Genomic DNA, 55,463 nt, shown 5'->3' with positions numbered 1-55,463 from the left:
GCATGCGTCCGGGGTCGCGGCGCAGCACTTCCTTGAGCCAGGGGCGGGCGGTTCTCAGGTGCCCGGCTTCGCTGGTCCAGTAGGCGATGTCGTTGAGCAGTCCGGCGTATTCACGGCGCTCGGTGGCGATGCTGCGAAAGTCATGGGTGACGAAGAAGTCCTCCACCCGGTTGATGCCCGGTTGCTTGTCCTTGGCGGTGCGCAGTTGCTCGTGCAGCGCGCGGAACGCTTTCCAGATGCTGTCCGGGTTCGAGGCTGGCGCTGGCACAAAGGCGTTGACGGTGATCGGCCCGCTGCCTTGGGTGAAAGGGCGGAACCACGGTGGGAATGTCTCCAGGGCCTGCAGCCATTGCTGCCCGGTTTCCTCGCTGATGGGCTGCAGCGGGGTGAACTCCAGCTGGCTGAGGTCCCGGCGGTGACTGATCGCCAGCAGCGGGCGCTGCGGATCGCGCTGGTCGATCAGCAGGTAGCGTCGGCTGAGTTGCCAATCGCTGGGCTCCTGGCACTTGAAGTCGAGCGAGGTCAGGGTGATGCCGGTGTCCAGGGTATTGCTCGTGGGCCAGTTGTCGGCGACTGGCACCGGATACTCCGGGGCCGCACAGGCCCGCAGTTCTTCGGGGCTGAACAGAGCCATGGGCGGCGACTTGTAGACCCGCTGCTGGTACTTCAGGTCCTGATAGGCGTTGAGGTAGAACAGCCCGCGGTACTGGCTCAGGACGATCCGCGCCGGCACTCGCTCCCGGCCCGGCACGGGGAACGGCTTGAGTTGCAGGGTGGCGGTTTCCGGGTAGTCGATGACGAAGTAGCGAGCCATTCCCGACCATTTGATCGCGCCCAGGTCCAGGTCGAAGGCCTGGGCGGCGGGTGCCCCAGCCAGCAGCGCCAGCGCCAGGCCAAGCCCGCGAATGCCAATGCGCCGGGCGATGGCGCCTGAGAATAGCTTCAACGTTGCAGTCCCTTGCCGGTAGAAAGCTCGGCAATGTAATGCAATCGGCGCCGTTGTGCCGGGCTTTGTTTCAGGGGCTCCGCGGGTTCGGCGCCACGCCTCAAAGGCGAAACGCCGTCGCCGGCGGTGGCGGTGCAAAGCTTTGCAGCACCTTGAGCATGTCGTCGCGCTTGCGCCGGGCCATGATCTCCAGCAGCCAGGTGTAGCCGTTGTTCTTGCAGTAGCGGCCGACGTTGGGGTCGGCGCCTTTTTCCAGCAGCAGGGTGAACATGTCCAGGCTCTGTTGCTGGCTGACCCAGGGATTGATGACCTCGGGCGAGCCCTGTTCGGCGACGATCATCAGCAGGCTTTGGCGAACCGGCTGCTGTGCGCAGAAACCGCGGCCGTAGCTCAGGTTGAGGTTGGCACCGGCCTCTATCAGTTCTCTGGCAGCGGCGTAGTTGCCGCCCTTGAGCGCCAGGAACAGTGCGGTTTCGCCGTCTGGCCCGCTGCGCTTGTCGAGGTCTTGCGGGTGTTGCAGCAGCCAGTTGAAGCGCTCGATGTCGTCGCGTTCCTTGGCCATGGCCTGCAGCGCGGTGCCGCCCTGGACATCCTGTTCATCGATGGCAGCACCGGCTTGCAGCAGGAAGTTCAGGCGCTTGGCCTGGTTCAGGTCGGGGTTGTCCTTGAGGTCGCGGCGCATGGCCAGGACCACCTGGGTGCGGCCGTTGTACTGACCCTGTGGGCGGGCGCCATGGGCCAGCAACAGCCGGGCGATGTCCAGGTCGGGTTTATCCAGGGCGTGCAACAGCGCCGGGCGCCCATCGGCGGCGATCACGTCGCCGCTCAGGCCGTTCTCCAGCAGGCGCCGGACTTCGCCCGCGTCACCCTGGTCCACCGCCGTCACCAGCGGCCAGGCGCTTTGGCAGGCCGGTTCGCTGGGTGCCTCAAGGCCCAGGCGCTGGGTGACCCTGGCGGGGACCCCAAGCTGGCGTTGCAGGCGCAGTCCGCAATACAGCCGATAGTTCTCCATGGCCCGGCCCCGGTGCCGGGTGTCTGCGGGCTGCTGTTGGTACAGGCGCCAATCCAGGTCCGCCAGATTGAGGTAGGTCGGCATGCGCCCTGGGTCGCGACGCAGCACGTGCGCCAGCCACGGTCGGGCGCTCTGCAACTGGCCGGCCTCGGTGGCCCAATAGGCGATGTCGTTGAGCAGGCCCGGGTAGGTACTGCGCTCGGGGGCGATCGCGCGAAAGTCATGACGGCTGAAGAACTCTTCCACCCGGGCGATGCCCGGAGCCTTGTCTTTGGCATCGCGCAATTGCGTGTGCAGCTGGCGAAATTCGGTCCAGATCTGCTCCGCGCTGGGCGGCGGCGCATAGGGCTTGACGCGCAGCTGGCCGCTGCTGGCGTCAAAGGGTTCCAGCAGCTTCGGGTATTTGTGCAGGGCTTGCAGCCATTGCTGCTGCAGTTCGGGGCTGATCGGTTGCTGCGGGGTGAAGTCGATCTGTGCCTCGCCCTGACGCTGACCGATGGCCAGCAGCGGCCGCTGGGGATCGCGGCTGTCCACCAGCAGATAGCGATTGCTCAACTCCCAGCCTGGGCTCTGGCAGTCGAAACTCAGTTTGGTCAGGCTCAGGGCGGATTCCAGCTGCTTGCTCGACGGCCAGTTGTCCGTGGCTCCAACAGGTCGCTGCTCGGGCACGCAGGCCTGTAGTTCCTGGGCGTTGAACAGCGGCAGGGGCGGCGACTTGTAGACCCGCTGCCGGTACTGCCCATCCGCGTAGCCGTTGAGGTAGAACAGGCCGTGGTATTGGCTGAGGATCACCCGTGCCGGCGCTTGGGCCAGCCCGGGCAGGGGAAAGGGTTCGAGTTGCAGGGTGGCGGTTTCCGGATCGTCCAGGAGGATGCTGCTCTGCATCTCCCACCAGCGGATTTTGGACAGCTCGAAGGCTTGGGCGAGGGGGAGGCCGGCTAGCAGCACCAGCGCCAGGCACCCCCCGCGAATACCGATGCGCCGGGCGATGGCGCCTGTGATTAGGTTCAAGCTTGCAGTCCCTTGCCGGTTTCAAAGGTCGGCAATGTAATGCAATCCGCAGCTTTATGTCGGGGTTTGTCTCAGGGCCGGAACTGGCTCGGCGCCACACCGCTCCAGCGGATGAAGGCATGGCGAAAGCTCGCGGTTTCACTGAAGCCCAGGGCTTCGGCAATCCGGTAGATGGGCAGCTGGTCTTCGCAGAGCATCTGCTTGGCCCGCTCGAAGCGCAGCTCGTCCAGCAACTCCTGATAGCTGCAACCCAGGTCGCGCAGATGGCGGCGCAGGGTCCGGGCCGAGCAGTTCATCTGTTCCGCCAGTCCCTCCAGCCCCGGTGCGGCGTCCAGTTGCGCTGCCAGCAGCTGGCGGATGCGCCCCAGCCAGGCCTGGCGCCCGGTGAACTCGGTGTTCTGCTTGCGGCAGCGTTCGGCCATGGCCTGGTGGGTGATGGCATCCGCCAGGGGCAGGGGGTGTTCGAGCCATTGCTGGTCGAAGGCGAAGGCGTTGCTGCGGGCGTTGAACTGCAGCGGACAGTCGAAGGCTTCGCGGTAGCGCCTTTGATAGTCCGGTGCCGGATAGTCGAAGCGCGCGCCCAGCAGCGGCAGCGGGTGGCCCAGCAAGTCGTCGCAGATGACCTTCAGCGACACCAGGCAGAACTCGGTATTGAACGCCGCCAGGGCCGGGCTTTCGCGGTAGCCGGCGGCGGTGAACCAGATGCGCGGGCCGTCGGCTTCCAGGCTCAGTTCGAAAAGTGTTCCCATCAGCGCCGGATAGCGCATGGCCAGGCGCAAAGCGTCACCTAAGGTGGCACTGGTGAGCAGGGCATAGCCGAGCATGCCGTAGGAGGAAACGTGCATGCGCCGGCCCAGTTCCAGGCCGATGTCCCGTTGCAGGGCCACGGCATTGGCGCACACCAGCATCTCCTGGTTGGTGGTGATGCGAGTGTCGGCGCGGCTCAGGTCGGCGGGGTTGATGCCGCTGCCGGCCAGCAGCGCGTCGCTGTCCTGGCCCTGCTCCTTGAAGGTATTGAGGACCAGTGAAACCGCATTGAGGGTGGTGAGGTGCGAGTGCAGCATGCGCAGATTCCAGCCTGGGGAAGACCCTTAACCGGAGCAAGTTGCATGCCGCCCCGCATCTGCGGGTGCCGGAGCTGCTTGTAGGAGCTGGCTTGCCAGCGAAGAGGCCCTCAAGACCGCCTTCGCCGGCAAGCCGGCTCCTACAGAGTGTTCAGGCCAGTTCGCCGCACAGGTCCAGTTCCACCAGGCGCCGCACTTCGCTGTTGGCCAGCCCGGCGCCGAGCAGGGCGCTGAGCTTGCCGAACGCCGCTTCGCGAGTCATGCCGCCACCAGACAGCACGCCCACGCCGCGCAGGCGGCTGCCGGCTTCGTAGATGTCCAGCTCCACACCGCCTTCATGGCACTGGGTCACCGCCACCACGACGATGCCTTGCTCCTGTGCGCGCTTGAGACTGGCCAGGAACGCCGGGTTGTCGCTGGGCCCGGTGCCGCTGCCGAAGCATTCCAGGACCAGGGCCTGGATGCCGCTGTCGAGCACGCCGTCCAGCAGCTCGGCGCCGATGCCGGGGAACAGCGGCAGTACGCCGACCTTGGCCAGTTGCTTGGCCTGGCGGTAGTCCAGCGCCGACGGAATCGCTTCGGCCTTTGCGCCGCCGCCATTGCGTTGCAGGGCGGCGAACGGGTGCCGGCCGAAACTGCGGATTTTCGCGCAGCGGGTCGGGGCCAGCAGTTCGCCGTGGAAGTACAGGTGCACCCCCGGTGCCAGGCCCTGGCCCAGGGCCAACAGGGCGCCACTGAGGTTTTCCCAGGCGTCGCTGTCCGGCACACCGGCCGGCAGCATCGAACCGGTGAACAGCACCCGCGCTGGCAGCCCCAGCAACTGGAAGCTCATGGCGGCGGCGCTGTAGGCCAGGGTGTCGGTGCCGTGGAGGATCAGCACGCTGTCGCAGCCCTGGTCCACGGCTTCGACCACCGCTTCGCGCAGGCGCTGCCAGTAGTCGGGGGTCATGTTGGCGCTGTCGATCAGGGGCGCCATCTCGCGAAAGCGCCAGGCCGGCACCACCAGTTCGGGCTGGCTGTCGAGGTAGGCGCGCATGCGCACGTCGAAACCGGACGCCGGGGCCAGGCCGTCGGCGCTGGCCTGCATGCCGATGGTGCCACCGGTGTAGAGCACCATGACGTGCTGGGCGGCAGGGTAGGTCGAAGGGTTCATGGGATTCTCCGAAACGGTGAGTTCCTGTGGGAGCGGGCAAGCCCGCTCGCACATTTATCGCACTGTAACCGACGGGTGCAGAGGATGCGCCCGTCGTTCACCCGTCAGCGTTGCGCTGCGGGCACGCCTTGCGGCTCGGCCTGGGTGGCGGCCGAAGGTTCGGCGGGCCAGGCCTTCAGGTCCAGGTCCAGATCGGCGAATTTGCGCGAGTCGAACACCGGCTGGTCGACACCGGCGCGGCGCTGCTCGTCGTAGTCGCGCATCACCCGCAGGCCGACCTTGAACAGCATGGCCAGGGCCACCAGGTTGACGAAGGCCAGGCAGGTCATGGTGATGTCGGCGAAGGCGAACACGGTCGAGAGGTTCTGCATCGAACCCCAGACCACCAGCGCCAGCACCAGGCCGCGGAACAGCATCAACACAGTGCGGTTGCGGGTGAGGAACTGCAGGCTGTTCTCGCCCAGGTAGTAGTTGTAGAGGATGCAGGTGAAGACGAACAACGACAGCGCGACACTGACGAACACGCGGCCCCAGTCACCGACCACGGCGGCCAGCGAGTTCTGGGTCAGGACGATGCCGTCGCCTTCGAAGCCCGGGGTGTAGAAGCCCGACAGCAGGATCAGCAGCGCGGTGCAGGTGCAGATCACGAAGGTGTCGAGGAACACGCTGAAGGCCTGGACCACGCCCTGGGCGCCCGGGTGCTTCACGGCGGCCACGGCGGCCACGTTCGGCGCACTGCCCAGGCCCGCTTCGTTGGCGAACACGCCACGCTTCACGCCCATGACGATGGCGCTGCCGAGCAGGCCGGCGAAGGCCGGGTCGAGGCCGAAGGCGCTCTTGATGATGGTTTCCAGCATGGCCGGCACGTGTTCGATCTGGGTGCCGATCACGTACAGGGTCACGGCGATGTAGGCCAGGGTCTTGATCGGGACCAGCAGGTCGGACACCGCGGCGATGCGCTTGATGCCGCCGATGAAGGTGATGGCCAGCAGCACCGCCAGGACGATGCCGGTGTGGCGTGGGTCGAAGGCAAAGGCGTCCTGCAGCGAGTGCGTCACGGTGTAGGACTGCAGGCCGATGAAGGCGAAGCCGTAGGTGACCAGCAGCAGGATCGAGAACACCACCGCCATGCCTTTGAGCTTCAGGCCGTGCTGGATGTAGTAGGCCGGGCCACCGCGGTACAGGCCGTCACCGTCGGCGCGCTTGTAGACCTGGGCCAGGGTGCATTCGAAGAAGCTGCTGGACATGCCGACAAGTGCGGTCACCCACATCCAGAACACCGCGCCCGGGCCACCCAGGGTCACGGCGATGCCGACGCCGGCGATGTTGCCTGCACCCACCCGGCCGGCGAGGCTGAGCATCAGCGCCTGGAACGAGCTGAGCTGGCCGCCGCTGCTTTTCAGGCTGTCGCGGAACACCGCGAACATATGGAGGAAATGGCGCAATTGAACGAAACGCGAGCGGATCGTGAAGTAGCTGCCGAGCCCGACAATGAGCACGATCAGTACTTTCCCTGAGAGGAAGTCGTTGATGACTTCGAGCATGGATTATTCCTCGCTGTTTTTTGTGTAGGCAAAAGCAGAGCGGACGGAAACATTCAGTTACACCGCTGATTGCACGCACGGCAAGGCGGTGGGGCGAGCGTTCGTCCCGGTTCTATATTTCGCGGGTTGTTATTAGTTCGGGTTTCCCGTGGGGGTGAGCCTCGTTACCGACGGCTGTCCACGTGAAGAGGGGGCGCACTATACCGGTGCGCGGGCTCGCCGTCTGCATGTTGCGTGTCGAGCCGAGGAACGGCAGTGCTGGCGGGAGGCTGAATCGGTTCTTGTCCTGCCCGGAAAACCCCGCGAACAGGGGCTCCAAGGGGCCCGTATCATCCCCGCGAGCCCCCTGGTAATCGCAGGCGCTGGCTGGCCAGCGAAGGGGGTCGTTTGAGCGGTGTCCGTCTTGAAGCCCTGTTCGCCGGCCAGCCGGCTTGCGGGGTTACAGCCAGAATTCCTCTCGGCGTTCTTGGAAGTCCTTCAGTTCACCCTGCTCCAGCAACTGGCGAATCCACGGCCCCAGCAGATCCAGCGAGCTGTCCAGAGGCGTGGGCCGCTGCCAGCGCAGTGGCACCTGGGCAAAGCGCTGCTGGTTGGCGCTGACTTTTTCCAGGATCTGCCGGTCCTGCTTGAGGATCACCTTGAACAAGGGCTGCAGCACGCCGCGTTTGAGCCAGCCCGGCAGGCGGCCCTGGGCTGTGGCGATGCGGGCGAACAGCCGCAGTTGGCCCTCGGCGGCCGGGCTCAGCCAGGCGCTGACCAGCAGGTTGAGCCGGCCCTGGCGGTCGCGGTATTCGATTTCCGCCAGCCCCGGCAGGCGAAAGCGGCCCATGCTGAGGCCGCGTTCGCCTTCGAACAGCCGCGAAATCAGTCCGGATTGGGTGCCTTCTTCGCTGTATTGGGCTTCGACCCCGTCTTCCAGCTGATGCACCCAGGCGCTAATGCGCTGGCGCTGGCGGTCGTGGCGAATCCAGCCGGCATGCACGAAGTGGGTGTGGAAGCCGTCGAGGAAGTTCTCCGCGGCGTCCTGCAAGCTGCACTGCACCCGGTCGTTGATCCAGAACACATCCAGGGCCTGGGCTTGCTCGGCGGCGGCCACTGGCGGCTCTTCCGGCCGCTCGCTGGCAAGGCTGGCCCACACCAGCCCCTGGGCTTCGCAGCTGTGCAGCGGCTGCAGCAAGGGCTGGCTGCACCGCTGCTGCTCCTGGCCGGGCAGCTGAGTGCAACGGCCCTGGGGATCGAAGCGCCAGCCATGGTAGGGGCACTGGATCTGCCCGTCGCGCACCCGGCCGGCGCTCAGGGGCGCAAAGCGGTGAGGGCAACGGTCCGGCAGCACCGCGGCGGCGCCGTCGGCGTCGCGAAACAGCACCAGCGGCACGCCGTGCAGGGTGCAGGCCATGGGTTGCTTGTGCAGCTGCCGGCTCAGGGCGACGGGCCACCAGCCCGAGTGACTGTTCACAGTTTGAGCTTCCTCATCAGCGGTACGCCGATCCGTTGCAGCAGCAGGCCCATCAGGTGCCACACCAGGCGCCTTGGCCAGGGCAGGTGGGCGACGTGGATCAGGCTGTATTCGATCTCTGGCTCACCGCCGCGCAGGCGTTTGAAGGCGGCGGCGCCGGAGCTGAAGTTGAGCACCTGACGACGGTTCACCGCCTCTTGCAGGCACAGCCTGGTCAGTTGCCGGTACAGGCCGGCGCGCTGGGGCAGGGCGGTGTCGTAGCCGACGATGGGGGTGCTGATCAGGACGCTGTTGGCGAACCAGCCCAAGGCGCCGTCGATGCGCCCTTCGGCGTTGCGCAGGGCGCGCACCTCCAGCCAGCCTTCGGCCTGCCCGCGTTGCAGCCATTGGGCGCTGTAGTGGGGGTTCAGGCGGCTGTATTTGTCCAGGTACAGCAGGTTGTACAGCTGTTCGATGCGCTGGAAGTCGGCCTCGTTCAGCTCGCTGCCGGGCACCACCGTATACGGGCTGCGGCGCAGCAGGGTGGCGTCCAGGCGGGTGTTGTGGTGGCGCAGGAAGGCTGAATTCTCGCCCTCGCGGCCGTCGAACAGGTACACCTGGCGGCTGGGAATGGCCAGGTAGCCCAGGGCTTGCAGGCGCTTGCGCAGTGCGAGGTTGCTGAAGTCGTTGAGCGAGCGAAAGCCAAAGCCGTGGTCGGGAAACTCCCGGCGCAGCAGTTCGGTGATCGCCGGCAAGTCCGCGCCATCCCAGTCGGCCGGGTAGAGGTTGGTCGACAACAGCCAGTTATTGACCTGCACCAAACGGTCGACCTTGGCCGCGCTCAGGAGCCGGTCCACGCCCTGGGTCAGCAGCTTCAGTGGCCGGGCCAGCCAGGGCCGTTTCAGGCGCTGCAGTTCTTCCCGGGCGTAGCCGCTGTAGGCGGTTTGCGGCGAGACCACGTAACAGTTATCCACAGGGTCGTGGCCGTGGTTGATGCTCACCGGGAACTGCTGATGGCCGGTGTCCAGCAGGGCCAGGGCGGTGCTGACGTTGCCGATCAGCGCGCCGCCGGCGCAAGTGCGCACGTACTGCCGGGCGTGGCTGTCGCCGGCGCTCGGGGGCTCAAGGGCCAGTTGCTCGGGCAGCAGCAGTCTCATTGGCGCTGTGCCCCCAGAGGCTGGCCGTTCCATTCGATATCGGCGGTGGAGGCGGCCAGCAGCCCGCAGCGGCGGGTCAGGGCGCGGCCGATGATCTCGCTCAGGCTCAGCAACTGGGCGGTCAGCGGGCCGCGATCGCCGTCCTGGACGATCACGTCCCGGGCTTGTTGGTAGTCGTGCCAGAACTCGCGGCTCAAGAGCCGTGACGGCGCCGCCAGAAGCAGCATGGCCAGGGCGATCATCCGGGGTTCCAGGGTCGCCTCCAGCGCAGCGTCGGTTTCGCTGCCCAGCGCTGCCACCAGTTGCACCCGCTGATCGTCGAACAGGTGCACGCCGCTGGTGGCCCGGGGGTTGCACTCCAGCACGTGGAAGCGGCCCTGCTGGTCCTCGATGAAGTCAAAACCCACCTGCCCGGTGTAGCCGGTGGCCTGGCCGAACTGTTCCAGAAACGCACGGATCGGCGCTGGGGCACAGCTGTGGAAGTAGATCCCCGAGCCGCGCCCGACCCGGTAGCGCGGCTGATAGCTGCTGTGGGCGCGTAACTGGCCGTCCACCAGCACGCTGAAGCTGCAGTACTCCTGGCCGGGGACAAAGCGCTGGGCCACCCAGGGCGCATCGCTACTGGGCCGGATCTTGGCCAGTTGCGCCGGGCTCGGGCGGATCAGGGTCTGGGAGGCGAAGCGCGAATAGGCCGGCTTGAACACCAGGGCGTCGTGCTCGGCGGCCAGCGCTTGCAACGCGGCCGGGTCATGCAGCACTTGGGTCGGCGGCGCGGCCACGTCCCAGCCCTGGGTCATGGCAGCAAAATCGCCCTTGTGATGCAGGCGGTGCAGCAGGTCGAAATCACTGGTGAACACCCGGCACAAAGGCCGCAAGCGCTCCAGGCCGTGGGCCAGGTAGAACACCTCTTCGCAGGTCGGCAGCAGCAGGTCGATGGCCTGTTGGCGGATGACCCCGGCCAGGGCTTCGATCCAGGCATCCGGGTCGTGGCGCGGCTCCGGCAGGCGCACGAAGTGCTCGGCGGCGCGGCTGAAACGGCTCAGGGGCTGGGCCAGGGAATCGGCCACGGTCACCGTCCAGCCGGCTTGGCTAAAGGCCCGGGCCCATTCCAGACAGGCCGGGGCCCGGGCGCCGAGAATCAATACACGCATGGCAGTCCCTCGGGCAGTTGCAGCATCAGCAGGCGGCGTCTTTTCGCGTGTGGCGGCGGTGCCTGCCAGTGGCCGAAGCTCAGCTGCGGCGCCTGCAGCCCTTGTTGCGCGCAGAGCTCGGCGAGGGCTTCGCTCAAGCGCTGGCACAGCCCGTGGTAGTCGCCGCGGGTGTGCAGGTTGATCTGCCAGAGCAGCCCGCGCTGGTGAATTTCGTATTCCTCAAGCGCCGCCCCGAGCATCAGCAGGGCCCGGCGCAATACGTCAGGGTAGAGCGGTGCCAGCTGCGGGCCGTCGAGCCGGGGCAGCCAGAGGATCTCGTCGGCGCGGCCTTCCACGGCGGCGATGGCCCGCTCCGCACGGCCGCAGGGGCAGGGTGCGCTGGCCACCCGCAGAATGTCGTTGAGGCGATAACGCACGATCAACTGTGTACGCCGGGAAAAGTCGGTGATGATCGGCTGAAAGCGCGTGCGCTCAGGGTCCAGCCATTGCGGCTCGATGTGCAGGTGGCTTTCGTTCAGGTGCAGGGTGCCGGCCTCGCAGGTGTAGCCGAGAAAGCCTTCGCTGGCCTGATAGATCTGCTGCGGCTTGCGCCCGAAGGCTTGCTGCACCAGCTCGGCGTCGGTGCTTTCCAGCACTTCGGCCACCGACAGGATGTGTTGTGGGCGGATCGTCAGCTGCCCGGCCAGGGCCGCCTGGGCCAGCCCCCGCAGCACCGTGGCCGGGGCCACCAGCACGTCCGGGTTCTGTTGGTTGAGGCGTTGCAGGGAGGCGGTCAGGCCCAGGGTCAGGTCATGAAAGGCGAAGTCGATGCGGCGGCTGGCCAGGGTGGTGTACAGGCGGCTATTGGCCCGCAAGAAGAAGGCGATCCGCAGCGGCGCCAGCCAGGGGCACAGCAGCCGGGGCAGCAGGGCCCGGGGCAGGGTGCGCGCCAGCAGGATGCCGGCCCAGCGTTGGCGTTCCACGCTGCTGACCAGGAACACCCCCTGGGCCCCCGAGGTGCCGCTGGACAGGCCCACGGTGATGTCCCCCAGGGTCGGGCTGAAGTCCCGGGAACGCTCGGCCTGCAGGGCCACCGGCAACACCTGTTCCAGGCTCAGGGCGCGGGTGTTGAAGGCGGCGAAGTCGCTCATCAGGGTGGCTTTGTCCATGAGCGGCAAGCTGTGCAGGCCGTCGTGGGTCAGCTCGTTGAAGCGCTGGCCACGGGGCAGGACTTTGGCCATGAAGTGCTTGAGGCGCCGGGCCTGCCAGGCTTCCAGCCGCTCGCGACGGCGAAAGCGCAGGGCGTAGCGGCTGAACACGAAGGAACCGATGCTGCGCAGGGTGCCCAGTAGGCGTTCACTGTTCATTGGCGAATGCCTCCCAGGCCTGGGTGCAATGGGACGGCAGCACCGCCACCGCTGGTTCACGGCGGATCAGCTGGCCCAGGCCGTGGTAAGTGCGCACGTACTGCTGACGGTCGGCGCTGGCAAACCACAGTGCCGGTGCAGCGGGCAGGCGCTCGGCGCGGCAGGCCGGCACCGACCAGCAGGCGTCGGCCACCAGGAACACCGGTCGGCCCTGGGCGTCGGGGATGAACAGGCCCAACTGGCCTTCGCTGTGCCCGGGCAGCGGCACGCCGATCAGGCTGCTGTCGCCGAACAGGTCCAGGCCTTGCTCGAAGGGCGCCATCCAGCTTGGCAGCGCACAGCTGGGGCTGGCTTCGGCCAGGCGCAGGCGGGCGCTGAAGTCGTCCGGCAGCAAGCCCGGCAGATGGCCGCCCAAGGTGGCGCGCCAACGCTGACCGCGCAGGCTGTCGATATGCCGGTAATCGGCTTCCAGGGCGATAAAGCGCGCGTTGGCAAAATCCCGCAGCCCGGCGATATGGTCGGCGTGGAAGTGGGAAATGATCACATGGCGGATATCCCCCGGGCCGATGCCCAGCTCATGCAGCTGCGCCCCCAGCTGCTCGACCACCGGCAACTGCACCGGCACCGCACTGCGGTACAGGCGCTCGGGCAGGGCGCGGGTGGCCTGGAAGAAGTGCTCGGCGTAGCCGGTGTCGTACAAAATCCAGCCGTGCTCCGGGTGCTGGATCAGCCCGCACAAGGCCGGAAACTGCACTGGCGCCAGGCGCCCGCCACGGTCGGCCATGCATTCCAGATGCTGGCACCAGCCGGCCCTGAGGATCTTCAAGCTGACGCTGCGGCTCATGCTCGTTGCCTCTGTTGGGCCAGCCACCATTGGGCGTGCTGGGCGATGCCCTGGTCCTGGGTGATCACCGGGTGGTAGCCCAGCTCGCGCTGGATGGCGCTGATGTCCAGGGTCTGACTGAAGGCCAGGACGCCGGCGCCGTAGCGGGTGATCAAGGGCTCGGCGCCGTTGCCCAGGCGCGCCTTGAGTTCCAGCAGGCGCGCCACGCCATGCACCAGGGGCCAGGGCAGGCGACGGGTGCGCAGCGGCAGGCGGAAGTGCTCGGCCATCTGTTGCAGCAGGTCCTTGAAGGCCAGCGGCGTGCCATTGCTCAGGTTGTACACGCACAGCGGGCGCGGCAGGGGCCGGGTCAGGGCCAGCCACACCGCGTGCACCAGATTGTCGACGCAGGTCAGGTCCAGCTGCGCCTGGCCGCCGCGCATCAGCGGAATCGCCCCCCGTTGCATCACCCGCAGCAGGCGCGGCATCAGGGTTGCGTCCCAGGGGCCGAACACCGCCCGGGGCCGCAGGATCACGCATTCGGGCAGCTTGGCGTCTGCCAGCAGGGTTTCGGCCTGGGCCTTGCTGCGGGCGTAGTCATTCACCGGTGGTGGCAGCGGCTGGTCTTCGCGGATGCCCAGGCGATCACTGAAATTGAAATACAGGCTTGGGGTAGAGATGTGCACCAGCCGCGGGATACGGTTCTTGCCGCAGGCGTGGATCACCTCGGCGGTGGAGTCGAGGTTGGCCCGGGTAAACGCCTGGGGCGAACCCCAGGGTGACGACAAGGCGGCGCAATGCACGATGGCGTCATGCTCGCGGCTGGCATCGGCCAGCAGGCGTTTGGCCAACGGGCTGCCGTGCTCCAGGGGCAGCCAGTGCACGGGCGCCGGGCTGTGGGCAATCACCTCGGCCGCCGCCTCGGGATTGCGCCCGCTGAACTGCACCTCGCAGCCTTCGGCGGCCAGCTTCCAGACCAGGTGCCGTCCGATAAAACCGGTGCCGCCGGTGACCAGGATCTTCATCAGTACTCCAGGATCATGCCGCCGAGGGACAGGCCCGCGCCGGTGCCGATCAGCATCAGGGTTTGTCCGCGTTGAATGCGCCCGTCGCGCACCGCGATATCCAGAGCGGTGGGCAGAGACGCCGCCACCTGATTGCCATGCCGGGCAAAGATATCGATGACTTTCTCCGGCCCCAGGCTCAGGCGTTTGGCCGCATGCTGCATGGCCTGTTGGCTGGCTTGATGGGGGATGATCCAGTCGATCTGCGCAAGGGACAGTGCGGCTTGCTGCAGCAAATCGTCCATCAGTTCGGGCAGGTGCTTGGCCGCGAGGCGGAACACGCCCTTGCCCTGCATGGCGAAGCTGGTCAGGGGCTCGAACGGCACGTCGATGCGTCGCGGATGAAAGCGCGAACCGCCGGCGGGGATCTGGCACAGCGCGGCGCCTTCGGCGTAGGTCTTGAGGCGCGAGGCAAGGATCTTCGGGCCGCCGTCGCCCGCTTCCAGCACCACTGCTGCCGCGCCGTCGCCGAAGATGCCGCAGACTTCCACCTGCTGCCAGTCCAGGCCGCAGGAGGCGATGTCGGCGCACACCAGCAGCACGCGCCGGTAATGCCCGCCCTGGATCGGCCAGGACAGGGTGTCCAGGGCGGCAATAAAGCCCAGGCAGCTGGCGTTGATGTCCATGGCCGGGATGCCCGAATGCCCCAGGCCCAGTTCCCGTTGCAGCAGTGCGGCGTTGCAGGGCATGCCTTGGTCCATGGTGCCGCTGGCGCAGACGATCAGGTCCAATTGGCCAAGCTCCAGGCCGGCCGCGTGCAGGGCCTGGCGCGCGGCACTGGCGCCGAGGCTGGCGGCGGTGTCCGCAGGATCGGCGACGTGGCGCTGCTGCACTCCGCTGATGCGCGCCACGCTGCCGGTTTCCAGGCCGAGCTGGCGGTCCAGTTCAGCACTGGTGACCACCCGCTGCGGCAGGGCGTGGCCGGTGCCGAGGATGGCCAGGGCGCGGGCCGGGCGGGGGGAGGACGCTGATGTGTGCATGCAAATTCCGTGTGTGTGGGCGTCGAGGCTGGCGTTGAGAGAGGCGGTTAGTGCGCTGGCAGTGCCGCCGGGCATTGGCTCAGGAAGGCTTGCAGCCCCTGCTGGTAGGCCTCGGTGGGCATCAGGTCAGTGTGTTTGGCGATGAAGCAGGCCACGCCTTGACGCTCCATATCGGCGTCCGCCACGAGGTAGAAGTCGGGAATTTCCTGCACGCTTGCGATCTGCTTCCAGGCCAGGCTGCTCTGACCTCCGCGGGTGTTGAGCAGGGTGAAGCCCTGGTCGTCGAAGTTCAGGCAATAGGTGCCTTCGACGGCCCGCAAGCGGGTTTCGATCAGGCGCTGACTCAACCCGCGCAACGGCGCTTGGGGTTTGATCGGGGTGGCGGCAATCCGGGCTTGCAGGTGCTTGATCCAGCGTCCGGAAAAGCGCCACCACAGGGGGATGAAGATCAAGGCGAACGCCACCATGGCGATGACCTTCTCCGGGGTGAAGGTCCGCTCGGGGAAATAGATCGACAGGCAGCCGCCGATCAGGCACAGGGTGAACATCACGGGACCGATCAAGCGGCCTTGCCACCGGGCAAATGTGCTCATGGCTTGGACATGCTGCTGATCATCCTTGAGCAATTCCTGCTTCAGCGGTTCGGCAATCCAGGCTTCGGTGTGGGCGGGGGTGATGCGGTAGTGCAATTCCATGGGGGCTGAATCCGAGGTCCGTGTTCGGTGAGGGCGGCAGTCTACCGGCTTCTGGGGTGTGTTGAGCAGCGGCGTGTGCGCCAACGCCAAGCGGCAGTTCAGGCTGGAAACTGCTCCAGATGTTGCTCCACCCACTGGTACAGGTGCTCGTCCAGTGGCGGCCGCTGCTGGTTGAAGTGGTCCTGGCAGCGGTTGAAGAACGGGTCCTGGTTGATGCGCATGGCCAGCTCGACGGGGCCTTCGCTCCCGGCGTGGGCGGCTCGTAGCTGCTGCTGGCGCTGATCGGCCTGCTCCAGGGTGTCCGCCAGGGCGTCCAGATGCAGGAGCCTGAACTGAGCGATGGCCTGGGGCAGATGAAAGTGCAGGGCGCTGTCGAAGCCTTCCCAGCCCTCGAAGGCCAGCCATTCGTGCAGGATCATGAAGCAGCGCAGTGCCGGGGCCAGCGCCTCCAGTCGTTGCAAATCCAGCCAGTACTGACGCGGCAGTTGCTCGGCGGTTTCGATGGCCTGGGCGATCAGGTCCAGGGCCTGGCCCTTGTCCCGGTGATGCTTGCGCAGGATGCGCTGGGTCAGGGTGAAGCGCGCTTCTTCTATAGCGTGCAGGGCGCGGTTCAGATCGTAACCGGCGTTGCGCAGGTGTTCCCGGGCGTGCTCGGGGGGCAGGCCGGATTTGTCTACCAGCACCTGCAACAGCTCGGCTTTGTAGAGCTCGGCGGCTTGCTGCGGATTATTGGCGCAACGGGCGAGCAGGGCCTGGGCGTGGCGCAAGCCGATGGGGATCAGCTTGCGTAACTGTTGCAGAGCTTGGGTGTGCGTCGGGTCCATCGACAGGGTGCCTTGGTCGTCATTGCCGGTGGCGGCGGGAGGCTGATTATCCACCGCGCCGGGCAAAACCTGTAGCCGCTGCCGCAGGCTGCGAACGGCCCGAAGGGACGCAGGGTTCTCAAGGTCGCTGAAGGTCCTGCGGACCTTTTCGCAGCCTCGCGGGCTCGGCAGCGGCTACAAATGAGGTCGCGGTCGCAGTTCAGGTTGGGTGGTGTAGCCGCTGCCGCAGGCTGCGAACGGCCCGAAGGGGCGCGGGGTTCTCAAGGTCACTGAAGGTCCTGCGGACCTTTTCGCAGCCTCGCGAGCTCGGCAGCGGCTACAAATGAGGTCGCGGTCGTAGTTCAGGTTGGGTGGTGTAGCCGCTGCCGCAGGCTGCGAACGGCCCGAAGGGACGTGGGGTTCTCAAGGTCGCTGAAGGTCCTGCGGACCTTTTCGCAGCCTCGCAGGCTCGGCAGCGGCTACAGGTTGCGTCAGGGAGTGGTGCGGGCGCCGTCGAGCAGGGCGTCCACCACGGCGCGGGCCATTTCCACGGAATGCACCATGGACCAGATCAGCCCGCGCTCGATGCCGCTGGCCCGTTCGGTGATTTCATCGGACACCTCTTCGGCGCATTTGAGCAGCAAGGAAACGTGCATCAGGGCGTCTTCGGCATTCACCTGGGGTTGCACGGCGAACAGCGGGTGGCCCTGGGCGTCGCGCAGGCCGAAGGGGCGATGGCGGGTGCCGTGCAAGGCGGCCAGCAGGTTGGCGTTGGCGCGGTCCAGCTCCGGGTCGCGGCGTGGGTGATCGGTGGACAAGGGTGGGTCGGGGACGAGCTTTTTCATGACGGTCACTCACTCAGTAGTTAACGGACTGCCGAGCTCACTTCCACATGAGGGGTGGCAGTTGTGCGAGGGTGTGGAAGACCGGGACTGAGTAACCCAGCACACCCGAAGGTGTCCCGCGCACAACCGCCATAAAGCGATGCCGACGACAATGCGTCGAGCCATGCTCATGAGCGCTCATGCTTACTCAGGTCCGAACTTCCACATCCGGGCCGCTGATTTGGCAGCGGCACCGGGAGACTGCCTGATCGTTCGAAGGGGTACAAGGCGCTCAAAGGCGTGGGGGATTCTCTCGGATTTGCCCTACAAAACAAAGCGAATCCGCTTCGATGCCGGGCGGCATCGCCTGACAAATCGCGGCTTTTTTCCAGGTAAAAAAACGGCACACCGGTCAATCATAGGAGCAGAAAAATGATTTGATATTCAGTGAAATCAGGATTCGATAATCGGTCTATATTTGGGCTGAATATAGTGTAGGGTTCAAGCCGGCAGGATGATTGCGATCCTGCATAGTGAGCGTTAGGCATCCTGAGCGGCGAATTCGCACAGGATCAGTTCATAGCAGGGCGGCGAGCACGTCGCCAAATGTAGGAGGTTTCACTCATGCGAGTTGAAACGGTCAGCTTTTTAAAACGATACGCATCCGACCTTCCTTTAGAGGAACCAATGGTCGTCACGCAAAACGGTGTGCCTGTTTACGTTGTCGAGTCTTACGTTGAGCGTAAGCGCCGCGACGAGGCAGTGGCGTTGGTGAAATTGCTCGCAGTCAGTTCGCGCGAGTACGCCCAAGGCAAGCATTGTTCGACTGATGAGCTCAAGGCCCGCCTGAGCAAGAGGTTTGCCCACAAATAAAAAGGGTGGGATAGATGTCAACACTGACCATCCGCTACACCGAAACCGCACAGCAAAGCATTGAAGACCAGATCGTGCATCTGGCCGACTATAGCGACCTTAAGTCCGCCTTTGAGCGGCTGGATGCTGTGATTGACGCTCTTCAGGACAAGCTCTTGTCCGCCCCGTTAGGCTACCCAGTCAGCCCTCAAGCAAGCGACCTGGGCATTTTGCATTACCGTGAGCTCAACACCGATGGATACCGGGTGTTCTACGAAATCGTAGATGCGGATCAGGCGATCGTGATTGGGCTGGTGCTGCGGGATAAGCAAAGCGTCGAGCAGGCACTTATTCGTTACTGCCTGCTGCATACCGATTAACGATTGTGGGTGTGAGCCTTCCGATGGGGTGTTTGAGCGTGTCACCCGCACTAGGACCGGGAAGGGGTCTCACCAATACGTTCTATGGAAATTAGATTCACGCGTTCGCCACTCTCCATCTTGTTCGAAATTTCGAAAAGTGAAGGGCGAGAGGGGGGCAGCGCTGCGTCTGTCATGAAGCGAAACTGTGCACAGCTTCCGCACTATCACGGCGCTCCACCAAGGGTCGGCGCTGAACAATAGGCGGTCTTGTTTCTGGGTTTCCGGGACTTCGTGAAAACCAAAAAAAAGGGCCTGGAGACGTATCTCCAAGCCCTCAAAAGGTGAGAGGTGTCTAGTCCCTCAACCTGGTGAGCGGTGTTGCGTGTTTCGGGGGCGCGGCGGTTAGGCTTTCAGCGGAACCAGGCGCGGGGCAATCATGTTTTCCGGACGCAGGATGTCGTCGAGCATGGCGTCGTCCAGCAGGCCTTCTTCGCGCACCAGTTCCAGTACGCCACGGCCACTTTCCAGGGCGATGCGGGCGATACGGGTGGCGTTTTCATAGCCGATGTACGGGTTCAGTGCGGTGACCAGGCCGATGGAGTGCTCCACCAGTTCGCGGCAACGGGTTTCGTTGGCGGTGATGCCGGTGATGCAGTGCTCGCGCAGCATGTCCATGGCGCGTTGCAGCAGGCGGATCGAGTCGAAGATCTTGAAGGCGATCAAAGGCTCCATCACGTTCAGTTGCAGCTGGCCGCCTTCGGCCGCGATGGTCAGGGCCAGGTCGTTGCCGATGATCTGGAACGCCACTTGGTTGACCGCTTCCGGGATGACCGGGTTGACCTTGCCAGGCATGATCGAGCTGCCCGGCTGACGCGCTGGCAGGTTGATTTCGTTGATGCCGGTGCGTGGGCCGCTGGACAGCAGGCGCAGGTCGTTGCAGATCTTCGACAGCTTGACCGCGGTGCGCTTGAGCATGCCGGAGAACAGCACGAAGGCGCCCATGTCGGAGGTGGCTTCGATCAGGTCGGCAGCCGGTACCAGCGGCTGGCCGCTGATGGTGGCCAGGCGTTGTACGGCCAGGGCCTGGTAGCGCGGGTCGGCGTTGATGCCGGTGCCGATGGCGGTGCCGCCCAGGTTGACTTCGGTCAGCACTTCCGGCGCCAGGGTCTTCAGGCGAGCCAGGTCTTCACCCAGGGTGGTGGCGAAGGCCTTGAATTCCTGGCCGAGGGTCATCGGCACGGCGTCTTGCAGCTGGGTACGGCCCATTTTCAGGACGTGGCTGAATTCTTCACCCTTGGCGGCGAACGACTGGATCAGGCTGTCGAGGCTGGCCAGCAGGGCGTCGTGGCCCAGCAGCAGACCCAGGCGGATCGCGGTCGGGTAGGCGTCGTTGGTGGACTGCGCCATGTTCACGTCGTTGTTCGGGTGCAGGTACTGGTATTCGCCCTTGCTGTGGCCCATGGCCTCCAGCGCGATGTTGGCGATGACTTCGTTTGCATTCATGTTGGTCGAAGTGCCAGCGCCGCCTTGAATCATGTCCACCACGAACTCTTCGTGGAAGTCGCCACGGATCAGACGGGCACAGGCCTCGCTGATGGCCGCATGCTTGGCTTCGCTCAGATGACCCAGTTCGCGGTTGGCGTCAGCAGCTGCCTGCTTGACCATTGCCAGGGCCACGACCAGTTTTGGGTAGTGCGAAATCGGAACGCCGGAGAGGCGGAAGTTGTTCACCGCTCGCAGGGTCTGGATGCCGTAATACGCTTGAGCCGGTACTTCGAGTACGCCAAGCAGGTCTTTTTCTGTGCGGAAAGATGCAGCGGAGGACATGACGGAGATCATCTCGGTAGGGACCCGGTCTGTGCCGGGAACGCTGCGAATCCTAGGCCGAAGGGAATTTTTGGGCCAATGCTGTTAAACACTGGGCTATGCATATTCGGCATAATGCCGGTGTGACGCCGCTTTGCCGGCGAGCGTGTGACCTAAAATGGTGCGTGTCCGGGAGGACGTGATGAATCTGGAAAGCAAATGGCTCGAGGACTTCAGTGCCTTGGCCGCCACCCGCAGCTTTTCCCAGGCTGCCGAGCGACGTTTCGTGACCCAGCCGGCCTTCAGTCGGCGCATCCGCAGCCTGGAAGCAGCCCTGGGCCTGACCCTGGTCAACCGCTCGCGCACGCCGGTGGAACTGACGGCGGCGGGGCAGTTGTTCCTGGTCACCGCGCGCACCGTGGTCGAACAGCTCGGCGAGGTGGTGCGTCACCTGCACCATCTGGAAGGCGGCCAGGGCGAAGTGATGCAGGTGGCCGCGGCCCACTCCCTGGCGCTGGGTTTCTTCCCGCGCTGGATCGCGCAACTGCGCAATGAAGGGCTGAACATCGCCACGCGGCTGGTGGCCACCAACGTCGGTGATGCGGTGCACGCCCTGCGCGAAGGCGGCTGCGACCTGATGCTGGCCTTCTATGACCCGGACGCGGCCTTGCAGATGGACTCGGAAATTTTCCCCTCGCTGCACCTGGGGCACACCGAGATGCTCCCGGTGTGCGCTGCCGATGCCCAGGGCAAGCCGCTGTTCGATCTGGAAGGCGAGGCCAGTGTGCCGTTGCTGGCGTACAGCGCCGGGGCCTTTCTCGGGCGTTCGGTGAACCTGCTGCTGCGCCAGCGCAACCTGCGTTTCACCACGGTTTATGAGACCGCCATGGCCGACAGCCTAAAGAGCATGGCGTTGGAAGGGCTGGGCATTGCCTGGGTGCCGCAATTGAGCGTGCGCGCCGAACTGGCCCGGGGCGAGTTGGTGGTCTGTGGTGGTGCGCAATGGCATGTGCCGTTGGAGATCCGCCTGTATCGCTGCGCCCTGGTGCGCAAGGCCAACGTGCGCTTGCTCTGGCGCAAGCTGGAAGGCGCCGCCGCACAAGCGACGGGCAACACATGAGCCTGTTGCCGGTGTTGCAGATCGCGAGGGATTTTCCGCGTCGGCAACGCCAGACCCTGTAGCCGCTGCCGCAGGTTCGGGCCGCGTTCGGACGCTCGGCCCCGCAGGGGCCGCCAAACCTGGCGCTGCGAAGTGTCTGAAGGATTGGGGATATAGCTCTGGCGCCGGCTGCGCCGTCGTTCGCAGCCTGCGGCAGCGGCTACAGGGAACTGGTCAGGCTGCGAGAGGTTTTCAGTTCGGGGAGACTGACTTCAGAGTCAATAAAACCGGGGTTTTGCGCCGGAAATACTTTGTTCGACAGATGGTCGGCGAAAGTGCGTTTAGCGCGGCTTTTTCGGTATACTGCGCGGCCTTCGGCCGGTTCGTCCGGCCATAATTCGTACAGTCAAGCCACGCATTTTCGCGTGGCTTGTTGTTTTTGACGCGCCCGCGGGCGCCCAGAGAGAAGAGGCACGACGATGAGTGCACTGGTTGGCGTGATCATGGGCTCCAAGTCCGATTGGTCCACCCTTAGCCACACCGCCGATATGCTGGAAAAGCTCGGCATCCCTTACGAGGTGAAGGTGGTGTCCGCACACCGCACCCCGGACCTGCTGTTCCAGTACGCCGAAGAGGCTGAGGCGCGTGGCATCGAGGTGATCATCGCCGGTGCCGGCGGCGCGGCGCACTTGCCGGGCATGTGTGCGGCCAAGACCCACCTGCCGGTGCTGGGCGTGCCGGTGCAGTCGTCGATGCTCTCGGGCGTGGATTCGCTGCTGTCCATCGTGCAGATGCCCGCCGGCATCCCCGTGGCCACCCTGGCCATCGGCAAGGCGGGCGCGATCAACGCGGCCCTGCTCTCGGCGAGCATCCTGGGCGCCAAGCACCCGCAGTTCCATGCGGTGCTGAAAAAATTCCGTGCTGAACAGACAGACAGCGTCCTGGACAATCCAGACCCGCGCGTCGCCTGAGGTTGTTGACGATGAAGATCGGTGTAATCGGTGGCGGCCAGTTGGGCCGCATGTTGGCCCTGGCGGGGACTCCGCTGGGAATGAACTTCGCTTTCCTCGACCCGGCGCCGGATGCGTGCGCCGCTGCCCTGGGCGAACACCTGCGTGCCGACTACGGCGACCAGGACCACCTGCGCCAGCTGGCCGATGAAGTGGACCTGGTGACCTTCGAATTCGAGAGCGTGCCGGCGGAAACCGTGGCCTTCCTCTCGCAGTTCGTGCCGGTCTACCCGAGCGCCGAAGCCCTGCGCATCGCTCGTGATCGCTGGTTCGAGAAGAGCATGTTCAAGGACCTGGGGATTCCTACCCCGGAGTTTGCCGACATCCAGTCCCAGGCGGATCTCGACGCCGCCGTGGCGCGCATCGGCCTGCCGGCCGTGCTCAAGACCCGCACCCTGGGTTACGACGGCAAGGGCCAGAAGGTCCTGCGCAGCGCCGCCGACGTCGCAGGCACCTTCGCCGAACTGGGCAGCGTGCCTTGCCTGCTCGAAGGCTTCGTGCCGTTCACCGGTGAAGTCTCGCTGATCGCCGTGCGTGCCCGTGACGGTGAAACCCGTTTCTACCCGCTGGTGCACAACACCCACGACAGCGGCATCCTGCGCCTGTCGGTGGCCAGCAGCGATCACCCGCTGCAGGCCCTGGCCGAGGACTACTCCAGCCGCGTGCTCAAGCAGCTGGATTACGTCGGCGTGATGGCGTTCGAGTTCTTTGAAGTCGACGGCGGCCTCAAGGCCAACGAGATTGCCCCGCGGGTGCACAACTCCGGGCACTGGACCACCGAAGGCACCGAGTGCAGCCAGTTCGAAAACCACCTGCGGGCGGTAGCCGGTCTCCCTCTGGGCTCCACGGCCAAGGTCGGTGAGAGCGCCATGATCAACTTCATCGGCGAAGTGCCGCCGGTGGACAAAGTCATCGCCATCGACGACTGCCACCTGCATCACTACGGCAAGGCCTTCAAGGCCGGACGCAAGGTCGGCCACGCCAATCTGCGTTGCGCCGATCAGGCGACCCTGCAAGCGCAGATCCTCAAGGTGCAAGCGCTGATCGCCGAGTAACAAATCCTCCGGCGGGCGGGAACCTTCGTTTCCCGCCGTTCTCTGATAGCAGGATGCCAAAGTGCTGGCTAGGCTTTGGCTTGATCCCCCCCTTACAGAGGAACAGCCATGGGCATTATTGGAACCATTTTCATCGGCTTGATCGTTGGTCTGCTGGCGCGTTTCCTCAAGCCGGGAGACGACAGCATGGGCTGGATCATGACCATCCTGCTGGGTATCGGCGGCTCGCTGGCGGCCACTTATGGCGGTCAGGCGCTGGGTATTTATCAGGCTGGCCAGGGCGCCGGTTTCATCGGTGCGCTGGTGGGCGCGGTCGTCCTGCTGGTGATCTACGGCTTCGTCAAGAAAAGCTGATTCCCCCCTGCAAGCCCCCTCTGCCGCTCGTGCCGAGGGGAGCCCTTTTCTTCATCTGAAACTTCAACGCAGCCGACGCTTTGGGCACTAGAATGCCCGGGTTTTTCCGTCCTTCCTTTTTGACCGAGCCACCCTCTCATGCGCCGTCTTCTATTGACCTTTGTTCTGCTGGGCTGCGGCCTGGCCCAGGCTGGCGAACTGCCGGAAACCGACTGGCTGGAGCTGATGCCCAAGTCGGACCAGAAAGCCCTGGAGCAGATGCCGGAAATCGACCACAACTCCCCCGAAGCCAATGGCACCTTCACCGAAAAGGGCGGCCTGAAGCAGAGCAAGGGCTTGCCGGCGGTGATGTATTCCACCAAGACCGTGCCGGCGATGAACGACAAGCAGATCCGCCTCGGCGGCTATCCGGTGCCGCTGGAGGCTGATGCCAAGGGGCGCAGCACGCTGTTTTTCCTGGTGCCGTACCCGGGCGCCTGCATCCACGTGCCGCCACCGCCGCCCAACCAGCTGGTGCTGGTGCGCTTTCCCAAGGGCGTGAAGCTGGAGGACATCTACACGCCGCTGTGGGTGACCGGCACCTTGAAGATCGAGACGGTCAGCAATGACCTGGCCGACGCGGCCTACGCCCTGGATGCGGCGAAGGTGCGGGTGGTGCAGGAATCGGATCTCTGAAGCCGCAGCGCTGAATGTGCCTTCCAAACGGCTCTGTTGAACTGGACCGCTGAAGGCATTTGTAGGAGCCGGCTTGCCGGCGAAAGCGGCCTCAAGAACGCTGACGGTCCTGAGGGCCTCTTCGCTGGCAAGCCAGCTCCTACGCAGCTAGGTGGGGTCAGAGCGGGGCGGCGCTGATGCTCACGCTCAGGGTGTGGCGGGCGCCAGGTGCCAGGGTGACGATGTCGTCCATCACGTTGGCGGTCTCGATGCACAGCATGCGCTGCCAGCCGTCGTTGGCCATGTCGCCAAATTGCGCGGCGCGGTCGATCCAGGGGTTCCAGATCACGGCGGTGCGCGAGCCTGCGCTGTTCAGGCGAATCCGTCGTTGCCAGTCCGGATCGACGATATCCAGCTGCGCCGGGACGTTCAGGTAGATGCGGTCGGTCTCGCCGCTAAAGTGCAGGGCGCCGCTCTGGACCTTGGTGGTCCAGTCTTCCAGGGTTTCGATGTAGTTCAGCCCGTCCAGGCCTTCGACCTGCACCTTGCGCACATCGCTGACCGCGAAATAGCTGTGCAGCGCCTGGCTGATGCTCACGCTTTCTGTGCCCAGGTTATGGCTGGTGAGGCTGATGTGCAGTTGCTCGTCGAGGCGGATGCTCAGGCTCGGTTCCACCTGATGGGGCCAGCCAGGAAAGCCGCCAGCGGGGCAGGGCAGGCGCAGCCGTACCAGCAAGCTGTCGCCGTCGCTTTCGATGCCTTGCAGTTCCCAGTCGCTGGCCCGCGCCAGGCCGTGGGCCGGTGCCGGTTCAGCGCTTTGGCGCATGGCCTGCACGCTTTGCGGGTTGCGTGCAAAGTTGCCGAACCAGGGCCAGCACACCGGAACCCCGGCGCGGATGCTCTTGCCGGTCTTGAACTGCGCCTCGTCGTTGAGCCAGATCAGCGGCTGTTGCCCGGCCACTTGATAACTGAGGATGTGCGCGCCTTGCTGGGCCACCAGCAGTTCGGCATCACCGTGGCGGATGCGCCAGCAGTTCAGTTCATCCAGTTTCACTGTTTCAACGTGGGGCGTGGGCATGCTGCGGTTCTCGTTAGGGTGGCTTGGGCGTTGTAGGAACCTAGCGCGCTCGGGGCGGAACCGAACGGGTGCGGCCGCTGCCGTCGATGGCGACGAACACGAACACCGCCTCGGTGACCTTGCGCCATTCGCTGGACAGCGGGTCGTCGCTCCACACTTCCACCATCATCTGGATCGAGCTGCGGCCGATCTCCAGGGTCTGGGTATAGAAGGACAGTTGCGCGCCCACCGCCACCGGCACCAGGAACGCCATGCGATCGATGGCCACGGTAGCGACTCGGCCACCGGCGACGCGGCTGGCCATGGCGGTGCCCGCCAGGTCCATCTGCGCCACCAGCCAGCCGCCGAAAATATCGCCAAAGCCGTTGGTTTCCCGGGGCAAAGCGGTGATTTGCAGGGCCAGGTCGCCTTGCGGGATTGGATCTTCTTGTTCGAGTTCTATCATGCCGAGGGGCCTCTGACCCGTGACGCTTCATGGTGACTTCAGGTGAATAGCCGTCTTCAGGAAAAACGATTCAGCCCGAACACACTGCGTTCGTCACGTTCTTTCTAAGGCGTGCTATAGGGAAACTCTGCGAAATCGGCTGCTCATGCACTGTGAGAACTACTGCGCTCAGCAATACTGCGTTAGAAACAGGCACGGATTGCTCATTTACAACACGTAGACTCCGCATCCGTGCCTGTTTCTGCCTTGCCTTGCTTTCGCTCGCTACGTTCTCACAGCGCATGAGGACAACGGGTTTTCGTACAGCAACCCTTGCCAGAAGCGGCTTTGCGCTTCGAGGTTTGCGAGTATATCGGTCGATAGACTCCGCGACGACCCACTCAGTTCGCAAATTTGTGAGTCATTTGTGCGCCGCTGTGTACGCATTCGAACAATTTGCTATCGTGCCGAACCTGCCAGGCCCCAACCAGCGCTGTTGCGGTTGCCGGAACCGACTAATAAGAGAAGCCCTTGCCATGACCACTGTGCCCTCGAGCGCCGCGCAGCCAGCGCAGCCCGCCCGTCCCTTGACCCGTAGTGATTACAAGACCCTGTCGCTGTCTGCCTTGGGCGGCGCGCTGGAGTTCTACGACTTCATCATCTTCGTGTTCTTCGCCACCGTGGTCGGCAAGCTGTTCTTCCCGGCGGACATGCCCGAGTGGCTGCGCCTGATGCAGACCTTCGGCATCTTCGCCGCCGGCTACCTGGCCCGTCCTCTGGGCGGGATCGTCATGGCGCACTTCGGCGACCTGCTGGGGCGCAAGAAGATGTTCACCCTGAGCATCTTCATGATGGCGGTGCCGACCCTGATCATGGGCCTCTTGCCGACCTACGCGCAGATTGGCTTATGGGCGCCGATCCTGCTGTTGCTGATGCGGGTGATTCAGGGCGCGGCCATCGGTGGAGAAGTGCCAGGCGCCTGGGTATTCGTTTCCGAACACGTGCCTCAGCGGCATATCGGCTACGCCTGCGGCACCCTGACGGCGGGCCTGACCGCCGGCATTCTCCTGGGCTCGCTGGTGGCCACCGCCATCAATAGCATCTACACCCCGGTGGAAGTGGCCGACTACGCCTGGCGGATTCCGTTCCTGCTGGGCGGGGTGTTCGGCCTGTTCTCGGTGTACCTGCGCCGCCTGCTGCACGAAACCCCGGTGTTCGCCGAGCTGCAATTGCGCAAGGCCCTGGCCGAAGAGCTGCCCCTGCGCACCGTGCTGCGCGATCACCGTGGCGCCATTGTCATTTCCATGCTGCTGACCTGGCTGCTGTCCGCCGGGATCATCGTGGTGATCCTGATGACCCCGACGGTGCTGCAGACCGTTTATAAATTCCCGGCCATCACCGCCCTGGAAGCCAACAGCGTGGCCATTGTGTTCCTGAGCCTGGGCTGCGTGATCTCCGGGGTTCTGGCGGATCGTTTCGGCGCTGGCAAGGTGTTCGTGTTCGGCAGCGCCTTGCTGCTGGCCACCTCCTGGACCTTCTATCACGGCTTGCTGGATAACCCGCAGTGGCTGTTCCCGATGTATGCCCTGACCGGTCTGTTTGTCGGCACCATCGGCGCGGTGCCTTATGTGATGGTCAAGGCGTTCCCGGCGGTGGTGCGTTTCAGCGGCCTGTCGTTTTCCTACAACCTGGCCTACGCGATCTTCGGTGGCCTGACGCCGATGGTGGTGACCTGGCTGCTCAAGGAAAGCCCGATGGGGCCGGCTTACTATGTGGCAATCATTTGCGGCATCGGCCTGCTGGTGGGGCTGTACCTGTGGGCCAAGGGCCGCTGATCTGCGCCATCTTGTAGCCGCTGCCGCAGGCTGCGACAGGGCCGCAGGCCCTGCTGGGCGCTGAAGAGTGTCGCGACCCTGCGGGTCGGTCGCAGCCTTCGGCAGCGGCTACAGAGGTTTTTATCGCCGTATAAAGAAAGGCCAGCTTGCGTTCAGGAGTGCTGGCCTTTCATCTAATTGTCATATTCCGGACATAGAGTGTTCACACGGCCTACAGATACTTGGCCCCGACTTAACACACCCTATCTGCTAGGAGTAAGGCATGAAACTGAAGCGTTTGATGGCGGCAATGACCTTTGTCGCCGCTGGCGTTGCGACTGCCCACGCGGTTGCCGCTGTTGACCCTGCTATCCCGAGCTACACCAAGACCACTGGTGTGTCGGGCAACCTGTCCAGCGTCGGTTCCGATACTTTGGCGAACCTGATGACCCTGTGGGCCGAGAACTACAAAAAAGAATACCCGAACGTCAACATTCAGATTCAGGCCGCCGGTTCCGCCACCGCGCCACCTGCGCTGACCGAAGGCACCTCCAACCTGGGCCCGATGAGCCGCAAGATGAAGGACACCGAGCTGGCGGCCTTCGAGCAGAAGTACGGCTACAAGCCAACCGCTATCCCGGTGGCCGTGGACGCCCTGGCGGTGTTCGTGCACAAGGACAACCCGATCCAGCACCTGACCATGGAACAGGTCGACGCGATTTTCTCGTCCACCCGTCTGTGCGGCGCCAAGGCTGACGTAAAAACCTGGGGCGACCTGGGTGTGAAGGGCGATCTGGCCAACAAGCCGGTGCAACTGTTCGGCCGTAACTCGGTATCCGGCACCTACGGCTACTTCAAGGAAGAAGCCCTGTGCAAAGGCGACTTCAAGCCTAACGTCAACGAGCAGCCAGGTTCGGCTTCGGTGGTGCAGTCCATCAGCTCCTCGCTGAACGGCATCGGCTACTCGGGCATCGGCTACAAGACCGCCAGCGTGAAGACCGTGGCCCTGGCCAAGAAAGGCAGCAGCGACTTCATCGAAGACACCGAAGAAAACGCCCTGAACGGCAAGTACCCGCTGTCGCGCTTCCTCTACGTCTACATCAACAAAGCCCCGAACAAGCCTCTGGCCCCGCTGGAAGCCGAGTTCGTGAAACTGGTCCTGTCCAAGCAGGGTCAGGAAGTAGTGGTCAAGGACGGCTACATCCCGCTGCCAGCCAAGGTGGCCGCCAAGGCCCTGGCTGACCTGGGCCTGAAAGAAGGCGCATAAGCCGCCGCAGAAGGTCCGGGCTCCCCGGACCTTCTCGTTTTCGTAGGAGCAGGCCGGGCGGCAGCGCCCGCAAGGGCGACCCAGGCTCAAGGCCGGTTCGTCGGCCAGCCGGCTCCTGCAACCTCATTTTTCAACCCGCTGCCGGCTTTGCCACGTGGCGGATTTGCTGCGTCACTGCATTGTCATCTTTCTGTCATACAGGATCGCTAGGGTGTGCGCATGAATGATCTGGCCAATTCCCCCATGACTACGACTTCTCCCCCCAAGCGCATTGACTTCAATACGCCTGAACTGCAACGCAAGCGTCGCATTCGCGCGCTCAAAGACCGCCTGACCCGCTGGTACGTCCTTGTTGGCGGACTGGCGGTACTGGGTGCGATCACCCTGATCTTTTTCTTCCTCGCCTATGTCGTGGTGCCGCTGTTCCAGGGCGCCGACCTGACCGTCAAGGACCCGCTGACCCCGGCCTGGATGCAGGACGCCGGCAAGCCGCTGATGTTCTCCCTGGAAGAGCAGAACCAGGTCGGCATGCGCGTCTCCGACAAGGGCCAGGCGCTGTTCTTCGACATCGACAGCGGTGCCGAGCTGCGCAAGGTCGACCTGCCGATCCCGGCCGGCGCCAACGTGGTGTCCATCGGCAAGGACCAGCCCGGCAATCCGCTGGTGGTGGTCGGTCTGTCCAACGGTCAGGCCCTGGTGTTCCGCCACACCTACAAGGTCAGCTACCCGGACGGCAAGAAGACCATCTCACCGGCCATCGAGTACCCCTACGGCGACAGCCCGATCACCCTGAACGAGCAGGGCGGTGCCCTGGAGCACGTCAACCTCAACGCCACTGATTCGTCGCTGATCATCGCCGGTTCCACCGGTGCGCAACTGCATGTGCTGAAGCTGACCCGCGAAGAAAACATGATGACTGGCGAGGTCACCAGCGAGCAGAGCCGCATCGAGCTGCCGCAGATGACCGAGGCGGTGAAGGCCATGTACATCGATCCGCGCCAGCAATGGCTGTATGTGATCAATGGCCGGGCCCAGGCCGACGTGTTCAGCCTGCGGGACAAGAGCCTCAACGGTCGCTACAAACTGCTGGAAGACGCAGACACCGAAGTTACCGCCAGCACCCAGCTGGTGGGCGGCATCTCGCTGATCATCGGCACCTCCAAGGGTGGCCTGGCCCAGTGGTTCATGGCCCGCGACCCGGATGGCGAACTGCGCCTGAAGCAGATCCGCACCTTCCAGATGGGCACCGCGCCTATCGTTGAAATCACTGCCGAAGAGCGTCGCAAGGGCTTCGTTGCCCTGGACGCCGCCGGCAAGCTCGGGGTGTTCCACAGCACCGCCCACCGCACCCTGCTGGTGGATCAGGTGGTGGATGGCCAGGGCCTGTTCGGCCTGTCGCCACGGGCCAACCGGGTGATCGTCGAGGCCGGTGGCAAGCTGCAGCCGCTGCTGCTGGACAACCCGCACCCGGAAGTGTCCTGGAGCGCGCTGTGGAGCAAGGTCTGGTACGAGAACTACGACGAGCCTAAATACGTCTGGCAATCCACCGCGGCCAACACCGACTTCGAACCCAAGCTGAGCCTCTCGCCCCTGACCTTCGGCACCCTGAAGGCGGCGTTCTACGCCATGCTGCTGGCGGCGCCATTGGCCGTGGCAGCGGCGATCTATACCGCCTACTTCATGGCCCCGGGCATGCGCCGCAAGGTCAAGCCGGTGATCGAGCTGATGGAAGCGATGCCGACGGTGATCCTCGGCTTCTTCGCCGGCCTGTTCCTGGCGCCCTATGTCGAAGGTCATCTACCGGGCATCTTCAGCCTCTTGATGTTGCTGCCAATCGGCATTCTGGTGGCCGGTTTCATCTTCAGCCGCCTACCGGAGTCGATCCGCCTGAAAGTGCCGGATGGTTGGGAAAGTGCGCTGCTGATTCCGGTGATCCTGTTCGTGGGCTGGTTGTCGCTGTACATGAGCCCCTTCATGGAAAACTGGTTCTTCGGCGGCGACATGCGCATGTGGATCTCCCACGACCTGGGGATCACCTACGACCAGCGCAACGCCCTGGTGGTCGGCCTGGCCATGGGTTTTGCGGTGATTCCGAACATCTACTCCATCGCCGAAGACGCCGTGTTCAGCGTGCCTCGCGGCCTGACCCTGGGCTCTCTGGCCCTGGGCGCCACGCCGTGGCAGACCATGACGCGGGTGGTGATCCTCACCGCCAGCCCGGGGATCTTCTCGGCGCTGATGATCGGCATGGGCCGCGCCGTGGGCGAGACCATGATCGTGCTGATGGCCACGGGCAACACCCCGATCATGGAAATGAACCTGTTCGAAGGCCTGCGCACCCTGGCCGCCAACGTCGCGGTGGAAATGCCCGAATCGGAAGTCGGCGGCAGCCACTACCGCGTGCTGTTCCTCTCGGCGCTGGTGCTGCTGTTGTTCACCTTCGTCATGAACACCCTCGCAGAACTGATTCGTCAGCGTCTGCGCAAGAAATACTCGTCGCTTTAAGAAAGGTAGAAGTCTGTGAAACAGAACTCCCTAAAAGACTGGTTCAAGAGCGGCGCCCCGGGCGTCTGGATCAGCGGTGGCGCGGTGTCCATCGCGGTCATCATGACCATCGGCCTGCTGGCGGTGATCGCCGTGCGCGGCCTCGGCCACTTCTGGCCGGCCGACCTGGTGCACGCCAGCTATAACGTGCCGGGCCAGGCCAACCACCTGGTCATCGGTGAAGTGGTGCAGAAGGAAGAAGTGCCCCGGGCGCGCCTGAAGAGTGCCGGTTTGCCGGTGCCCGACCAGGGCCCGGAGTTCATGACCCGGGAGCTGATCAAGGTCGGCAACCGTGACCTGAACGGCAACGACTTCACCTGGATCGTCGGTGAGTGGCTGACCAACCAGAGCTACCCCAAGGAGCTGATGGCCATCGAGCGCCGTGAGTGGGGCAACTTCTACGGCTACCTGGTCAACGTCAAGGAAAGCGGCAAGGTGGTCGCCGAAGGCGAGGCCGCCTGGCCTGAGCTGCAAGCACGGATCAACCGCGTGAACCAACTGGCGGCCCAGCTCAAGAGCCTGGAGAAGTCCGACATCGGCGCGATCAACGCCGGTTTGGAGCGCATCCGCCTGCACGGTCGCAAGCTGGAGCTGGAGGGCCAGATGAGCCCCGCCGCTCAAGCCGACATGGACGCCGAGCGGGCCGAACTCAATGCCCGTTACCAGGACATCGAAGCCCGGCTCAATGACCTGCACGCCCAGTTCAATCGCGACAGCCTGACCGCCCGCGATGCCAACGGCAAAGAGCTGGAGATCAGCCTGGGCAAGGTGGTGCACGCCTACCAGCCGAATGCCATGGGCACCTTCACCAAGATCGGTTTCTACTTCAGCAAGATCTGGGAATTCCTCAGCGACGACCCCCGTGAAGCCAACACCGAAGGCGGGATCTTCCCGGCGATTTTCGGCACCGTGATGATGACCCTGATCATGGCCATGATCGTCACCCCGTTCGGCGTACTGGCGGCGGTCTACCTGCGTGAATATGCCAAGCAGAACACCCTGACCCGGGTGATCCGCATCGCGGTGAACAACCTGGCAGGGGTTCCGGCCATCGTCTACGGCGTATTCGGCCTGGGCTTCTTCGTCTACGTGCTGGGCGGTTCCGTGGACCGGCTGTTCTTCCCCGAAGCTCTGCCGGCGCCGACCTTCGGCACCCCGGGCCTGCTCTGGGCTTCCTTGACCCTGGCGCTGCTGGCAGTGCCGGTGGTGATCGTGGCCACCGAGGAAGGCCTGGCGCGGATTCCCCGCACCGTGCGTGAAGGTTCCCTGGCCCTGGGCGCGACCAAGGCCGAGACCTTGTGGAAGATCGTCCTGCCGATGGCCAGCCCGGCGATGATGACCGGCATGATCCTCGCGGTGGCCCGTGCCGCCGGTGAAGTGGCGCCGCTGATGCTGGTGGGTGTGGTGAAACTGGCGCCGTCGCTGCCAGTGGACGGCAACTACCCGTACCTGCACCTGGACCAGAAGATCATGCACCTGGGCTTCCACATCTATGACGTCGGCTTCCAGAGCCCCAACGTCGAGGCGGCGCGGCCGCTGGTGTACGCCACCGCGCTGCTGCTGGTGCTGGTGATCGCCGTGCTCAACCTGTCGGCCGTGTGGATTCGCAACCACCTGCGCGAGAAGTACAAGGCGCTGGACAGCTAATCGGCTGGCTTCTACAGAACACAATGATGTCACCGCAGGCCAGACGCCTGCGGTTCACGACAAACGAATTGGTAGCACAGGGAGCATCCCATGCAACACGAAGCACATACTCACGGCATCAACATGTCCGCCCTGGGCCGCGACAAGCAGAGCCTGAGCCTGGAACAAGAGACCGTGGCCATCGAAGTGCCGGGCCTGAGCCTGTTCTACGGCGAGAAACAGGCACTGTTCGACGTCAGCATGAACATCCCCAAGCAGCGCGTGACCGCTTTCATCGGCCCGTCCGGTTGCGGCAAGTCGACCCTGCTGCGGACCTTCAACCGCATGAACGACCTGGTGGACGGCTGCCGTGTAGAAGGCGCGATCAACCTTTACGGCAACAACATCTACCGCAAGGGCGAAGACGTGGCCGAGCTGCGTCGTCGGGTCGGCATGGTGTTCCAGAAGCCCAACCCGTTCCCCAAGACCATCTACGAAAACGTGGTCTACGGCCTGCGTATCCAGGGCATCAACAAAAAGCGTGTGCTCGACGAAGCCGTAGAGTGGGCGCTCAAGGGCGCGGCGCTGTGGGATGAGGTCAAGGACCGCCTGCACGAATCGGCCCTGGGCCTGTCCGGCGGCCAGCAACAGCGTCTGGTGATTGCCCGGACCATCGCCGTGGAACCGGAAGTGTTGCTGCTGGACGAACCCTGCTCGGCCCTGGACCCGATCTCGACCCTGAAGGTCGAAGAACTGATCTACGAGCTCAAATCCAAGTTCACCATCGTCATCGTCACCCACAACATGCAGCAGGCGGCGCGGGTTTCCGACTACACCGCGTTCATGTACATGGGCAAACTGGTGGAATTCGGCGATACCGATACGCTGTTCACCAATCCGGCGAAGAAGCAGACCGAAGACTACATCACCGGGCGTTACGGCTAGAAAGCAGCTGCAAGCCGCACGCTTCAAGCGGCAAGTAACAGCAGTTCAACGCGACGAAACCTATCAACTGGCAGCTTGTAGCTTGCGGCTTACAGCTTTTGTGGAGCAGAACCATGATTTCGAAGGAAGGCCTCACCCACCACATCTCCGCGCAGTTCAATGCCGAGCTGGAAGAGGTGCGCAGCCACCTGCTGGCCATGGGCGGGCTGGTGGAGAAGCAAGTCAATGACGCGGTCACCGCGCTGATCGAAGCCGACTCCGGGTTGGCCCAGCAGGTGCGCGAGATTGACGATCAGATCAATCAGATGGAGCGCAATATCGACGAGGAATGCCTGCGCATCCTCGCCCGTCGCCAGCCGGCGGCTTCCGACCTACGCCTGATCATCAGCATCTCCAAGTCGGTGATCGACCTGGAGCGCATCGGCGACGAAGCCACCAAGATCGCCCGTCGGGCCATCCAGTTGTGCGAAGAGGGCGAAGCACCGCGCGGCTACGTGGAAGTGCGGCATATCGGCGACCAGGTGCGCAACATGGTGCGCGATGCCCTGGACGCTTTTGCCCGCTTTGATGCCGACCTGGCACTTTCCGTGGCTCAGTACGACAAGATCATCGACCGTGAATACAAGACCGCGCTGCGCGAGCTGGCCACCTACATGATGGAAGACCCGCGCTCTATCTCGCGGGTTCTGAGCATTATCTGGGTGCTGCGTTCGCTGGAGCGGATCGGCGATCACGCGCGCAACATTTCCGAGCTGGTGATTTATCTGGTGCGTGGCACCGACGTGCGCCATTTGGGGCTCAAGCGCATGAAGGAAGAAGTTGAAGGCACAAGTGGCGAATCCGCTAATGTTCCGGATCAAGCTGACGATAAGTAAGAGTGCCCGAGAAGAGCGCCCGGCCCTTTGGCCGGGCGTTTTTGTTTGTGCTCCTCGAATTTGAAAAGCAGCACCCGCGAACGAAAAGTCCCGGCGTGACTGAAGAGTTTTGGCAAAGTGCCATCAGCCAGCGTTATGCTTGCCGGGATTTTTAAAGGGGTGGTCGATGAGTAAGGTAAGTGTGTTGGTGGTGGATGACGCTTCGTTCATTCGTGACCTGGTGAAGAAGTGCCTGCGCAACTACTTCCCTGGCATCAAGATCGAAGACGCGATCAACGGCAAGAAGGCTCAGGCGATGCTCGCCCGCGAAGCCTTCGACCTGGTCCTGTGCGATTGGGAAATGCCGGAAATGTCCGGCCTTGAGCTGCTGACCTGGTGCCGTGAGCAAGAGGCGCTGAAAACCATGCCGTTCGTCATGGTCACCAGCCGTGGCGACAAGGAAAACGTGGTGCAGGCGATCCAGGCCGGGGTTTCCGGCTATGTGAGCAAGCCTTTCACCAACGAACAGCTGCTGACCAAGGTCAAGCAGGCGCTGAACAAGGTCGGCAAGCTCGACACCTTGATGAACAGCGCGCCGACCAAGATGAACTCGGCCTTCGGCAATGACTCCCTGAGCGCCCTGACCGGCGGCAAGCCGGCGGTGGTGGGGGCGGCTTCGGCCCCGGTCAATCCGTTTGCCAAGCCGGCGGCCCCTGCGCCGGCCTCTGCAGCCGCAGCGCCGGCGCGTGGTTTGCTCAACAGCCCTCCGGTCAAGGCGCCGACGCCCGCGGCAGCGGCCAGTGGCGGTCGTGGCCAGGGCCAGCTGCGGTTGTCCAGCGGCAATCAGCCGTGCGTGATCAAGGCCCTGAGCATCAAGGAAGCGTTGCTGGTGGTGAAGCGTACCGACAGTCTGCCTCAAGTGTTGGAGAGCGCGGTGCTGGACCTGGAGCAGGGCGACAACGCTGAAGTGGCGCGGCTCAACGGCTACCTGCATGCGGTGGTGGCGTTGGAGCCCAAGCCGGACAGCGATTGGCTGCAACTGACCTTCCGTTTCGTCGACCAGGATGCTCAGAAGCTCGACTACATCTCGCGCCTGATCGCCCGCGGCACCGCCCAGAAGCATTTCGTTCCCGGCGCCTGATCCTCCCAGTCCGCTTTGTAGGAGCTGGCTTGCCAGCGAAAGCGTCCACAAGAGCAACACATGGCTTGCGGGCCTCTTCGCCGGCAAGCCGGCTCCTACGAGGATGGACGCTGCGGAAACCTGCGGAAAACACTTTTCCCGTTGCGGATTTTTGCCTTGCGCTGAGGCGGCCTGCTGCACCATCCCGCTATCGAGCGAACCACTCGCAACATAGGCCGTAACCCTCAAGCCACAAGGCCTTCGCCGTATCCCTCGATACTTTCTGCCGTACGTCCGATTGATTTTTCTGCCCTTGATTTATATCTGTTTGGATATAGATTGTGCATAACGCTACGTGCTTTTCAGCGCTTGCGGCCATGCCTTGAAACAACCCGGCGCGGCCGGTCCTGGCCGTGTTGATTAGCCTTGTTCCTGTTCATTAACAGGAGAGGTTCGATGCCCAGGCACAAGGATGTGGTGTTTGTCGGGAGCGCGCTGCGAGATCTCAGGGCGTTCCCTGAAGATGCCCGTCGGGCCGCCGGTTTCCAGTTGGATCTGCTGCAGCAGGGTGAACAGCCCTACGATTGCAGGTCGGTGAAAACCATCGGTCCGAGCGTTTTCGAGATCAGGGTCCATGAGGATTCAGGGGCGTTTCGGGTGTTCTATGTGGTCAAGCGGCCGGCAACCCTCTATGTGCTGCATGCGGTGCGCAAGACCACCCGCAAGACCGAAGCGCGGGATATCGAACTGGCTCGCGCCAGATATCAGGAAGCAGGTTCACGCCATGACTGATTCACCGGTTACTCAGCGGTTCACCAGTGTCTGGGATGCCCTTGAGGCCACTCCCCAGGAAGCCGCCAACATGCGCCTGCGGGCCAAGCTGATGCTCGAACTGGGCAAGACCGTGCAAGCCTGGGGCCTCTCGCAGAAGGAGGCGGCCAAGCGCCTCAATATCACCCAGCCACGCCTCAACGACGTGCTCAGCGGCAAGATCAACAAGTTCTCCCTCGATGCCCTGGTCAACCTCTCGGAGGCGGCCCATCTGGGGGTGGATCTGCGCTTCGATGGGCCAGGCCTCGACCCCCTGGTGCCGGCCTGATTCACACAAGCTCCATATCCGGCTGTTAGCGTGGCTGCATAACCTGCCAAGAAGCTGCCCAATGTTTGTGCGCCTGCTGTTTTTCTGTGGACTGTCCCTCGCCGCCACGTCGCTGGCGGCGATGACGGTCTACAAGTCCATCGACGCCGATGGCGTGGTGTCCTACAGCGACCGGCCTTCGCCGGGCGCCCAGGCGTTCGTGTTTCGCGATCGCATGGAAGAACACCTGGAGCGCCAGGTGCGCCTGGATATCCAGAAGCACAAGGGTGGGGACGCGGTGTATGTGCGCAACGACCTCTACGCGCCGGTGGAGATCGAGTTGGGCTTTGCCGGTTTGCACAACGTCAGCGGAGCGCCCGGACGCCCGATCCGACAGGTACTGCCGGCCCGTAGCAGGCAGCGCCTGGCGCTGCTCACGGCGACTCGCGCCGACCAGCCCCTGAGCTATGTCCCCAGGTTCCGTTACTCCCTGGGGGACCCGGTAGCGACCACCCAGGCCTATCGCTACCCGCTGCCCTGGCGTGGCGGGCCGTTTCGCCTGACCCAGGGCGCCAATGGCCAATACAGCCATTTCGGTCCCAGGAGCCGTTATGCCATGGACATCGCCATGCCCGTGGGCACGCCGATCATCGCCGCCAGGGGCGGGGTGGTGGTCAAGACCGAGAATGCGCAGAACGGCCGGGGCAACAATCCGGCGGGCAACTTTGTCCGGGTGCTGCACGACGACGGCACCATGGGCGTGTACCTGCACCTCAAGCAAGGTTCGGTGAGTGTGCGCGAAGGGCAGCGGGTGGCGGTGGGCAGCCCGTTGGGGTTGTCGGGCAATACCGGCAACAGCAGCGGGCCGCACCTGCATTTTGTGGTGCAGCGCAATACCGGGCTGGGGCTGGTGTCGATTCCCTATCAGTTCAACCAGCCGCTGGGGGATCTGCCGAATTTTGCCTTGGGCAAAAAATGATCTTTGCCTGTAGGAGCCGGCTTGCCGGCGAGCGGGCCGAAGGGCCCGTCAATCCAGCATCAACACCTTGGCCAGGATGATCTTCGGTCCCTTCATCTTCTTGATGATGATGCGCAGGCCTTCGACTTCCAGCACTTCTTCCTCTTCCGGTACCCGTTTCAGGGTTTCGTACACCAGGCCGGCGAGAGTTTCGGCTTCGATATGGTCCAGGTCGATGCCCAGCAGGCGCTCGACCTTGAACAGCGGCGTGTCACCGCGCACCAGCAGCTTGCCTGGCTGGTAGGCGAGGATGCCGCGCTCGGTCTTGCGGTGTTCGTCCTGGATGTCGCCCACCAGCACTTCCAGCACGTCTTCCATGGTCAGGTAGCCAATCACCTTGCCGTCGGCTTCTTCCACCAGGGCGAAGTGCGAACCGCCCTTGCGGAACTGCTCCAGCAACTGCGACAGCGGCATGTGCCGCGACACACGTTCCAGCGGGCGAGTCAGCTCGGCCAGGTTGAACGACTCGGGAATATGGTCCAGGGCCGCCAGTTCCAGCAGCAGGTCCTTGATGTGCAGCAGGCCGACGAACTCGTTGCGCTCGCTGTCGTAGACCGGATAGCGGCTGAACTTGTGGCGACGGAACAGGGCAAGGATTTCCTTGAGTGGCGCGTTGAATTCGACGCTGACCAGGTCCTCTCGGGAGTTGGCCCAGTCCACCACTTCCAGTTCGCCCATTTCCACGGCCGAGGCCAGTACGCGCATGCCCTGGTCGCTGGGGTCCTGACCGCGGCTGGAGTGCAGGATCAGCTTGAGTTCTTCACGGCTGTAGTGATGCTCGTGGTGCGGGCCGGGCTCGCCCTGGCCGGCAATGCGCAGGATGGTGTTGGCGCTGGCATTGAGCAGGTAGATGGCCGGGTACATCAGCCAGTAGAACAGGTACAGCGGTACCGCCGTCCACAGCGACAGCAGCTCGGGTTTGCGGATCGCCCAGGATTTGGGCGCCAACTCGCCGACCACGATGTGCAGGTAGGAAATGATAAAGAACGCGGTGAAGAACGACACGCCGCGGATCACTTCCGGGGAGTTCACGCCTACGGCGCCCAACAGCGGCTCCAGCAGGTGGGCGAACGCCGGCTCACCGACCCAGCCCAGGCCCAGGGAGGCCAGGGTGATGCCCAACTGGCAGGCCGACAGGTAGGCGTCCAGCTGGCTGTGCACGGTACGCAGGATCTGCCCGCGCCAGCCGTTTTTGTGGGCGATGGCTTCGACTCGAGTCGAGCGCAGCTTGACCATGGCGAACTCTGCGGCAACGAAAAAGCCGTTGAGCAGGACCAGGATCAGAGCAAAAAGAATCATGCCGAAGTCGGCGAACAGAGACGCGAGGGTGAAACCAGGGGAAGGGTCCATGATGGAGTTTTGCGGGTTCCGTGTATTCGAAGAAGAAGGAAAGGCGGTGCCTGAATGGCAGGCACAAGTGACGCAATGTAGCGGCTGACGGAGCGATTGCCTAGGGGCAAACCACGGTCAGCGCTGTTCGGTAAGGCTGCCAGCTGCGGCTTTTTTAACCTGGGCCGGGGCGAAGTGGCAGGTAAAGGTGCTGCCGTGGCCCAGTACGCTGCTGATTTCCAGGCGTGCGCGATGACGCAGCAGCACGTGCTTGACGATGGCCAGGCCCAGGCCCGTGCCGCCGGTATTGGAGTTGCGGCTCGAATCCACGCGGTAGAAGCGTTCGGTGAGGCGCGGCAGGTGCTTGCTGTCGATGCCGATCCCGGAGTCTTGCACGCTCAGGTGCGCGCCCTGGTCGTCGCCCCACCAGCGGATGCGGATATTGCCTTCGGCCGGGGTGTATTTCACCGCGTTGAACACCAGGTTGGAGAAGGCGCTGCGCAGTTCCGCCTCGCTGCCCTTGAGCTGTACCGAGGCGTCGGCTTCCAGGGTGATGCGCTGGTTGCGCTCCCCGGACAGGGCCTGGGCATCGCTCTTGATCGACTGCAGCAGCCCATCGATGGGCACCGGCTGGTTGTCCGAGGGGTAGTCGGTGGCTTCCAGCTTGGCCAGCAATAGCAGGTCGTTGAGCAGGGTCTGCATGCGCCCGCCTTGCTGCTGCATCTGTTGCAGGGCACGGTTCCAGCGCGGATTCACTTCCTCGACGTTGTCCAGCAGGGTCTCCAGGTAGCCGCAGATCACCGTCAACGGGGTACGCAGTTCGTGGGACACGTTGGCGATGAAGTCCTTGCGCATCTGTTCCAACTGGTGGATGCGGGTCACGTCGCGCACCAGCATCAGGTGCTCATTGTTGCCATAGCGGGTGATGTACAGCTGGATGCGGACCCGGTCGTTGGCCGGGGAGGGGATCTCCAGCGGTTCGGCGTAGTTGTCTTGCTCGAAGTATTCCTTGAAGCGCGGATGGCGCACCAGGTTGGTCACCGGCTGACCGCTGTCCTGGGGCGTCTTGAGGCCCAGCAGGGTTTCGGCGGCGCGGTTCCACCATTCCAGGTTACCGTCGCTGTCGAGCATGATCACCGCGTCTTTCAGGGCCGCGGTGGACTCCTGGACCCGGTCGATCACCGCCTGCAGGCGCCCGCGCACCCGTTGGTCGCGGCGTTGCAGGTGATAGATGCTGTCGAACACCTCGCCCCACAGGCCATAGCCGTCGGGCGGAGCTTCGTCAGGTTGATGCAGGCGCAGCCATTCGTGCAGGCGCAGCAGCTGCTTGAGGGTCCAGGCCAGGTAGAGCCCTAAGCCGGCGGCCAGGCTCCAGCCGTAGTAACCACTGATCAGGCCCACCAGCAGGCAGCCGGTGATCAACAGCAGCAGGTGGCGAATCAGGGTGCCATGCCAGTTTTGATTCACTTGAAACACGTCCGTGGGGGTGAAGCAGCTCCGAGCTGCAAGTGTTGAAGCGGTCACTCATCGGCGCGCCGCTTGTCGCTTGCCGCTGTTGTCAGGCCTTGGTGGAAAAACGATAGCCGGTGCCGCGCACGGTTTGTACCAGATTCTCGTAGGCGTCACCCAGGGCTTTGCGCAAGCGGCGGATGTGCACGTCTACGGTGCGTTCCTCGACATACACATTGCCGCCCCAGACCTGATCCAGTAGCTGGCCGCGGGTGTAGGCACGCTCCTGGTGGGTCATGAAGAATTGCAGCAGGCGGTATTCGGTGGGGCCCATTTCTGCCGGCTTGCCGTCGATGGTCACCCGGTGGCTGATGGGGTCCAGCAGCAGGCCGCCGACTTCGATCGGCGCTTCGCCATCGGTAGGGCCGGCGCGGCGCAGCACGGCCTTGAGGCGGGCCACCAGCTCACGGGGCGAAAACGGCTTGGTGATGTAGTCGTCGGCGCCGACCTCCAGGCCCTGGATCTTGTTGTCCTCTTCACCCTTGGCGGTGAGCATGATGATCGGGATGTCCCCGGTCAGCTCGTCGCGCTTGAGGCGTCGGGCCAGCTCGATGCCGGAGGTGCCGGGGAGCATCCAGTCCAGCAGGATCAGGTCCGGCTTGCGGTCGACGATAATGGCATGGGCCTGCTGAGAGTTCTCTGCCTCCATGCAGTCATAGCCGGCCATTTCCAACGCAACGGCGATCATTTCGCGAATCGGCGCTTCGTCGTCAACGATCAGAATGCTTCTGCCAACCATGCTGGAACCTCTTGTCATTTAACTGTCTTGCGCCGCATTAGATAACGGAATTATTGCAGTCGTGTGACAGTATTTCAGGTCGCGAGGCGCGGTGCAGCTTCGTCGACTACGCTTTGGGTCCGATTCCTGACAACCACAAAAGAAGGTTTCCATGACTCTGTTCAAGCAATCGTTGAAAGTCCTGCTGGTAGGCGCTGTCCTGGCCCTGCCGACATTCGCCATGGCCGCTGACCCGGCGATGAGCAAGGACGGCGTGCTGGTCAATCTCCAGGGCATGACCCTCTACACCTTTGCCAAGGATGCCGGCGGAAAATCCATGTGCAACGACAAATGTGCCGCCAACTGGCCGCCGCTGATGGCCGAGGGCAGCGACAAGGACATGGGCAAGTGGACGGTGGTCAAGCGTGATGACGGCAAGGCGCAGTGGGCCTACGACGGCAAGCCGTTGTACAGCTTTGTGATGGACAAGAAGCCCGGCGACATGACCGGTGAAGGCAAGATGGACGGCGCCTGGAAGGTCGCCAAGTCCGACTGACCTTTTCGGGCTGTTCGCAGCCTGCGGCAGCGGCTACACCGATCTCTGTAGCCGCTGCTGAGCCATGGCGAAGCTGCGAAAAGGCCCGCTGGGCCTTGCTTGACGGTCTAACGCAACGCGTAATCCAGGATCACGCCGATAAAGATCGCCATGCCCGCCCAGTGGTTGTGCAGGAAGGCCTTGAAGCATTTCATCCGGTCGCGATCCTGGGTGTACCAGAACTCCCAGGCAAAACACGCCGCCGCCACCAGCAGCCCCAGGTGGAACCAGACCCCCAGATGGAAGCGTGCGCCTGCCAGCAGCAGGCAGCCCAATGACAAGCCCTGCAAGGTGAGAATGATCACCCGGTCGGCATCGCCGAACAGGATCGCCGTGGACTTGACCCCGATCTTCAGGTCGTCGTCGCGGTCGGTCATGGCGTAGTAGGTGTCGTAGCCCACGGTCCACAGCAGATTGGCGATGTACAGCAGCCACGCACTGGCTGGCAGTTCGCTGTTCTGCGCGGTGAAGGTCATCAGAATGCCCCAGGAATAGGCTGCGCCCAGGACCACCTGTGGGTAATAGGTGTAGCGCTTCATGAAGGGGTAGCAGGCCGCCAGGGCCAGGGCGCCGAACGACAGCCAGACCGTGGTGGCGTTGGTGCACAACACCAGCAGGAAGGCTGCGCCCATGAGGAGCGCGAACAGTGCCAGGGCTTCCTTGGCGCTGACCTTGCCGGTGGCCAGGGGCCGTTGGTCGGTGCGCTTGACCTGGCCGTCGACCTTGCGGTCGGCAAAGTCGTTGATGGCGCAGCCGCCGGCTCGGGTCAGGATCACGCCGAAGGTAAAAATCAGCACATGGCTCAGGGATGGCTGGCCATCGGCGGCGATCCACAGGGCCACCAGGGTCGGCCACAGCAGCAGGTAGATGCCGATGGGCTTGTCCATGCGGGTCAGTTGCAGGAAGTCCCAGGCCCGTGGATGCAGGCGATTGAGGGATTTGAGCAGGCTCAGGTACATCAGCAGGCCTCCGGTTGGGCTTCGATGGCGCGCCACAGGCTGGGCAGGAAGACCTCGGCAACCAGCAGGCTCAAGGGGCCGCGATCGAAACGCGAACGCCGGCCCCAGAGCCCCTCGGTGGCCACTGCGGTGGGCAGCCAGGCTTGCGGATAGCGGCAGACTTCGATGGGCTGGCGGGTAAAGGCTTCATCGCAGAACAGCAGTTCCCCGAGGGAGCGGCTGCCCAGTTCGTCGATGTTCAAGCCGCCTTGCTGCAAGGCGCTGCGGGCGGCCACGCTGCGGGCGAATACCCAGGCTTCGCCGTGGCCCCGCAGGTACACCTCGCGAACCCAGCCTTCACTCTGTTCGGGCAGGCCCAGGGCCGCGCACTCGTCGTTGCGCAGGGTTTGCCATTCCTCCACCAGCGGCGTGACGCTGAAGCCGTCGCGGGAGAGTCGGGTCAGGCGCCGGGTCAGCGACCCTTCATCGAACAGCCAGTTGGCAACGGCTGAGCCGGGGAAGGGGGACAGACGGCTTTGCACCAGCCAGGTCGGGGCCGGTGCGGGGGGCATTGAGTGCGGCACAGTGGGTCAGTATTGGCAGCAAATGAGGCGGCGAGCTTAGCATGGCAACCGCCGGTTTTGATTGATCCAGGACGCCTGGCAGCACGAACGTGCTTGCATCTGCCGGTAGTGATCAGTAAAAAACCCCAGTGCCGGACGCTGATCAGCGTGGCCTTTAGAGTCGATCCATCGACCGAGCCTGAACTCCCGAGGAAATGCATCAATGAAAAAGTGGCAATGTGTGGTCTGCGGCCTGATTTATAACGAAGCGGAAGGCTGGCCGGACGACGGTATTTTGCCGGGTACCCGTTGGGAAGATGTGCCTGAAGACTGGCTCTGCCCGGACTGCGGCGTGGGCAAGATGGATTTCGAAATGATCGAGATCGCCTGATCGAATTCTGTGGATTGAACGACCAATAACAAGGAGCAGGGAATGAGCGCACCGGTGGTGATCGTGGGAACAGGTCTGGCGGGTTACAACCTGGCCCGGGAATTTCGCAAGCTCGACGGAGAAACGCCGTTGTTGCTGATCACTGCCGATGACGGCCGTTCCTACTCCAAGCCGATGCTGTCTACCGGTTTTGGCAAGAACAAGGACGCCGACGGCCTGAGCATGGCCGAGCCCGGCGCCATGGCCGAGCAGCTCAAGGCCGAGGTTCGCACCCACACCCGCATCAGCGGCATCGACCCGGGCCACAAGCGTTTGTGGATTGGTGAGGAGGCGGTGGCCTACCGGGATCTGATCCTGGCCTGGGGCGCGGAAACCGTGCGGGTGCCGGTGCAGGGCGACGCATCCGAACTGATTTTTCCCATCAACGACCTGGAAGACTACGCACGCTTTCGCGCCGCGGCGGCGGGCAAGCGTCGGGTGCTGTTGCTGGGGGCCGGGCTGATCGGCTGCGAGTTTGCCAACGACCTGATCCTTGGCGGCTACAGCGTGGACCTGGTGGCCCCGTGCGAACAGGTGATGCCGACCCTGCTGCACCCGGCCGCTGCGGCAGCGGTCCAGGCCGGACTGGAAAGCCTGGGCGCGCGCTTCCACCTGGGACCGGTGCTCAACCGCCTGCAACGCTGCGCCGACGGCCTGGAAGCCCATCTGTCCGATGGCCAGGTGATCGCCTGCGATCTGGTGGTCTCGGCCATTGGCCTGCGCCCGCGCATTGATCTGGCCGCGGCTGCCGGGTTGGTGGTCAATCGCGGCGTGGTGGTGGACCGCGAGCTGAAAACCTCCCATGCCAATATCTATGCCCTGGGCGATTGCGCCGAGGTCGACGGCCTCAACCTGCTGTACGTGATGCCGTTGATGAGCTGCGCCCGGGCCCTGGCGCAAACCCTGGCCGGCAAGCCCACCGCAGTCAGCTACGGGCCGATGCCGATCACCGTGAAGACCCCGGTCTGCCCGCTGGTGGTGTCGCCACCGCCACGGGGCGCCGAAGGTGTCTGGACCGCTGAAGGGCAGGGGGCCGACATCAAGGTGCTGTGCCGTGACGCCAGCGGCCAGCTGCTGGGTTACGCCCTGACCGGGGCGGCGGTGATGGAGAAACTGGCCCTGAACAAGGAACTCCCGGCCCTGCTGGCTTAAATACCGGTCGTTCTGTCGGAATAACCGGGTTTTTGCACCTACAAAGGTCGTGGCAAGACTGGCGCCACTCTCAAGCGCGTGCCATCCTCACTCCCGTCTGCCGCAGCGTAGAGCCTGCGGCGCCTTGGGCGCTGTTCCCGTGAACAGCACGGACATAACAACAAAAAACCGTCAAAGAGGCTTCACACTATGCGTAAACCAGAACTCGCCGCAGCCATTGCTGAAAAAGCGGACCTGACCAAAGAGCAGGCCAATCGCGTGCTCAACGCCATCCTTGAAGAGATCACCGGGGCTCTGCACCGCAAAGACAGCGTCACCCTGGTTGGTTTTGGCACCTTCCTGCAACGCCACCGTGGCGCCCGCACCGGCAAGAACCCGCAAACCGGCGAGCCGGTGAAGATCAAGGCCAGCAACACCGTGGCATTCAAACCGGGCAAGGCGCTGAAAGACAGCGTCAACCCATAAGCATTGAGCGAGCTCCCGGCAGCGGGAGCTTGCAGGGGAAAATAGGCACGCCGAGCGCATCGGGTGCCTATTTTTTTTGCCCGCTGATTGCTTGCGGATCAGCTTGCGAAGCCGCAGTGGCGTGGCTAGGATGCGCGATTGTCCGACACGTGATCTAAGGCCAAGGATGACCCGTTCCACTGACAAACCCCCGGCATGGGTGGCCGCGTTGCGCTACCTGGGGCGCCCCGATATCGCCGCCATGCTACTGGCCTGCATCCTCTCCGTTGGCCTGTCATCGGCCTTTGCCGGCAGCGACTCGCGACTGGCCCAGATCGGCTATCGCGAGGCCCTCAACTGGTTCCACAGTCAGAAATACGACAGCGCCGGCGTCTGGCTCTGCGGCTATTCCCTGGCCCGCGAGGACTACAGCGTGGCGCCCAAGGCGCCGCGTTTGCTGGTGGAAGTGGATGAGCGCTTTCTCTACCTCAAGACCGGCGGGCAACTGGTGGAGCTCACCGGCGCCGCTCAGGGCCCCGAGCGCAGCGAGTACCAGAATGCCGGCGCCCATATCCGCGTCACCCTGAACATCCTCAAGCGCAACAACTTCAGCGAGTACCAGGAATCCCACGACCGCCAGGTGCTGGCAAAGATCGAGATGAACGATCAGATCCAAACCCTGACCCTCAAGGGGCAATCATGCGGTACTTGAACCGGGCGGGCCTGAGCCTGCTGCTCACCACCTGCACCCTGCCGGCCCTGGCCGATGAGGCCAATCCGGGTCAAGGCTGCTACGGCTACCTCACCGAAATGGTCAGGAGCAGTGATTTTCCCTACCGCGACTTCACCACCCCAGAGCGGCTCAAGCTGCTGATCGACCGCGATGATGGCGATGAACTGAGCCTGCAGCTGTTCTACGAAACCTCCGGCAGCGGGATCATCGGCTGGGTTCGCTACGACGTGCCGCAGCAAGCGCTGTGGAATGTCAGCATCGATCCCGAGGAGCCCCAGGCCCTCAAGTTCGACCGGCGCTTTGCCCAGGCTTACGCCTCCTGTCTGGAAGCACGCTGAGCCAGATCCTGGTGCCTTTGCCGGGCTGGATTGGTTTGTTCAAAGTTGCCGACGGGTTCCTTGATTGTTGCCGGTCATTGCTTGAAAATCCGCCGCTGTCCGACCCCCTCAGCATGGAACGCGAACCTCTTGTCCTCTTACCGCATTCAAGAAGCCGACCTCGACATCCCCGACGCCTGGCAGGACCAGAGCATCAATATCTTCAAGCTGCCGGCTGTGGGCGGCGCCCAGGAAGCCAGCTTCGTCATCAGCCGTGACCCGAGCCAGGGCGACGCCTCATTCGCCGATTACGTGGCCCGGCAACTGAGCGGTGCCGAGCAGCAACTGCCGGGCTTCACCCTGATCAAGCGCTGGGAGTTCGACATGCACGGCCACGCCTCGGTCCTGCTGGACTACAGCTGGAAACGCGAAGGTCGCGAGCTGATGCTGCGCCAGGTGTTCATCGAGCGTAAGCCGGCGGTGCTGATCACCACCCTGACCACCACGCCGCAAGACCTGGTGCACCACGAGCCGGCCTGGAAACAGGCCATGCAGAGCCTCAAGCCTCAGCCTTCGCGGGCCTGATCCCTTCGCTGAGTAGCGCACCATGGATATGTTGGCAGCAGCGCGCCTGGGGGATGAGATCGCCCACGGTTTTGGCGTGGCGGCGATGGTGGCGGGGGCCGTTGTCGGTGCCCTGATTGGCGCCGCGGTGGTGGCGGCGACCGTGGCCACCGGTGGGGTGGCGATCGCCATCATCGCCGGTTCGGTCGCGGCCGGTGGCCTGTCGATGTTCCAGATCGCCAAGGGCCTGAGCACGATTTTCAACCTGCCTGAACCCAGCACGGGGGTGCTGGTGGAGGGCAGCTTCAACGTCTACATCAACCTGCGCAATGCCATGCGCGCGGGGCAGGACCACTCATCCTCATGCAGCGGCCTGCCCATGAACCACCCGATCTGGCCGTTCCCGGTACTGATCGCCGAGGGCAGCGCCAAGGTCACCATCAACGGCAAGCCGGCGGCGCGCCTGCAAAGCAAGATGGTCTGCGGCGCCCACATCAAGACCGGCAGCGAAAACACCTTCATTGGCGGGGCCACGGTGCAGGTGGCGTTCGTCCTGGATATCGAAGGCTGGATGCACACCGGGCTGGAGGCGCTGGGCCTTCTGGCCGCCGGCGGCGCCTTGGTGATGGCGGCCATGGCCGGCTTTGCCGCATTTGCCGGTTTCGTCGCCATTGGCGGGGCGATGATGGCGGGCATGGAGTTGCTGGGGCAGTTGGGGGAACGCCTGGGCCCGGGCTATCGCGACCTGCTCCAGGGCATGGCGGGCATGGCGCTGCTGGGCCTGGGGCCGAAGATGGCGAAGTCGATCGAGCCGCCCAAGTTCAAACCGGGGTTCAGCGAGGCGGACATCCTCGGCATACCCAAGGGCTCGCGTCCGGACCCTTCCGAGTACCTGACCCCGCAATACATCTCCCGGCACCTGGCCCAGTTCGACAAGGGCGCCTCGCGCTTGATGCCCAAGGCCAACCTGGACAAGTACGGCATCGGTCAGCGCGATGGTACTTCGTTCATAATGCCCCGGCACGAAGTTGACCAACTGCTGGCCAGGACCAAGGGCAATAACCGCGCGCTGGAAGAGGCCCTGGGCCTGCCGGAGAACTTTCTCGACTCCGGTGGCGAGCTGGTACGTATCGACCTGCCGGCGCCTCGGGACATGAACCTGCGCATTCCTTCGGGCAACGAGGCCGGTGCCAACGAGTTCTGGATTCCCGGGGGCAAGCTGCCCAAGGGCACCAGCGAGGCCGTGATCGACGCCGGTGGCGTCAAGACCAGTGACCTGGATTGGAAAATCCTCCCCTTCTAAGGACCGACATGAAATTCAACGATCTGTTTGTAAGCCGCGAAGAGATGTTCTCGATGGGCATCGAAGAAGTCTCCGGCCAGTACTACGTCTCCTTTCCGGTCAGCAACGGCATGGTCGACTACGAGGAGTACTACGCCATCGATCGCGCGACCTTCGAACTGTTCGAACAGGACCTGCAGGCCGCGCTGGAATTCGTCACCCGCGCCAGAAAGCGCGAGCTGGATCAGTTGCTGATCATGAAGCCGGGCAAGAATCGCGGCACGGCGATCTGACCCGGCTGGCGTCGAGGCAGATGCCCAGGCATCCGCTCACTGGCCGAACGCGGCATTGAGTTCTTTGAGGCTATGGCTGTAGTGCTTTTTCTTCGGATGAAAGTAGACCTCTTTCAGGCTCTTGGAGGTCAGCAGCGGGCTCATGTCGCCGTCTTTCAGATCCCAGAATTGCAGTGAACTCAGGCGCTCCATTGCCGGGGCGAACGACACCGAGTCGAGCTCGGAAATGAACACGTCCTCAAGGGTGTTGTTTTGCGCCAGGAACCCGTAGTCCCGTAGCTGGCTGCATTTTTCGATGTGCAGGGCTTTCAGGCTCTTGAGCGCGTTGATGGCGCTGATATCGAGCATCTTCGGGCTGTGCTGGATTTGAATCGACGCCAGCTTGTCCAGCCGCTCGATGCCGGCCAGCCGCTCGATGCCGCCGCCGCTGATGCGCAGTTCCTCCAGGGCGGTGAGCTTCGAGAGAAACTCGCAATCCTGATTCTTCACCGCTACCAGCAGCAGGTGCTTGAGCCGTGGCAGCTCCAGGGGTTCCAGCGCCTCGTCGGCGCCGGTGATGTACAGCGTCTGAAGGCTGGGCAGTTGCGAGAAGTCGATACGCCCCTTCAGGTAGGGGATCGACAGCAACGTCAGCTGCGGCAACGAGTACAGCGGGCTCAAATCCACCTGCTTCAGGTCGATGTCATCCGACAGATCCAGCGATTTCACGCTGCTGTGCCCACTCAGCGCACTCAAGTCCAGCGGCGCACCCTTGGCCGCTTTGGCAGAGCCCATGACCCGCAGGTTGGCGTAGCCCTTCTTGCTGGCGTATTCGATACCTGCGGCGAACTGTTGGACCGGTATTTCCAGTGCGTCTATGTCTTCGTTGTAGCTGAAATTCTTCATTACTTACCCCCACATGATCCGGATTTCTTGAACTTGTTGTCCAACTTCGTGACCAGCCTGTTCACTTTGCGCTGGGTCTTGGCATCCGCAGCTTCGTAATACTTTTTGCCCGGCGAGTTGAGATTCGGGCTGTTGGCGAACTTCGCCGAGTTGCGCGCGTTGTACTTCTGCATCAGACGATGTTCCACCATGAAGCCCATCTTGCTGTCGCCGAAGTCCAAATGGGCAAACTGCGTAGCATTGGCTTTGCCCTTGATGCGGGCGAGCATCGAGCTGTTCATGCGGGTCACCGGCCCCTTGCCGATGTAAGAGATCTTGCCATTGGTGAAGATGTAGGTGCCTGTCCAGCCCAGCGGATCAAAATACGTCAGCGGGTTGGGGCCGTAGGTGTAGAGGTTCAGGCCGCCTTCGAGCCCGATGGGGTCGGGGCTGATGTAGCGGCCGATGTCCGGGTCGTAGAAACGGAACGTGTTGTAGTACAGCCCAGTCTCGCGGTCATGGTACTGACCTTGAAAACGCAGGTTCTGTTCCTCGAGGTAATAGGGCTCGCGCTCTTCCTCGGCAATGTTCCCCCAGACCCGGTAACGGGCCTGCCAGACGCTGTGCCCATCGGCTTCCGTCAGTTGTAGCGGCAGGCCATTGAGGTCGTTGTGATAGTGCCGGACCTTCTGCAGGGCGCCCTTGCCATCGATCCGAGCCAGCACCTCGAAGCCATCGTCGACATACAGATAGAGGCTGGTGGTGCTGTTGCGCTGCTCTTGCAGCAAGCGCAGGCCATCCCAGGCGAAGCGGGTTTCGCCCAGCAGATAGCCCTGAGCGTCATGTTCGGTTTTCTGGATGCGGCGACCCAAGGGGTCGTAGCTCATCCTTACCCTTGTTTCCCGCTGACCGGCCTGATTGCACACCTCTATCAGCCGATGTTCCGCGTCGTAGCTGAAGTGCTGGATCAGGTGGCTGGCGCTGCGTTTCTCGATCAGCCGGCCAAAGCCGTCGTAACGGAAGTGCTTGTCCTGAAACACGCGCTGCTGGTTGTGCAGCACCGGTCCGGACGCGGCCGATTGGCCATCCAGCAGGTTGGCGGCAGCGTCGTAGGCAAAGGTTTCGGTCTGGCCCAGGAGGTTGTCCTGGCTGGCGATGATGCGTTCGCTCGCATCGTAGTGATACAGCTGGTGTTGCCCGCCGCGTGGGCGCTGTTCGAGCCGGCCGATGAGATTGTCGGCAGGGTCATACTCAAAGTGCTTGCGCACCGGCGCCGGCAGCGCCGCGGGCTGCCGGGTCGGACGTTGCAGGCGCGAGCGCAAGCGTCCGGCGCGATCATATTCGCTGAGGGTCGTGAGCTGGCCCTGGGTCCGCAGCACTTCGCGGTGCAGGCGATCGCGTTCGAAGTCGCTGACCACCTGGCCGTCCACATTGATCTGGTGCAGATGGCCGCTACCGTAGTACAGGCGGTTGATCCAGCGCCCATCAGGCAACTGGCTCTGGCACAGGTTGCCCAGCTCGTCGTAGTGATGCTGCAAGCAACCGTCCGCGCTCTGCTCTTCCAGCAGTTGGCCGAGGGCGTCATAGGCGAAGGACAGGGTTTGCGACTGCTGGTTCTGGCCGGTAAAGACCACCCGTGTCAGTTGATCCAACGGATCATGCTGATACTCGGTCAAGCCGTCGGCGGTGACCTTGGCGAGTATCCGGCCCACCGCATCGCGTTCCAGGCGATGGACGATACTCGGCGGTTGCGCACTGCCCGAGGGGGCGGCCAGGTACTCCACGCCAACCACGTTATCCAGCACGTCATAGTGGTACTGCTGCACGCTGCCATTGAGGTCCTGTTGCCGGATCAGGCGATCCCCGGCATCCCAGGCAAACCGGTAGCTTTCAGCGTTTTCGTTTTGCAGCGCCTGAAGGCGGCCGTAGGCGTCATGACTGAACTGCACCCGGCGCCCATGGGCATCGATGCGAACCTGAAGCTGGCCCTGTCGATCGTACTGATAGTGGGTGGCGTGCCCGGCCGGATCGATGTAACCGGTCAGCTGGCCGCTGTGGTCACGCAGGAACTGCTCGACGCGGCCGTCCGCGAGCTGGTTGCGCAGCAGGCGCCCACGGGCGTCGTGCTGGAAGACCGTCTGTTCGCCCATGGCATCGGTGATGGCCTGCAGGTAGCCGCGGCGGTCGTAGCTGAAGTGGGTCGGGTAGCCTGAGCAATCGGTGAATCGCAGCAACTGCCCCAGGTCGTTCCACTGCAGACGCTTGGTCTTTGCGCTGGCATCGGTGATCTCGACCATCCGCCCCTGGCTGTCATAGCGGTAGTGGGTGGCATGGCCCAGAGGATCGGTTTCACGGATGCAATTGCCCCGTGGATCGTAGTCGTAGGTCCAGCTGTTGCCGGCGGCGTCGGTTTCGATCCGCGGCAGCGACCAATGCTCCAGCCACAGGGTCGACTCGCGTCTGCCCAGGGGATCAAGGGTCTCGCTGAGGTTGCCGGCTTCGTCGTAGCTGAGCTGGAATTGCCCGCCCTGTGGGTCCGTTGCACCCAGTAACTGACGTTCGTCATTCCACTGGAACTGCCAGGTCTGCCCCAGGTTGTCGGTGTACCCGGTGATTTGATGCTGTTGGTCCCAGTGCCGGATGCTCTGGCGTTGCAGGCCGTCCTCTATCCGGGTGATGCCCGCCTGCAAGTCATAGTCAAAGCGGTATTCCTCGCCGCTGTCGGTCCAGTGCCGGACCACGCGCCATTCGATGTCGTCGATCTGCGCCCACTGATAGAAGCAGCGCAGTCCGCTCGGCAGCTGGTGTTCCACCATGCGCCCATCCTCGTAGGCAAAGCGCCGCTGTACGTGCTGGCTGGCGTCCTGTACCTGAGCCAGATCGCCATGGGCGTCATAAGCGTAACGGGCGAGGATTTCCCGCTGCTGGTCCGGGTACAGGCGCTCTATCTGTTGGACCCGGCGGGGCCATTGCGCGCTGTAGATCAGTTCGACCTGAACCAGGTCGAAGGTGTCGCGCAGGCGGATCAATAACCCGGCCGGGTCATAGTCGAGGTAAATGCGGTTGTCGTTGCGGTCGCCGAACTGGCTCAGGCGCAGCCGCGAGCCTTGCACGGGATCGGGTTCAAACAGACGGTACAAGCCGTTGTTGCTCTCGATCAGCAACTGACCGTTGCCGTTGCGCCTGACACTCAGCCCTTCGCCTGGGCTGAAGGCGGCGGCGCCCAGGGGGATCGAGCCCATATCGATGCGCCGGCCCTGCTCATCGAGGTACACCAGATGTTCGCCGCCCTCGGGGTGAGGTTCGATCAACACGCTGATTTCGTACGGCACGCTCCAACCGTTACCGAACAGCCCGTCGCGCCGCTGATCGAGGCTGTTGTAGAAGCGCTGCCAGTCGATGGGCAAGAGGCCCGGCAAGACAAAGTCCATGTCCGCGACGCCGCCCAGGACCTTGGCCCCGGTCGCCGCATGCACCGGGTTCGGCGAGCCCACCGCGGCATTGGTCAGGGCGCCCATGGCCTGGCTGACCACAAACGAATTGACCCCCGCCAGCAACATGCAGGGCAGGTTGGCCTTGAAGTTGCCCTTGCCGCCCTTGAGCATCATCAGCACGGTAATCGCCAGGCCTATCCCCGGGGTCTTGCCGCTGCGGATCTCGCGCACCACCACCGAGCCGCCGCCGATGGACACGTTGGACGACACCATGCCCGCCGAGACCACCTTGGCATCGCAGGTGCTGCGATCGCCGCTACGCACCGCTGGCTGGCCGTTGATGGAGACCTTTTCCGAGCCTTCGGCCAGAAACTGCGGCGGCATCGGCGGATGCTTGGTGCAGGTCACCAGGTCCAGCGGCTTGGGTTCTGCACCGGGTGCGGGGGTGGCGACGGTCGGGCGCCACATCTGCGAAAAGAACCCTTTGGCCATGTCCAGGAAGCCGGGCTCCGCCTCTGACGGCCCCGGTGACTCGCTGGTGGGTTCCGGGCTTTGCGGGGTGCCCGAGGGCGGGGCAGGGGGCGGCGCCGTACCGGCGGCCCGTGCAGCCGGAATGTTATTGGTCAGGGTATCGGTGGAGCCGCTGAGGATGGTGGCCTGCACGGAGGGCGGAAACAGCGCGTTGCCTATCCAGTCGCACATTTTCGTCAGGCCTTTGTCGGCCCCGGTCTTGCTCATCGCCAGCCCGACGATCACCCCCACTACGGCGCCCAGCAGGCAGGCTCCGAGCCCGCCTGTGGCCACGGTGATGCCGGTCGCGGCCACCACGGCGGCGGTGGCCAGGGCGGTAATCGCGATGTTGGCGGCGACCTCCAGCACACCGCTGAGGATGTCCGCCATCATCGAGCTGTGTTCGAGCCCGTCACCCAGGCGTGCGGCCCACAGAAGTGCGTCAGACATGCCGCTGGCTCATCATCAAGGCGTGTTGAAATTCAGGGATTGCTTGATGCTGGCCCAGTGCGCGGCGTCGCTATCGTTCAGCGGTTGTGCCTTGACGTAGCTGAGGGCAAGCATCTTGCGAGTACCGGGCAGAACCAGCGCCAGTTGGTACTGGAAGACCTGCTCGGTGCCCTTGTTGAACTGGCTGCGCAGCTCCAGAGCGTCGACCTCCTGGGCGCTGCCCACGCGAATCGCCACGCCGGGCTGGTAGCGCAACTCCTGAACCTGTTGTTCGAGTTTCTTGAGCTGGCTGTCGAAGCTGCTCTGCAGGGTTTCACCCTCGGCCAGCTGGCTGCGGCTGACGATCAGCGAGGTGCCCAGCTCCGGGAACTTGAGGATGTTGATCGATGCGTCCAGCAGCTCGCTGGGCGGCAAGGCGAACTGAAATTCATTGATGCGATAAGTCATGGCGCTGGGCTCTGGTTAGGGGGTGCCCTGGGGCTTGGGAAACATGGCGTCGACGCTGGCATCGATGCTGCCTTTGACGCCCTGGCCTTCAGGGGTCGCGCCAGCGCTGCCGCCGTTGTTCAGGTGCAGCACGCCGCCGGTATTGAATTCGGCATCGCCCGAGGCATAGAAGCTGATCTGCTTGCCGCTGAGGTTGATCTGGCCGCTGGCGTTCAACTCCAGCACGCTTTCGCCGCAGACCAGGCGCAGGTTCTCGCCCACTTCGATGATGTAGCTCTGGCTGATGCTGTCGGTCTTTTTGCCGCCGACCACCAGCACGTCGAGCTCCTTCACCGCGCGCAGGCGGGCAGAGCCGATGGTCACGGTCTCGTCGCGGCCAATGCTCTTGACCCGGTCATTGCCCACCGAGTGGCTTTCGTTGACCTCGACCACGATGTCCTGGTTGCGCTCGGCGTGGATGTACAGCTGTTCGGCGCCCTTTTTGTCTTCCATGCGGATTTCGTTGAAGTTGGCCGGGCTGCCGCCTTTGCTCGAACGACTCTTCATCCCGCTCTGGGTGGCGTTGGCCGGCAGGTCGTAGGGCACGGTCTGCTCGGCGTTGTACACCCGGCCGGTGATGATCGGGCGGTCGGGGTCGCCTTCGAGGAAGCTGACGATCACTTCCTGGCCGATCCGCGGGATCTGCATCGAGCCCCAGTTCTTGCCGGCCCAGGCCTGGGACACGCGAATCCAGCAGGAGCTGTTCTCGTTGGACTGGTCGTGGCGGTCCCAATGGAAGTGCACCTTGACCCGGCCATATTGGTCGGTCCAGATCTCTTCCCCGGCCGGGCCCACCACCCGCGCGGTCTGCGGGCCCTGGACGATGGGTCGCTGGGTCTTGGCCAGGGGGCGGAAACTCTGCTGGGCGTCGATGCAGGTCAGGT

53 protein-coding genes (2 of these 53 only partly in view) are annotated in these 55,463 nt (G+C 63.8%); 26 read left to right on the top strand and 27 right to left on the bottom strand.

Annotation, left to right across the window (positions count from 1 at the left end; genetic code table 11):
* From PFZ56_RS05240 to PFZ56_RS05170, 15 genes are all read right to left on the bottom strand, one after another.
* Window positions 1-946 carry the beginning of an ankyrin repeat domain-containing protein gene (locus PFZ56_RS05240; protein ID WP_170001407.1) on the bottom strand. Its footprint begins 980 nt before the window's first position, so only the first 946 of its 1,926 coding nucleotides appear in the window; its start codon is at window positions 944-946; the stop codon falls past the left edge of the window.
* Between the two features lie 100 nt (window positions 947-1,046).
* Complete coding sequence (locus PFZ56_RS05235; RefSeq protein WP_394304590.1) at window positions 1,047-2,969, bottom strand: ankyrin repeat domain-containing protein; 1,923 nt, start codon at window positions 2,967-2,969, stop codon at window positions 1,047-1,049.
* 71 nt (window positions 2,970-3,040) lie between these two features.
* Window positions 3,041-4,033, bottom strand: coding sequence for an AraC family transcriptional regulator (locus tag PFZ56_RS05230; RefSeq protein WP_170001408.1), 993 nt, complete (start codon window positions 4,031-4,033; stop codon window positions 3,041-3,043).
* 151 nt (window positions 4,034-4,184) lie between these two features.
* On the bottom strand, window positions 4,185-5,186 hold the full coding sequence (locus PFZ56_RS05225; protein ID WP_170001409.1) for an asparaginase: 1,002 nt from the start codon (window positions 5,184-5,186) through the stop codon (window positions 4,185-4,187).
* Between the two features lie 104 nt (window positions 5,187-5,290).
* Window positions 5,291-6,730: a sodium:alanine symporter family protein gene (locus PFZ56_RS05220; RefSeq protein ID WP_110594185.1), complete on the bottom strand. Its 1,440-nt coding sequence runs from the start codon at window positions 6,728-6,730 to the stop codon at window positions 5,291-5,293.
* Window positions 6,731-7,169: 439 nt separating this feature from the next.
* Entirely contained in the window at window positions 7,170-8,186 is a 1,017-nt protein-coding gene (locus PFZ56_RS05215) for an aromatic ring-hydroxylating dioxygenase subunit alpha (RefSeq protein ID WP_170001410.1), read from the bottom strand.
* The gene (locus PFZ56_RS05210; RefSeq protein WP_170001411.1) at window positions 8,183-9,322 is read right to left on the bottom strand and encodes a hypothetical protein; all 1,140 of its coding nucleotides are present in this window, start codon (window positions 9,320-9,322) and stop codon (window positions 8,183-8,185) included. Before PFZ56_RS05210 ends, PFZ56_RS05215 begins: the two co-directional genes overlap by 4 nt.
* Window positions 9,319-10,473 (bottom strand): ATP-grasp domain-containing protein, encoded by a 1,155-nt coding sequence (locus tag PFZ56_RS05205; protein ID WP_170001412.1) that lies wholly within the window; start codon window positions 10,471-10,473, stop codon window positions 9,319-9,321. Before PFZ56_RS05205 ends, PFZ56_RS05210 begins: the two co-directional genes overlap by 4 nt.
* Window positions 10,461-11,819, bottom strand: coding sequence for a F390 synthetase-related protein (locus tag PFZ56_RS05200; RefSeq protein WP_170001413.1), 1,359 nt, complete (start codon window positions 11,817-11,819; stop codon window positions 10,461-10,463). Before PFZ56_RS05200 ends, PFZ56_RS05205 begins: the two co-directional genes overlap by 13 nt.
* Entirely contained in the window at window positions 11,809-12,663 is an 855-nt protein-coding gene (locus tag PFZ56_RS05195) for an MBL fold metallo-hydrolase (protein ID WP_170001414.1), read from the bottom strand. The genes PFZ56_RS05200 and PFZ56_RS05195 overlap by 11 nt, the downstream gene beginning before the upstream one ends.
* A complete protein-coding gene (locus PFZ56_RS05190; RefSeq protein ID WP_170001415.1) occupies window positions 12,660-13,667 on the bottom strand; it encodes an NAD(P)-dependent oxidoreductase in 1,008 nt (335 codons plus the stop codon). The genes PFZ56_RS05195 and PFZ56_RS05190 overlap by 4 nt, the downstream gene beginning before the upstream one ends.
* Window positions 13,667-14,686, bottom strand: coding sequence for a beta-ketoacyl-ACP synthase 3 (locus PFZ56_RS05185; RefSeq protein WP_170001416.1), 1,020 nt, complete (start codon window positions 14,684-14,686; stop codon window positions 13,667-13,669). The genes PFZ56_RS05190 and PFZ56_RS05185 overlap by 1 nt, the downstream gene beginning before the upstream one ends.
* Window positions 14,687-14,733: 47 nt before the next feature.
* Window positions 14,734-15,381, bottom strand: a complete 648-nt coding sequence (locus PFZ56_RS05180) for a YcxB family protein (RefSeq protein ID WP_170001417.1) — start codon at window positions 15,379-15,381, stop codon at window positions 14,734-14,736.
* A gap of 98 nt (window positions 15,382-15,479) precedes the next feature.
* On the bottom strand, window positions 15,480-16,259 hold the full coding sequence (locus PFZ56_RS05175; RefSeq protein WP_346010515.1) for a hypothetical protein: 780 nt from the start codon (window positions 16,257-16,259) through the stop codon (window positions 15,480-15,482).
* A gap of 416 nt (window positions 16,260-16,675) precedes the next feature.
* A complete protein-coding gene (locus PFZ56_RS05170) occupies window positions 16,676-17,029 on the bottom strand; it encodes a DUF6124 family protein (protein ID WP_102881332.1) in 354 nt (117 codons plus the stop codon).
* Window positions 17,030-17,632: 603 nt separating this feature from the next.
* On the opposite strand from PFZ56_RS05170, the gene PFZ56_RS05165 reads away from it, so the two are divergent.
* Entirely contained in the window at window positions 17,633-17,881 is a 249-nt protein-coding gene (locus PFZ56_RS05165) for a prevent-host-death protein (protein WP_025131512.1), read from the top strand.
* 14 nt (window positions 17,882-17,895) lie between these two features.
* A complete protein-coding gene (locus PFZ56_RS05160) occupies window positions 17,896-18,240 on the top strand; it encodes a type II toxin-antitoxin system RelE/ParE family toxin (RefSeq protein WP_103291506.1) in 345 nt (114 codons plus the stop codon).
* Between the two features lie 384 nt (window positions 18,241-18,624).
* Here PFZ56_RS05160 and aspA read toward each other — a convergent pair whose 3' ends face one another.
* Entirely contained in the window at window positions 18,625-20,049 is a 1,425-nt protein-coding gene (aspA, locus tag PFZ56_RS05155; protein ID WP_102862326.1) for an aspartate ammonia-lyase, read from the bottom strand.
* Window positions 20,050-20,230: 181 nt separating this feature from the next.
* Between aspA and PFZ56_RS05150 the strand changes: the two genes are divergently transcribed.
* The 5 genes from PFZ56_RS05150 to PFZ56_RS05130 all read left to right on the top strand — a co-directional run bounded on the left by PFZ56_RS05150 (window position 20,231) and on the right by PFZ56_RS05130 (window position 24,221).
* The gene (locus PFZ56_RS05150) at window positions 20,231-21,148 is read left to right on the top strand and encodes a LysR substrate-binding domain-containing protein (RefSeq protein ID WP_102862325.1); all 918 of its coding nucleotides are present in this window, start codon (window positions 20,231-20,233) and stop codon (window positions 21,146-21,148) included.
* Between the two features lie 458 nt (window positions 21,149-21,606).
* A complete protein-coding gene (purE, locus tag PFZ56_RS05145; protein ID WP_016967060.1) occupies window positions 21,607-22,098 on the top strand; it encodes a 5-(carboxyamino)imidazole ribonucleotide mutase in 492 nt (163 codons plus the stop codon).
* Window positions 22,099-22,109: 11 nt separating this feature from the next.
* Window positions 22,110-23,192: a 5-(carboxyamino)imidazole ribonucleotide synthase gene (locus tag PFZ56_RS05140; protein WP_102881331.1), complete on the top strand. Its 1,083-nt coding sequence runs from the start codon at window positions 22,110-22,112 to the stop codon at window positions 23,190-23,192.
* Window positions 23,193-23,300: 108 nt separating this feature from the next.
* Window positions 23,301-23,546, top strand: a complete 246-nt coding sequence (locus tag PFZ56_RS05135; protein ID WP_102862323.1) for a GlsB/YeaQ/YmgE family stress response membrane protein — start codon at window positions 23,301-23,303, stop codon at window positions 23,544-23,546.
* A 138-nt stretch (window positions 23,547-23,684) separates the two neighbouring features.
* Window positions 23,685-24,221, top strand: a complete 537-nt coding sequence (locus PFZ56_RS05130; RefSeq protein WP_102881330.1) for a DUF3299 domain-containing protein — start codon at window positions 23,685-23,687, stop codon at window positions 24,219-24,221.
* Between the two features lie 157 nt (window positions 24,222-24,378).
* Here PFZ56_RS05130 and PFZ56_RS05125 read toward each other — a convergent pair whose 3' ends face one another.
* A complete protein-coding gene (locus tag PFZ56_RS05125; protein ID WP_170001418.1) occupies window positions 24,379-25,278 on the bottom strand; it encodes a D-hexose-6-phosphate mutarotase in 900 nt (299 codons plus the stop codon).
* Window positions 25,279-25,318: 40 nt separating this feature from the next.
* Window positions 25,319-25,723: an acyl-CoA thioesterase gene (locus tag PFZ56_RS05120; RefSeq protein ID WP_003229628.1), complete on the bottom strand. Its 405-nt coding sequence runs from the start codon at window positions 25,721-25,723 to the stop codon at window positions 25,319-25,321.
* A 515-nt stretch (window positions 25,724-26,238) separates the two neighbouring features.
* Here PFZ56_RS05120 and PFZ56_RS05115 point away from each other — a divergent pair.
* The 10 genes from PFZ56_RS05115 to PFZ56_RS05070 all read left to right on the top strand — a co-directional run bounded on the left by PFZ56_RS05115 (window position 26,239) and on the right by PFZ56_RS05070 (window position 37,929).
* The gene (locus tag PFZ56_RS05115) at window positions 26,239-27,537 is read left to right on the top strand and encodes an MFS transporter (protein ID WP_110594203.1); all 1,299 of its coding nucleotides are present in this window, start codon (window positions 26,239-26,241) and stop codon (window positions 27,535-27,537) included.
* 262 nt (window positions 27,538-27,799) lie between these two features.
* Complete coding sequence (locus tag PFZ56_RS05110) at window positions 27,800-28,783, top strand: phosphate ABC transporter substrate-binding protein PstS (protein WP_102881328.1); 984 nt, start codon at window positions 27,800-27,802, stop codon at window positions 28,781-28,783.
* Between the two features lie 219 nt (window positions 28,784-29,002).
* A complete protein-coding gene (locus PFZ56_RS05105) occupies window positions 29,003-31,288 on the top strand; it encodes an ABC transporter permease subunit (RefSeq protein WP_102862318.1) in 2,286 nt (761 codons plus the stop codon).
* A 15-nt stretch (window positions 31,289-31,303) separates the two neighbouring features.
* Window positions 31,304-32,974 carry a phosphate ABC transporter permease PstA gene (gene pstA / locus PFZ56_RS05100; protein WP_102881326.1) on the top strand — a complete coding sequence of 557 codons (1,671 nt, stop codon included), beginning with the start codon at window positions 31,304-31,306 and terminating at the stop codon, window positions 32,972-32,974.
* 90 nt (window positions 32,975-33,064) lie between these two features.
* Window positions 33,065-33,898: a phosphate ABC transporter ATP-binding protein PstB gene (gene pstB, locus PFZ56_RS05095; protein WP_102862316.1), complete on the top strand. Its 834-nt coding sequence runs from the start codon at window positions 33,065-33,067 to the stop codon at window positions 33,896-33,898.
* 113 nt (window positions 33,899-34,011) lie between these two features.
* Complete coding sequence (gene phoU, locus PFZ56_RS05090) at window positions 34,012-34,773, top strand: phosphate signaling complex protein PhoU (RefSeq protein ID WP_025130765.1); 762 nt, start codon at window positions 34,012-34,014, stop codon at window positions 34,771-34,773.
* A 166-nt stretch (window positions 34,774-34,939) separates the two neighbouring features.
* A complete protein-coding gene (locus PFZ56_RS05085) occupies window positions 34,940-35,893 on the top strand; it encodes a response regulator (RefSeq protein WP_102862315.1) in 954 nt (317 codons plus the stop codon).
* A gap of 435 nt (window positions 35,894-36,328) precedes the next feature.
* A complete protein-coding gene (locus PFZ56_RS05080; protein ID WP_170001419.1) occupies window positions 36,329-36,664 on the top strand; it encodes a type II toxin-antitoxin system RelE/ParE family toxin in 336 nt (111 codons plus the stop codon).
* Window positions 36,657-36,971: a helix-turn-helix domain-containing protein gene (locus PFZ56_RS05075; RefSeq protein ID WP_102881323.1), complete on the top strand. Its 315-nt coding sequence runs from the start codon at window positions 36,657-36,659 to the stop codon at window positions 36,969-36,971. The genes PFZ56_RS05080 and PFZ56_RS05075 overlap by 8 nt, the downstream gene beginning before the upstream one ends.
* A gap of 61 nt (window positions 36,972-37,032) precedes the next feature.
* Window positions 37,033-37,929 carry a peptidoglycan DD-metalloendopeptidase family protein gene (locus PFZ56_RS05070; protein ID WP_102881322.1) on the top strand — a complete coding sequence of 299 codons (897 nt, stop codon included), beginning with the start codon at window positions 37,033-37,035 and terminating at the stop codon, window positions 37,927-37,929.
* A gap of 48 nt (window positions 37,930-37,977) precedes the next feature.
* Here the strand turns inward: PFZ56_RS05070 and PFZ56_RS05065 are convergent, their stop codons facing one another.
* The 3 genes from PFZ56_RS05065 to phoB form a co-directional block, all read right to left on the bottom strand.
* Window positions 37,978-39,318 carry a hemolysin family protein gene (locus PFZ56_RS05065; RefSeq protein WP_102862311.1) on the bottom strand — a complete coding sequence of 447 codons (1,341 nt, stop codon included), beginning with the start codon at window positions 39,316-39,318 and terminating at the stop codon, window positions 37,978-37,980.
* A 117-nt stretch (window positions 39,319-39,435) separates the two neighbouring features.
* Window positions 39,436-40,764, bottom strand: coding sequence for a phosphate regulon sensor histidine kinase PhoR (phoR, locus tag PFZ56_RS05060; RefSeq protein WP_110594207.1), 1,329 nt, complete (start codon window positions 40,762-40,764; stop codon window positions 39,436-39,438).
* 91 nt (window positions 40,765-40,855) lie between these two features.
* Window positions 40,856-41,545 carry a phosphate regulon transcriptional regulator PhoB gene (phoB, locus tag PFZ56_RS05055; RefSeq protein ID WP_003177195.1) on the bottom strand — a complete coding sequence of 230 codons (690 nt, stop codon included), beginning with the start codon at window positions 41,543-41,545 and terminating at the stop codon, window positions 40,856-40,858.
* Between the two features lie 151 nt (window positions 41,546-41,696).
* Here phoB and PFZ56_RS05050 point away from each other — a divergent pair, with 151 nt between their 5' ends.
* Window positions 41,697-42,080, top strand: a complete 384-nt coding sequence (locus PFZ56_RS05050) for a hypothetical protein (RefSeq protein ID WP_102881320.1) — start codon at window positions 41,697-41,699, stop codon at window positions 42,078-42,080.
* A 107-nt stretch (window positions 42,081-42,187) separates the two neighbouring features.
* On the opposite strand, the gene ubiA is transcribed toward PFZ56_RS05050, so the two are convergent.
* Complete coding sequence (gene ubiA, locus PFZ56_RS05045; protein WP_170001420.1) at window positions 42,188-43,078, bottom strand: 4-hydroxybenzoate octaprenyltransferase; 891 nt, start codon at window positions 43,076-43,078, stop codon at window positions 42,188-42,190.
* Entirely contained in the window at window positions 43,078-43,641 is a 564-nt protein-coding gene (locus tag PFZ56_RS05040; protein WP_102881318.1) for a chorismate lyase, read from the bottom strand. Before PFZ56_RS05040 ends, ubiA begins: the two co-directional genes overlap by 1 nt.
* Window positions 43,642-43,843: 202 nt before the next feature.
* On the opposite strand from PFZ56_RS05040, the gene PFZ56_RS05035 reads away from it, so the two are divergent.
* From PFZ56_RS05035 to PFZ56_RS05000, 8 genes are all read left to right on the top strand, one after another.
* On the top strand, window positions 43,844-44,011 hold the full coding sequence (locus tag PFZ56_RS05035; protein WP_025130776.1) for a rubredoxin: 168 nt from the start codon (window positions 43,844-43,846) through the stop codon (window positions 44,009-44,011).
* 42 nt (window positions 44,012-44,053) lie between these two features.
* Window positions 44,054-45,202 carry an NAD(P)/FAD-dependent oxidoreductase gene (locus PFZ56_RS05030; protein ID WP_102881317.1) on the top strand — a complete coding sequence of 383 codons (1,149 nt, stop codon included), beginning with the start codon at window positions 44,054-44,056 and terminating at the stop codon, window positions 45,200-45,202.
* A gap of 189 nt (window positions 45,203-45,391) precedes the next feature.
* On the top strand, window positions 45,392-45,667 hold the full coding sequence (locus PFZ56_RS05025; RefSeq protein ID WP_102862305.1) for an HU family DNA-binding protein: 276 nt from the start codon (window positions 45,392-45,394) through the stop codon (window positions 45,665-45,667).
* 166 nt (window positions 45,668-45,833) lie between these two features.
* Complete coding sequence (locus tag PFZ56_RS05020; protein ID WP_170001421.1) at window positions 45,834-46,358, top strand: hypothetical protein; 525 nt, start codon at window positions 45,834-45,836, stop codon at window positions 46,356-46,358.
* A complete protein-coding gene (locus PFZ56_RS05015) occupies window positions 46,346-46,717 on the top strand; it encodes a hypothetical protein (protein ID WP_110594208.1) in 372 nt (123 codons plus the stop codon). The genes PFZ56_RS05020 and PFZ56_RS05015 overlap by 13 nt, the downstream gene beginning before the upstream one ends.
* Before the next feature lie 129 nt (window positions 46,718-46,846).
* On the top strand, window positions 46,847-47,281 hold the full coding sequence (locus PFZ56_RS05010; RefSeq protein ID WP_102862302.1) for a DcrB-related protein: 435 nt from the start codon (window positions 46,847-46,849) through the stop codon (window positions 47,279-47,281).
* 22 nt (window positions 47,282-47,303) lie between these two features.
* Window positions 47,304-48,563 carry a PAAR domain-containing protein gene (locus tag PFZ56_RS05005; protein ID WP_110652893.1) on the top strand — a complete coding sequence of 420 codons (1,260 nt, stop codon included), beginning with the start codon at window positions 47,304-47,306 and terminating at the stop codon, window positions 48,561-48,563.
* An 8-nt stretch (window positions 48,564-48,571) separates the two neighbouring features.
* Window positions 48,572-48,835 carry a hypothetical protein gene (locus tag PFZ56_RS05000; RefSeq protein WP_110652894.1) on the top strand — a complete coding sequence of 88 codons (264 nt, stop codon included), beginning with the start codon at window positions 48,572-48,574 and terminating at the stop codon, window positions 48,833-48,835.
* A gap of 36 nt (window positions 48,836-48,871) precedes the next feature.
* Here PFZ56_RS05000 and PFZ56_RS04995 read toward each other — a convergent pair whose 3' ends face one another.
* The 4 genes in view from PFZ56_RS04995 to PFZ56_RS04980 are tightly spaced (at most 15 nt apart) and all read right to left on the bottom strand, a layout consistent with a single transcriptional unit that may run on beyond the window.
* Window positions 48,872-49,720 carry a toxin gene (locus PFZ56_RS04995; RefSeq protein WP_123390085.1) on the bottom strand — a complete coding sequence of 283 codons (849 nt, stop codon included), beginning with the start codon at window positions 49,718-49,720 and terminating at the stop codon, window positions 48,872-48,874.
* Complete coding sequence (locus PFZ56_RS04990; RefSeq protein ID WP_110594211.1) at window positions 49,720-54,093, bottom strand: RHS repeat-associated core domain-containing protein; 4,374 nt, start codon at window positions 54,091-54,093, stop codon at window positions 49,720-49,722. The genes PFZ56_RS04995 and PFZ56_RS04990 overlap by 1 nt, the downstream gene beginning before the upstream one ends.
* 15 nt (window positions 54,094-54,108) lie before the next feature.
* Complete coding sequence (locus tag PFZ56_RS04985) at window positions 54,109-54,540, bottom strand: DcrB-related protein (protein WP_123390081.1); 432 nt, start codon at window positions 54,538-54,540, stop codon at window positions 54,109-54,111.
* Window positions 54,541-54,555: 15 nt separating this feature from the next.
* A protein-coding gene (locus tag PFZ56_RS04980) for a type VI secretion system tip protein VgrG (RefSeq protein ID WP_110652897.1) crosses the window boundary here: on the bottom strand, window positions 54,556-55,463 show its 3' portion. 1,036 nt of this gene lie beyond the right edge of the window; the window shows 908 of its 1,944 coding nt (coding positions 1,037-1,944); its start codon lies off the right edge, out of view; the stop codon is at window positions 54,556-54,558.

Origin of the sequence: Pseudomonas danubii (assembly GCF_042980055.1) — a bacterium.
In the GTDB taxonomy this organism is placed as follows: domain Bacteria; phylum Pseudomonadota; class Gammaproteobacteria; order Pseudomonadales; family Pseudomonadaceae; genus Aquipseudomonas; species Aquipseudomonas danubii.
The sequence above is the reverse complement of the archived record's forward strand: the minus strand, read 5'-3'. Positions and strand labels throughout refer to the sequence as shown.

Excerpts from the sequence above, each read along its gene's own strand:
- PFZ56_RS05230 (WP_170001408.1), bottom strand. The coding sequence starts at position 4,033 with ATGCTGCACTCGCACCTCACCACCCTCAATGCGGTTTCACTGGTCCTC.
- PFZ56_RS05225 (WP_170001409.1), bottom strand. The coding sequence starts at position 5,186 with ATGAACCCTTCGACCTACCCTGCCGCCCAGCACGTCATGGTGCTCTAC.
- PFZ56_RS05220 (WP_110594185.1), bottom strand. The coding sequence starts at position 6,730 with ATGCTCGAAGTCATCAACGACTTCCTCTCAGGGAAAGTACTGATCGTG.
- PFZ56_RS05210 (WP_170001411.1), bottom strand. The coding sequence starts at position 9,322 with ATGAGACTGCTGCTGCCCGAGCAACTGGCCCTTGAGCCCCCGAGCGCC.
- PFZ56_RS05205 (WP_170001412.1), bottom strand. The coding sequence starts at position 10,473 with ATGCGTGTATTGATTCTCGGCGCCCGGGCCCCGGCCTGTCTGGAATGG.
- PFZ56_RS05200 (WP_170001413.1), bottom strand. The coding sequence starts at position 11,819 with ATGAACAGTGAACGCCTACTGGGCACCCTGCGCAGCATCGGTTCCTTC.
- PFZ56_RS05195 (WP_170001414.1), bottom strand. The coding sequence starts at position 12,663 with ATGAGCCGCAGCGTCAGCTTGAAGATCCTCAGGGCCGGCTGGTGCCAG.
- PFZ56_RS05190 (WP_170001415.1), bottom strand. The coding sequence starts at position 13,667 with ATGAAGATCCTGGTCACCGGCGGCACCGGTTTTATCGGACGGCACCTG.
- PFZ56_RS05185 (WP_170001416.1), bottom strand. The coding sequence starts at position 14,686 with ATGCACACATCAGCGTCCTCCCCCCGCCCGGCCCGCGCCCTGGCCATC.
- PFZ56_RS05180 (WP_170001417.1), bottom strand. The coding sequence starts at position 15,381 with ATGGAATTGCACTACCGCATCACCCCCGCCCACACCGAAGCCTGGATT.
- PFZ56_RS05170 (WP_102881332.1), bottom strand. The coding sequence starts at position 17,029 with ATGAAAAAGCTCGTCCCCGACCCACCCTTGTCCACCGATCACCCACGC.
- PFZ56_RS05165 (WP_025131512.1), top strand. The coding sequence starts at position 17,633 with ATGCGAGTTGAAACGGTCAGCTTTTTAAAACGATACGCATCCGACCTT.
- PFZ56_RS05160 (WP_103291506.1), top strand. The coding sequence starts at position 17,896 with ATGTCAACACTGACCATCCGCTACACCGAAACCGCACAGCAAAGCATT.
- aspA (WP_102862326.1), bottom strand. The coding sequence starts at position 20,049 with ATGTCCTCCGCTGCATCTTTCCGCACAGAAAAAGACCTGCTTGGCGTA.
- PFZ56_RS05150 (WP_102862325.1), top strand. The coding sequence starts at position 20,231 with ATGAATCTGGAAAGCAAATGGCTCGAGGACTTCAGTGCCTTGGCCGCC.
- purE (WP_016967060.1), top strand. The coding sequence starts at position 21,607 with ATGAGTGCACTGGTTGGCGTGATCATGGGCTCCAAGTCCGATTGGTCC.
- PFZ56_RS05140 (WP_102881331.1), top strand. The coding sequence starts at position 22,110 with ATGAAGATCGGTGTAATCGGTGGCGGCCAGTTGGGCCGCATGTTGGCC.
- PFZ56_RS05135 (WP_102862323.1), top strand. The coding sequence starts at position 23,301 with ATGGGCATTATTGGAACCATTTTCATCGGCTTGATCGTTGGTCTGCTG.
- PFZ56_RS05130 (WP_102881330.1), top strand. The coding sequence starts at position 23,685 with ATGCGCCGTCTTCTATTGACCTTTGTTCTGCTGGGCTGCGGCCTGGCC.
- PFZ56_RS05125 (WP_170001418.1), bottom strand. The coding sequence starts at position 25,278 with ATGCCCACGCCCCACGTTGAAACAGTGAAACTGGATGAACTGAACTGC.
- PFZ56_RS05120 (WP_003229628.1), bottom strand. The coding sequence starts at position 25,723 with ATGATAGAACTCGAACAAGAAGATCCAATCCCGCAAGGCGACCTGGCC.
- PFZ56_RS05115 (WP_110594203.1), top strand. The coding sequence starts at position 26,239 with ATGACCACTGTGCCCTCGAGCGCCGCGCAGCCAGCGCAGCCCGCCCGT.
- PFZ56_RS05110 (WP_102881328.1), top strand. The coding sequence starts at position 27,800 with ATGAAACTGAAGCGTTTGATGGCGGCAATGACCTTTGTCGCCGCTGGC.
- PFZ56_RS05105 (WP_102862318.1), top strand. The coding sequence starts at position 29,003 with ATGAATGATCTGGCCAATTCCCCCATGACTACGACTTCTCCCCCCAAG.
- pstB (WP_102862316.1), top strand. The coding sequence starts at position 33,065 with ATGCAACACGAAGCACATACTCACGGCATCAACATGTCCGCCCTGGGC.
- phoU (WP_025130765.1), top strand. The coding sequence starts at position 34,012 with ATGATTTCGAAGGAAGGCCTCACCCACCACATCTCCGCGCAGTTCAAT.
- PFZ56_RS05085 (WP_102862315.1), top strand. The coding sequence starts at position 34,940 with ATGAGTAAGGTAAGTGTGTTGGTGGTGGATGACGCTTCGTTCATTCGT.
- PFZ56_RS05080 (WP_170001419.1), top strand. The coding sequence starts at position 36,329 with ATGCCCAGGCACAAGGATGTGGTGTTTGTCGGGAGCGCGCTGCGAGAT.
- PFZ56_RS05075 (WP_102881323.1), top strand. The coding sequence starts at position 36,657 with ATGACTGATTCACCGGTTACTCAGCGGTTCACCAGTGTCTGGGATGCC.
- PFZ56_RS05070 (WP_102881322.1), top strand. The coding sequence starts at position 37,033 with ATGTTTGTGCGCCTGCTGTTTTTCTGTGGACTGTCCCTCGCCGCCACG.
- PFZ56_RS05065 (WP_102862311.1), bottom strand. The coding sequence starts at position 39,318 with ATGGACCCTTCCCCTGGTTTCACCCTCGCGTCTCTGTTCGCCGACTTC.
- phoB (WP_003177195.1), bottom strand. The coding sequence starts at position 41,545 with ATGGTTGGCAGAAGCATTCTGATCGTTGACGACGAAGCGCCGATTCGC.
- PFZ56_RS05050 (WP_102881320.1), top strand. The coding sequence starts at position 41,697 with ATGACTCTGTTCAAGCAATCGTTGAAAGTCCTGCTGGTAGGCGCTGTC.
- ubiA (WP_170001420.1), bottom strand. The coding sequence starts at position 43,078 with ATGTACCTGAGCCTGCTCAAATCCCTCAATCGCCTGCATCCACGGGCC.
- PFZ56_RS05035 (WP_025130776.1), top strand. The coding sequence starts at position 43,844 with ATGAAAAAGTGGCAATGTGTGGTCTGCGGCCTGATTTATAACGAAGCG.
- PFZ56_RS05030 (WP_102881317.1), top strand. The coding sequence starts at position 44,054 with ATGAGCGCACCGGTGGTGATCGTGGGAACAGGTCTGGCGGGTTACAAC.
- PFZ56_RS05025 (WP_102862305.1), top strand. The coding sequence starts at position 45,392 with ATGCGTAAACCAGAACTCGCCGCAGCCATTGCTGAAAAAGCGGACCTG.
- PFZ56_RS05020 (WP_170001421.1), top strand. The coding sequence starts at position 45,834 with ATGACCCGTTCCACTGACAAACCCCCGGCATGGGTGGCCGCGTTGCGC.
- PFZ56_RS05015 (WP_110594208.1), top strand. The coding sequence starts at position 46,346 with ATGCGGTACTTGAACCGGGCGGGCCTGAGCCTGCTGCTCACCACCTGC.
- PFZ56_RS05005 (WP_110652893.1), top strand. The coding sequence starts at position 47,304 with ATGGATATGTTGGCAGCAGCGCGCCTGGGGGATGAGATCGCCCACGGT.
- PFZ56_RS05000 (WP_110652894.1), top strand. The coding sequence starts at position 48,572 with ATGAAATTCAACGATCTGTTTGTAAGCCGCGAAGAGATGTTCTCGATG.
- PFZ56_RS04995 (WP_123390085.1), bottom strand. The coding sequence starts at position 49,720 with ATGAAGAATTTCAGCTACAACGAAGACATAGACGCACTGGAAATACCG.
- PFZ56_RS04990 (WP_110594211.1), bottom strand. The coding sequence starts at position 54,093 with ATGTCTGACGCACTTCTGTGGGCCGCACGCCTGGGTGACGGGCTCGAA.
- PFZ56_RS04985 (WP_123390081.1), bottom strand. The coding sequence starts at position 54,540 with ATGACTTATCGCATCAATGAATTTCAGTTCGCCTTGCCGCCCAGCGAG.